Origin of the sequence: Pseudomonas parasichuanensis (genome assembly GCF_021601385.1) — a bacterium.
GTDB classification, from domain to species: domain Bacteria; phylum Pseudomonadota; class Gammaproteobacteria; order Pseudomonadales; family Pseudomonadaceae; genus Aquipseudomonas; species Aquipseudomonas parasichuanensis.
Genome location: NZ_BQHO01000021.1, coordinates 1 through 56,794 on the forward strand (window position 1 = coordinate 1; position 56,794 = coordinate 56,794).

General features: G+C 64.2%; 50 protein-coding genes and 1 pseudogene (1 of these 51 cut by a window edge). 25 read left to right on the top strand and 26 right to left on the bottom strand.

Annotation, left to right across the window (positions count from 1 at the left end; translation table 11 throughout):
* Positions 1-45 precede the first annotated feature (45 nt).
* Positions 46-141: pseudogene (locus L6D77_RS16935) on the top strand (hypothetical protein); the annotation flags it as partial.
* A 97-nt stretch (positions 142-238) separates the two neighbouring features.
* Here the strand turns inward: L6D77_RS16935 and L6D77_RS16940 are convergent.
* The 11 genes from L6D77_RS16940 to pilM all read right to left on the bottom strand — a co-directional run bounded on the left by L6D77_RS16940 (position 239) and on the right by pilM (position 15,288).
* Complete coding sequence (locus L6D77_RS16940; RefSeq protein WP_232882959.1) at positions 239-586, bottom strand: YgiW/YdeI family stress tolerance OB fold protein; 348 nt, start codon at positions 584-586, stop codon at positions 239-241.
* A gap of 113 nt (positions 587-699) precedes the next feature.
* A complete protein-coding gene (hemE, locus tag L6D77_RS16945) occupies positions 700-1,764 on the bottom strand; it encodes a uroporphyrinogen decarboxylase (RefSeq protein WP_232882960.1) in 1,065 nt (354 codons plus the stop codon).
* Positions 1,765-1,955: 191 nt separating this feature from the next.
* A complete protein-coding gene (locus tag L6D77_RS16950) occupies positions 1,956-3,374 on the bottom strand; it encodes an FAD-dependent oxidoreductase (RefSeq protein ID WP_232882961.1) in 1,419 nt (472 codons plus the stop codon).
* A 121-nt stretch (positions 3,375-3,495) separates the two neighbouring features.
* Complete coding sequence (gltB, locus tag L6D77_RS16955; protein ID WP_232882962.1) at positions 3,496-7,941, bottom strand: glutamate synthase large subunit; 4,446 nt, start codon at positions 7,939-7,941, stop codon at positions 3,496-3,498.
* Between the two features lie 376 nt (positions 7,942-8,317).
* Entirely contained in the window at positions 8,318-9,922 is a 1,605-nt protein-coding gene (locus L6D77_RS16960) for an AAA family ATPase (protein ID WP_232882963.1), read from the bottom strand.
* A 15-nt stretch (positions 9,923-9,937) separates the two neighbouring features.
* Complete coding sequence (gene aroB, locus L6D77_RS16965; protein ID WP_232882964.1) at positions 9,938-11,035, bottom strand: 3-dehydroquinate synthase; 1,098 nt, start codon at positions 11,033-11,035, stop codon at positions 9,938-9,940.
* Between the two features lie 98 nt (positions 11,036-11,133).
* On the bottom strand, positions 11,134-11,652 hold the full coding sequence (aroK, locus tag L6D77_RS16970; RefSeq protein ID WP_232882965.1) for a shikimate kinase AroK: 519 nt from the start codon (positions 11,650-11,652) through the stop codon (positions 11,134-11,136).
* A 4-nt stretch (positions 11,653-11,656) separates the two neighbouring features.
* On the bottom strand, positions 11,657-12,925 hold the full coding sequence (locus L6D77_RS16975) for a type IV pilus secretin PilQ (RefSeq protein WP_373870594.1): 1,269 nt from the start codon (positions 12,923-12,925) through the stop codon (positions 11,657-11,659).
* Positions 12,855-13,796, bottom strand: coding sequence for a pilus assembly protein PilP (locus L6D77_RS16980; protein WP_232882966.1), 942 nt, complete (start codon positions 13,794-13,796; stop codon positions 12,855-12,857). Before L6D77_RS16980 ends, L6D77_RS16975 begins: the two co-directional genes overlap by 71 nt.
* Before the next feature lie 65 nt (positions 13,797-13,861).
* Positions 13,862-14,401 carry a PilN domain-containing protein gene (locus L6D77_RS16985; RefSeq protein ID WP_232882967.1) on the bottom strand — a complete coding sequence of 180 codons (540 nt, stop codon included), beginning with the start codon at positions 14,399-14,401 and terminating at the stop codon, positions 13,862-13,864.
* Positions 14,398-15,288 (bottom strand): type IV pilus biogenesis protein PilM, encoded by an 891-nt coding sequence (pilM, locus tag L6D77_RS16990; protein WP_236170098.1) that lies wholly within the window; start codon positions 15,286-15,288, stop codon positions 14,398-14,400. Before pilM ends, L6D77_RS16985 begins: the two co-directional genes overlap by 4 nt.
* A 1,174-nt stretch (positions 15,289-16,462) precedes the next feature.
* Between pilM and ltrA the strand changes: the two genes are divergently transcribed.
* Complete coding sequence (gene ltrA / locus L6D77_RS16995; protein WP_012312325.1) at positions 16,463-18,169, top strand: group II intron reverse transcriptase/maturase; 1,707 nt, start codon at positions 16,463-16,465, stop codon at positions 18,167-18,169.
* Positions 18,170-18,300: 131 nt separating this feature from the next.
* Entirely contained in the window at positions 18,301-20,751 is a 2,451-nt protein-coding gene (locus L6D77_RS17000) for a penicillin-binding protein 1A (RefSeq protein ID WP_373870595.1), read from the top strand.
* A gap of 154 nt (positions 20,752-20,905) precedes the next feature.
* Here the strand turns inward: L6D77_RS17000 and L6D77_RS17005 are convergent, their stop codons facing one another.
* The 3 genes from L6D77_RS17005 to rpmE all read right to left on the bottom strand — a co-directional run bounded on the left by L6D77_RS17005 (position 20,906) and on the right by rpmE (position 23,392).
* The gene (locus tag L6D77_RS17005; protein WP_232882970.1) at positions 20,906-22,174 is read right to left on the bottom strand and encodes a malic enzyme-like NAD(P)-binding protein; all 1,269 of its coding nucleotides are present in this window, start codon (positions 22,172-22,174) and stop codon (positions 20,906-20,908) included.
* 179 nt (positions 22,175-22,353) lie between these two features.
* On the bottom strand, positions 22,354-23,175 hold the full coding sequence (locus tag L6D77_RS17010; protein ID WP_232882971.1) for a thermonuclease family protein: 822 nt from the start codon (positions 23,173-23,175) through the stop codon (positions 22,354-22,356).
* 1 nt (position 23,176) lies between these two features.
* Positions 23,177-23,392, bottom strand: coding sequence for a 50S ribosomal protein L31 (rpmE, locus tag L6D77_RS17015; RefSeq protein WP_125465915.1), 216 nt, complete (start codon positions 23,390-23,392; stop codon positions 23,177-23,179).
* Between the two features lie 169 nt (positions 23,393-23,561).
* Between rpmE and L6D77_RS17020 the strand changes: the two genes are divergently transcribed.
* The 3 genes from L6D77_RS17020 to L6D77_RS17030 all read left to right on the top strand — a co-directional run bounded on the left by L6D77_RS17020 (position 23,562) and on the right by L6D77_RS17030 (position 28,407).
* A complete protein-coding gene (locus L6D77_RS17020; protein WP_232882972.1) occupies positions 23,562-25,781 on the top strand; it encodes a primosomal protein N' in 2,220 nt (739 codons plus the stop codon).
* Between the two features lie 192 nt (positions 25,782-25,973).
* On the top strand, positions 25,974-27,710 hold the full coding sequence (gene argS, locus L6D77_RS17025) for an arginine--tRNA ligase (protein WP_232882973.1): 1,737 nt from the start codon (positions 25,974-25,976) through the stop codon (positions 27,708-27,710).
* Position 27,711: 1 nt separating this feature from the next.
* Positions 27,712-28,407 (top strand): SPOR domain-containing protein, encoded by a 696-nt coding sequence (locus tag L6D77_RS17030; RefSeq protein ID WP_232882974.1) that lies wholly within the window; start codon positions 27,712-27,714, stop codon positions 28,405-28,407.
* Positions 28,408-28,446: 39 nt separating this feature from the next.
* Here L6D77_RS17030 and L6D77_RS17035 read toward each other — a convergent pair whose 3' ends face one another.
* On the bottom strand, positions 28,447-28,872 hold the full coding sequence (locus tag L6D77_RS17035) for an NINE protein (RefSeq protein ID WP_232882975.1): 426 nt from the start codon (positions 28,870-28,872) through the stop codon (positions 28,447-28,449).
* 158 nt (positions 28,873-29,030) lie between these two features.
* Between L6D77_RS17035 and L6D77_RS17040 the strand changes: the two genes are divergently transcribed.
* Complete coding sequence (locus L6D77_RS17040) at positions 29,031-29,669, top strand: C40 family peptidase (RefSeq protein ID WP_232882976.1); 639 nt, start codon at positions 29,031-29,033, stop codon at positions 29,667-29,669.
* Between the two features lie 51 nt (positions 29,670-29,720).
* On the opposite strand, the gene L6D77_RS17045 is transcribed toward L6D77_RS17040, so the two are convergent.
* Positions 29,721-30,713 carry a type IV pilus twitching motility protein PilT gene (locus tag L6D77_RS17045; RefSeq protein WP_232882977.1) on the bottom strand — a complete coding sequence of 331 codons (993 nt, stop codon included), beginning with the start codon at positions 30,711-30,713 and terminating at the stop codon, positions 29,721-29,723.
* 65 nt (positions 30,714-30,778) lie between these two features.
* Here L6D77_RS17045 and L6D77_RS17050 point away from each other — a divergent pair, with 65 nt between their 5' ends.
* The 9 genes from L6D77_RS17050 (at position 30,779) to L6D77_RS17090 (ending at position 37,347) form a co-directional block, all read left to right on the top strand.
* On the top strand, positions 30,779-31,465 hold the full coding sequence (locus L6D77_RS17050; protein WP_232882978.1) for a YggS family pyridoxal phosphate-dependent enzyme: 687 nt from the start codon (positions 30,779-30,781) through the stop codon (positions 31,463-31,465).
* A 39-nt stretch (positions 31,466-31,504) separates the two neighbouring features.
* Positions 31,505-32,323, top strand: a complete 819-nt coding sequence (proC, locus tag L6D77_RS17055) for a pyrroline-5-carboxylate reductase (protein ID WP_232882979.1) — start codon at positions 31,505-31,507, stop codon at positions 32,321-32,323.
* A gap of 13 nt (positions 32,324-32,336) precedes the next feature.
* A complete protein-coding gene (locus L6D77_RS17060; RefSeq protein WP_110996007.1) occupies positions 32,337-32,927 on the top strand; it encodes a YggT family protein in 591 nt (196 codons plus the stop codon).
* Positions 32,928-33,015: 88 nt separating this feature from the next.
* On the top strand, positions 33,016-34,155 hold the full coding sequence (gene metX, locus L6D77_RS17065; RefSeq protein WP_232882980.1) for a homoserine O-succinyltransferase MetX: 1,140 nt from the start codon (positions 33,016-33,018) through the stop codon (positions 34,153-34,155).
* 7 nt (positions 34,156-34,162) lie between these two features.
* On the top strand, positions 34,163-34,783 hold the full coding sequence (gene metW / locus L6D77_RS17070; protein WP_232882981.1) for a methionine biosynthesis protein MetW: 621 nt from the start codon (positions 34,163-34,165) through the stop codon (positions 34,781-34,783).
* A gap of 25 nt (positions 34,784-34,808) precedes the next feature.
* A complete protein-coding gene (locus tag L6D77_RS17075) occupies positions 34,809-35,243 on the top strand; it encodes a DUF4426 domain-containing protein (protein WP_232882982.1) in 435 nt (144 codons plus the stop codon).
* A complete protein-coding gene (gene rdgB, locus L6D77_RS17080; protein WP_085677931.1) occupies positions 35,240-35,836 on the top strand; it encodes an RdgB/HAM1 family non-canonical purine NTP pyrophosphatase in 597 nt (198 codons plus the stop codon). Before L6D77_RS17075 ends, rdgB begins: the two co-directional genes overlap by 4 nt.
* Complete coding sequence (hemW, locus tag L6D77_RS17085; RefSeq protein ID WP_232882983.1) at positions 35,833-37,011, top strand: radical SAM family heme chaperone HemW; 1,179 nt, start codon at positions 35,833-35,835, stop codon at positions 37,009-37,011. The genes rdgB and hemW overlap by 4 nt, the downstream gene beginning before the upstream one ends.
* A gap of 9 nt (positions 37,012-37,020) precedes the next feature.
* A complete protein-coding gene (locus L6D77_RS17090; protein WP_110735365.1) occupies positions 37,021-37,347 on the top strand; it encodes a DUF3392 family protein in 327 nt (108 codons plus the stop codon).
* 619 nt (positions 37,348-37,966) lie between these two features.
* On the opposite strand, the gene trmB is transcribed toward L6D77_RS17090, so the two are convergent.
* From trmB to L6D77_RS17110, 4 genes are all read right to left on the bottom strand, one after another.
* Positions 37,967-38,689, bottom strand: coding sequence for a tRNA (guanosine(46)-N7)-methyltransferase TrmB (trmB, locus tag L6D77_RS17095; protein ID WP_232882984.1), 723 nt, complete (start codon positions 38,687-38,689; stop codon positions 37,967-37,969).
* A gap of 9 nt (positions 38,690-38,698) precedes the next feature.
* Positions 38,699-39,511: a thiazole synthase gene (locus L6D77_RS17100; protein WP_232882985.1), complete on the bottom strand. Its 813-nt coding sequence runs from the start codon at positions 39,509-39,511 to the stop codon at positions 38,699-38,701.
* A 52-nt stretch (positions 39,512-39,563) separates the two neighbouring features.
* A complete protein-coding gene (gene thiS / locus L6D77_RS17105; protein WP_153785525.1) occupies positions 39,564-39,764 on the bottom strand; it encodes a sulfur carrier protein ThiS in 201 nt (66 codons plus the stop codon).
* Positions 39,765-39,866: 102 nt separating this feature from the next.
* Entirely contained in the window at positions 39,867-40,238 is a 372-nt protein-coding gene (locus L6D77_RS17110; RefSeq protein WP_125465930.1) for a DUF423 domain-containing protein, read from the bottom strand.
* A 64-nt stretch (positions 40,239-40,302) separates the two neighbouring features.
* Between L6D77_RS17110 and mtgA the strand changes: the two genes are divergently transcribed.
* The gene (gene mtgA, locus L6D77_RS17115) at positions 40,303-41,013 is read left to right on the top strand and encodes a monofunctional biosynthetic peptidoglycan transglycosylase (protein WP_232882986.1); all 711 of its coding nucleotides are present in this window, start codon (positions 40,303-40,305) and stop codon (positions 41,011-41,013) included.
* A gap of 200 nt (positions 41,014-41,213) precedes the next feature.
* On the opposite strand, the gene rpoH is transcribed toward mtgA, so the two are convergent.
* The 4 genes from rpoH to ftsY all read right to left on the bottom strand — a co-directional run bounded on the left by rpoH (position 41,214) and on the right by ftsY (position 45,376).
* Complete coding sequence (rpoH, locus tag L6D77_RS17120; protein ID WP_110996018.1) at positions 41,214-42,068, bottom strand: RNA polymerase sigma factor RpoH; 855 nt, start codon at positions 42,066-42,068, stop codon at positions 41,214-41,216.
* 109 nt (positions 42,069-42,177) lie between these two features.
* The gene (ftsX, locus tag L6D77_RS17125) at positions 42,178-43,206 is read right to left on the bottom strand and encodes a permease-like cell division protein FtsX (protein ID WP_232882987.1); all 1,029 of its coding nucleotides are present in this window, start codon (positions 43,204-43,206) and stop codon (positions 42,178-42,180) included.
* A complete protein-coding gene (gene ftsE, locus L6D77_RS17130) occupies positions 43,203-43,874 on the bottom strand; it encodes a cell division ATP-binding protein FtsE (RefSeq protein WP_011531723.1) in 672 nt (223 codons plus the stop codon). The genes ftsX and ftsE overlap by 4 nt, the downstream gene beginning before the upstream one ends.
* A complete protein-coding gene (ftsY, locus tag L6D77_RS17135; RefSeq protein WP_232882988.1) occupies positions 43,871-45,376 on the bottom strand; it encodes a signal recognition particle-docking protein FtsY in 1,506 nt (501 codons plus the stop codon). The genes ftsE and ftsY overlap by 4 nt, the downstream gene beginning before the upstream one ends.
* A gap of 234 nt (positions 45,377-45,610) precedes the next feature.
* On the opposite strand from ftsY, the gene L6D77_RS17140 reads away from it, so the two are divergent.
* The 5 genes from L6D77_RS17140 (at position 45,611) to L6D77_RS17160 (ending at position 52,888) form a co-directional block, all read left to right on the top strand.
* A complete protein-coding gene (locus L6D77_RS17140) occupies positions 45,611-46,966 on the top strand; it encodes a M16 family metallopeptidase (protein ID WP_232882989.1) in 1,356 nt (451 codons plus the stop codon).
* Complete coding sequence (locus tag L6D77_RS17145) at positions 46,959-48,452, top strand: M16 family metallopeptidase (protein ID WP_232882990.1); 1,494 nt, start codon at positions 46,959-46,961, stop codon at positions 48,450-48,452. The genes L6D77_RS17140 and L6D77_RS17145 overlap by 8 nt, the downstream gene beginning before the upstream one ends.
* The gene (gene rsmD, locus L6D77_RS17150) at positions 48,452-49,045 is read left to right on the top strand and encodes a 16S rRNA (guanine(966)-N(2))-methyltransferase RsmD (RefSeq protein ID WP_232882991.1); all 594 of its coding nucleotides are present in this window, start codon (positions 48,452-48,454) and stop codon (positions 49,043-49,045) included. Before L6D77_RS17145 ends, rsmD begins: the two co-directional genes overlap by 1 nt.
* Positions 49,046-49,114: 69 nt before the next feature.
* Positions 49,115-51,835: a M16 family metallopeptidase gene (locus L6D77_RS17155; RefSeq protein WP_232882992.1), complete on the top strand. Its 2,721-nt coding sequence runs from the start codon at positions 49,115-49,117 to the stop codon at positions 51,833-51,835.
* Positions 51,836-51,895: 60 nt separating this feature from the next.
* On the top strand, positions 51,896-52,888 hold the full coding sequence (locus L6D77_RS17160) for a hydrolase (protein ID WP_232882993.1): 993 nt from the start codon (positions 51,896-51,898) through the stop codon (positions 52,886-52,888).
* Positions 52,889-52,981: 93 nt separating this feature from the next.
* On the opposite strand, the gene L6D77_RS17165 is transcribed toward L6D77_RS17160, so the two are convergent.
* Entirely contained in the window at positions 52,982-53,836 is an 855-nt protein-coding gene (locus L6D77_RS17165; RefSeq protein ID WP_232882994.1) for a sulfurtransferase, read from the bottom strand.
* Between the two features lie 35 nt (positions 53,837-53,871).
* Positions 53,872-54,537 (bottom strand): TetR/AcrR family transcriptional regulator, encoded by a 666-nt coding sequence (locus L6D77_RS17170; protein ID WP_232882995.1) that lies wholly within the window; start codon positions 54,535-54,537, stop codon positions 53,872-53,874.
* A gap of 170 nt (positions 54,538-54,707) precedes the next feature.
* On the opposite strand from L6D77_RS17170, the gene L6D77_RS17175 reads away from it, so the two are divergent.
* The 3 genes from L6D77_RS17175 to L6D77_RS17185 form a co-directional block, all read left to right on the top strand.
* Complete coding sequence (locus L6D77_RS17175) at positions 54,708-56,138, top strand: coniferyl aldehyde dehydrogenase (protein WP_232882996.1); 1,431 nt, start codon at positions 54,708-54,710, stop codon at positions 56,136-56,138.
* 16 nt (positions 56,139-56,154) lie between these two features.
* Positions 56,155-56,640 (top strand): twin-arginine translocation pathway signal protein, encoded by a 486-nt coding sequence (locus tag L6D77_RS17180; protein WP_232882997.1) that lies wholly within the window; start codon positions 56,155-56,157, stop codon positions 56,638-56,640.
* Positions 56,641-56,767: 127 nt separating this feature from the next.
* Positions 56,768-56,794: the 5' portion of a GMC family oxidoreductase gene (locus L6D77_RS17185; protein ID WP_232882998.1), read on the top strand. Its footprint extends 1,572 nt past the window's final position; only the first 27 of its 1,599 coding nucleotides appear in the window; the start codon lies at positions 56,768-56,770; the stop codon falls past the right edge of the window.

The following is a 56,794-nucleotide window of genomic DNA, read 5'->3' on the forward strand; positions in this document are numbered from 1 at the left end:
ACACTCGACCCGGCGTAGTAGCAGAACAGGTACAGCGACGACGCCGGGTGGGAGGGGGTGGGGTTGTTCATTGGCAGCTTGCTGGTGGTGGCGTTGCTGGTGGCGCTGCATTTGAGCAGGTTGGCGCCGAAGACGGCCTGAGTGGGGCTGCTATGCAGCCCAATCGCCGGCAAGCCGGCTCCCACAGGGTTATGCGATCCCTTGTGGGAGCCGGCTTGCCGGCGATAAGGCCCTCGGATCAGTTGATGATCTCGACGATATCCACATCCACCTCGCGGCTCATCAGGTGCTTCTCCACCTCGCCGGTCAGCTTGACCTTGGTCTTGTCGTTGAACGGCGTTGGCGGCAGGTCTTCGTTGTCGATCTCGACGGTGATGGTGCCGGTGTTGTCCTTGAACTCGTAGCGGTCGTCGTTGTTGATCTTCTTGGTCACGAACCCTTGCAGCACCACCGGAGTGTCGTCGGCGGCTTCCTTGGCGGCGGCGACGGTGGTCACGGCCTGGGCGCCGGGGCCGGTGTAGGTGGTGGCCAGGGCGGCGGTGCTGAACAGCGGGGCGAGGATCAGGGCGAGGTATTTGGCTTTCATGGTGATCGGGTCCTGTTTGCGTTTTGATGGCAGCAGATTAACGACGATCACTGAATTGAAACTTAATCCAACAAAAAGCCCGGCACTTGGCCGGGCTTTTCATTCACCACCGATTACTGGTGGTACTGCGCCGAAAGCTCGTGCACGGCGTTGATGAACACGCCAGCGTGCTCCGGGTCCACTTCCGGGGTGATGCCGTGGCCCAGGTTGAACACATGGCCGCTGCCCTTGCCGTAGCTGGCGAGGATGCGCGCCACTTCTTTGCGGATGGCCTCGGGCTTGGCGTACAGCACGGTCGGGTCCATGTTGCCCTGCAGGGCCACCTTGTCACCGACGCGGCGGCGGGCGTCGCCGATCTCGCAGGTCCAGTCCAGGCCCAGCGCGTCGGCACCGGCCTCGGCGATGCTTTCCAGCCACAGGCCGCCGTTCTTGGTGAAGAGAATGACCGGCACCTTGCGCCCTTCGTGCTCGCGGATCAGGCCGCTGACGATCTTGCGCATGTAGGCCAGGGAGAACTCCTGGTAGGCCGCCGCCGACAGGTTGCCACCCCAGGTGTCGAAGATCTGCACGGCCTGGGCACCGGCGAGGATCTGGCCGTTGAGGTAGCTGGTGACCGACTGGGCCAGCTTGTCCAGCAGCAGGTGCAGGGCTTGCGGGTTGTCATAGGCCATGGCCTTGGTCTTGCGGAAGTCTTTCGACGAGCCGCCTTCGACCATGTAGGTGGCCAGGGTCCAGGGGCTGCCGGAGAAACCGATCAGCGGCACGCGGCCGTTGAGCTCGCGGCGGATGGTGCTGACCGCGTCCATCACGTAGCCCAGGTCTTTCTGCGGGTCGGGGATCGGCAGCGCCTCGATGTCGGCAGGGGTGCTGATGACCTTCTTGAAACGCGGGCCTTCGCCGGTTTCGAAGTACAGGCCCAGGCCCATGGCATCGGGGATGGTGAGGATGTCCGAGAAGAGGATCGCCGCGTCCAGCGGGTAGCGGTCCAGCGGCTGCATTGTGACCTCGCAGGCGAACTGCGGGTTCATGCACAGGCTCATGAAGTCGCCGGCCTTGGCGCGGCTGGCGCGGTACTCCGGCAGGTAGCGGCCGGCTTGGCGCATCATCCACACCGGGGTGACGTCTACGGGTTGCTTGAGCAGTGCACGCAGGAAACGATCGTTCTTCAGGGCAGTCATGTCGGCATCCGGAAAAAAAGTGCGGGCATTTTCTCAGACGCGGGCGCAAAAGGCACGGCCATGGCCATGGGTTTTGTCTATTGGGTGCCACAGATCAAACGATTTTGTATACAAAAGCATCGCGGGCAAGCCCGCTCCCACAGGTTATGCGCATGACCTGTGGGAGCGGGCTTGCCCGCGAATAGGCCGGATCAGACTTCGAGGTAGTCCAGGATGCCTTCGGCAGCGGTGCGGCCTTCGAAGATCGCCGTCACCACCAGGTCCGAACCGCGCACCATGTCGCCACCGGCAAATACTTTCGGGTTGCTGGTCTGGTGCTTGAACTTGCCTTTCTCTGGCGCTACCACACGGCCCTGGCTGTCCATCTGGATGCCATGCTGCTCGAACCACGGCGCCGGGCTTGGGCGGAAGCCGAAAGCGATCACCACGGCATCGGCCGGGAGGATTTCTTCGGAGCCCGGGATTGGCTCGGGGCTGCGGCGGCCACGGGCGTCCGGCTCGCCGAGACGGGTCTCGACCACCTTCACGCCTTCGACCTTGTCTTCACCGACAATGGCGATGGGCTGGCGGTTGTAGAGGAACTTCACGCCTTCTTCCTTGGCGTTCTTCACCTCTTTGCGCGAGCCCGGCATGTTGGCTTCGTCACGGCGATAGGCGCAGGTCACTGCCTTGGCGCCCTGGCGGATCGAGGTGCGGTTGCAGTCCATCGCGGTGTCGCCACCGCCCAGCACCACGACCTTCTTGCCCTGCATGTCGACGAAGTCTTCCGGCGACTTTTCAAAGCCCAGGTTGCGGTTGACGTTGGCGATCAGAAAATCCAGCGCGTCGTGCACACCAGGCAGGTCTTCGCCGGGGAAGCCGCCCTTCATGTAGGTGTAGGTGCCCATGCCCATGAAGACGGCGTCGTACTCGGCGAGCAGCTGCTCCATGGTGATGTCACGGCCCACCTCGGTGTTCAGGCGGAACTCGATGCCCATGCCGGTGAAGACTTCGCGGCGATTGCTCAGCACGGTCTTTTCCAGCTTGAACTCGGGGATGCCGAAGGTCAGCAGGCCACCGATCTCGGGGTTCTTGTCGAACACCACCGGGGTCACGCCGGCGCGCACCAGCACGTCGGCACAGCCCAGGCCGGCAGGGCCGGCACCAATGATGGCGACGCGCTTGCCGGTGGGTTTGACCTTGGACATGTCCGGGCGCCAGCCCATGGCGAAAGCGGTGTCGGTGATGTACTTCTCCACCGAGCCGATGGTCACCGCGCCGAAGCCGTCGTTGAGGGTGCAGGCACCTTCGCAGAGGCGGTCCTGCGGGCACACGCGGCCGCACACTTCCGGCAGGGTGTTGGTCTGGTGCGACAGTTCGGCAGCCGCGAGGATGTTGCCTTCGGAGACCAGCTTCAACCAGTTGGGGATGAAGTTGTGGACCGGGCACTTCCACTCGCAATAGGGGTTGCCGCAGCCCAGGCAGCGGTGTGCCTGTTCCACGGATTGCGCGGGCTTGAAAGGTTCGTAGATTTCGACGAACTCCTTCTTGCGCTGGCGCAGCAATTTTTTCTTCGGATCTTTACGACCCACTTCGATGAACTGGAAGTCGTTGCTCAGACGTTCAGCCATTTTTCAAAACCTCTTAACAGCAGCTGCAAGCTACAAGCTGCAAGCCGCAAGACGATCACTTAAGCCGGGCAAACCCCGAACTGCTTCACTTGCAGCTCGAGGCTCGCCACTTGCAGCTGCTTTACTGCGGGTTGGCGCGGGTGCTGGACAGCAGTTGCTTGAGCGTGGCCGCCTTCGGCTTGACCAGCCAGAAGCGCCGCACGTAATCGTCCAGGTTCTCCGAGAGCTCACGCCCCCACTCGCTGCCGGTCTCTTCCACGTACTCGCCCAGGACACGCGCCAGGTGGCTGCGGTAGGCCTCCATCGCCTCACCACTGATGCGCTGGATTTCCACCAGCTCGTGGTTGAGTTTGTCGACGAAGCTGTTGTCCATGTCGAGCACGTAGGCGAAACCGCCGGTCATGCCAGAGCCGAAGTTGTAACCGGTCTTGCCCAGGACGCAGACAAAGCCGCCGGTCATGTATTCACAGCAGTGATCGCCGGTGCCCTCGACCACAGCGTGGGCGCCGGAGTTACGCACAGCGAAGCGCTCGCCCGCGGTGCCGGCGGCGAACAGCTTGCCGCCGGTGGCGCCGTACAGGCAGGTGTTGCCGACAATGGCGCTGTGCTGGGTTTCGAACGGGCTGCCGGCCGGTGGCACGATGGTCACCTTGCCGCCGGTCATGCCCTTGCCGACGTAGTCGTTGGCGTCGCCTTCCAGGTGCAGGTTCAGGCCACCGGCGTTCCACACGCCAAAGCTCTGGCCCGCAGTGCCCTTGAAGCGGAAGGTGATCGGCGCGGCGGCCATGCCCTGGTTGCCGTGCAGCTTGGCGATTTCGCCAGAGATGCGCGCACCGATAGAGCGGTCGCAGTTGCAGATGTCGAGGCTGAACTCGCCACCGGCCATGTCGCGGATCGCAGGCAATGCCATGGCGACCATCTTCTCGGCCAGCTCGCCCTGATCGAACGGCGGGTTCTTGTCGACTTCGCAGAACTGCGGCTTGTCGGCCGGGATGTGCGAGCTGCCCAGCAGCGGCGACAGGTCGAGGTGGCCCTGGCGCTCGGTGTCGCCCGGCAGCACGTCGAGCAGGTCGGTACGGCCGATCAGCTCGCCCAGGCTGCGCACGCCCAGCTTGGCCAGCCACTCACGGGTCTCTTCGGCGACGAAGGTGAAGAAGTTGATCACCATGTCGACGGTGCCGATGTAGTGATCCTTGCGCAGCTTGTCGTTCTGGGTGGCCACGCCGGTGGCGCAGTTGTTCAGGTGGCAGATGCGCAGGTACTTGCAGCCCAGGGCGATCATTGGCGCGGTGCCGAAGCCGAAGCTCTCGGCGCCGAGGATCGCGGCCTTGATCACGTCCAGGCCGGTTTTCAGGCCGCCGTCGGTCTGTACCCGCACCTTGCCGCGCAGGTCGTTGCCGCGCAGGGTCTGGTGGGTTTCGGCCAGACCCAGTTCCCACGGGGCGCCGGCGTACTTGATCGAGGTCAGCGGCGAAGCGCCGGTGCCGCCGTCGTAGCCGGAGATGGTGATCAGGTCGGCATAGGCCTTGGCCACGCCAGCGGCGATGGTGCCCACGCCGGCTTCGGCCACCAGCTTGACCGAGACCAGGGCCTGCGGGTTGACCTGCTTGAGGTCGTAGATCAGCTGGGCCAGGTCTTCGATCGAGTAGATGTCGTGGTGCGGTGGTGGCGAGATCAGGGTCACGCCGGGTACCGCATAGCGCAGCTTGGCGATCAGGCCGTTGACCTTGCCGCCGGGCAGCTGGCCGCCCTCGCCGGGCTTGGCGCCCTGGGCCACCTTGATCTGCAGCACTTCGGCATTGACCAGGTATTCCGGGGTCACGCCAAAGCGGCCGGTGGCCACCTGCTTGATTTTCGAGCTCTTGATGGTGCCGTAGCGAGCCGGGTCTTCGCCGCCCTCGCCGGAGTTGGAGCGCGCGCCCAGGCGGTTCATGGCCTCGGCCAGGGCTTCGTGAGCCTCTGGCGACAGCGCGCCCAGGGAGATGCCGGCGGAGTCGAAGCGCTTGAGGATGGCCTCCAGCGGCTCGACTTCATCCAGTGCCAGGGCCTGGTCGGCCACTTTCACTTTCAACAAGTCGCGGATCATCGACACCGGGCGCTGGTCGACCAGCGTGGTGTATTCCTTGAACTTGGCGTAGTCGCCCTGCTGCACGGCGGCCTGCAGGGTGTTGACCACGTCCGGGTTGTAGGCGTGGTACTCGCCACCGTGGACGAACTTGAGCAGGCCACCTTGCTGGATCGGCCTGCGCGCGCTCCAGGCTTCGGCGGCGAGCAGCTTCTGGTCGCTCTCCAGGTCTTCGAAACGCGCACCCTTGATGCGGCTCGACACACCCTTGAAGCTCAGGCCGACCACTTCCTCGGACAGGCCGATGGCTTCGAACAACTGCGCGCCACGGTACGAGGTGATGGTGGAGATGCCCATCTTCGACAGGATCTTCAGCAGGCCCTTGGAGATGCCTTTACGGTAGTACTTGAACACTTCGTCCAGATCGCCCAGCACTTCGCCGGTGCGGATCAGGTCGGCCAGCACTTCATAGGCCAGGTACGGGTAGACGGCCGAGGCACCGAAGCCCAGCAGCACGGCGAAGTGGTGCGGGTCACGGGCGGTGGCGGTCTCGACCAGGATGTTGCTGTCGCAACGCAGGCCCTGTTCGGTCAGGCGGTGGTGCACCGCACCGACGGCCAGCGAAGCGTGCACCGGCAGCTTGCCCGGGGCGATGTAGCGGTCGCTGAGCACCAGCTGGGTCTTGCCGCTGCGCACCGCTTCTTCGGCCTGGTCGGCGATGTTGCGGATGGCCGCTTCCAGGCCGAGGCTTTGCTCATAGTTGAGGTCGATCAGCTGGCGGTCGAAACCTTCGCGCTCCAGGTTCATCAACGAACGCCACTTGGCGGGCGAGATGACCGGCGAGCTGAGGATCACCCGCGAGGCGTGCTCGGGGGACTCCTGGAAGATGTTGCGCTCGGCGCCCAGGCAGATTTCCAGGGACATGACGATCGCTTCGCGCAGCGGGTCGATCGGCGGGTTGGTCACCTGGGCGAACTGCTGGCGGAAGAAGTCGTACGGCGAACGCACGCGCTGGGACAGCACGGCCATCGGCGTGTCGTCGCCCATCGAGCCGACCGCTTCCTGGCCCTGCTCGCCGAGTGGGCGCAGCACCTGGTCACGCTCCTCGAAGGTGACCTGGAACATCTTCATGTATTGCTTGAGCTGGTCGGCGTCGTAGCTGGCCGCGCCCTGGTCGTCGGTCAGCGTCGCCTGGATACGGGTGGCGTGCTGACGCAGCCAGCGCTTGTACGGGTGGCGCGACTTCAGGCGGTTGTCGATGGCGTCGGTGTCGAGGATCTGGCCGGTCTCGGTGTCCACGGCCAGGATCTGGCCCGGGCCGACACGGCCCTTGGCCAGGACTTCCTCGGGCTGGTAGCCCCATACGCCGATTTCCGAGGCGATGGTGATATAGCCGTTGGTGGTGGTGACCCAGCGCGCCGGGCGCAGGCCGTTGCGGTCGAGCAGGCACACCGCGTGGCGGCCTTCGGTCATGACGATACCGGCCGGGCCATCCCACGGCTCCATGTGCATGGAGTTGTATTCGTAGAAGGCGCGCAGGTCGGCGTCCATGGTCTCGACGTTCTGCCAGGCTGGCGGTACCAGCATGCGCACGCCACGGAACAGGTCGATGCCGCCGGTGACCATCAGCTCGAGCATGTTGTCCATGCTCGAGGAGTCGGAACCGACACGGTTGACCAGCGGGCCGAGCTCTTCGAGGTCGGGGATCAGGTCGTTGGCGAACTTGGTGCGACGGGCCATGGCCCAGTTGCGGTTGCCGGTGATGGTGTTGATCTCGCCGTTGTGGGCGAGGAAGCGGAAGGGCTGGGCCAGCGGCCACTTCGGCAGGGTGTTGGTGGAGAAGCGCTGGTGGAACACGCAGATCGCGGTTTGCAGGCGCTCGTCACCCAGGTCTGGATAGAAGGCCGCGAGATCGCGCGGCATCATCAGGCCTTTGTAGATGATGGTCTTGTGCGAAAAGCTGCAGATGTAGTGGTCGGCGTCGTGGGCGTTGGCCACGGACGAGCGGCGACGGGCACTGAACAGCTTGATGGCGAATTCCTGATCGCTCAGGCCTTCACCGCCGATGAACACCTGTTCGATCTGCGGCAGGCGCTCCAGGGCCAGGCGGCCCAGGACGCTGGTGTCGATCGGCACTTTGCGCCAGCCGACCAGCTTCAGGCCGGCATTGACGATCTCGCGGTCCATGTTGGCGCGAGCGGCCTGGGCTTTGACCGGGTCCTGGTTGAAGAACACCATGCCGACGGCGTACTGCTTGGGCAGCTCGGCGGCGAAGTGCTCCTGGGCCACGGCGCGCAGGAATTGATCGGGCTTCTGCATGAGCAGACCGCAACCGTCACCGGTCTTGCCGTCGGCATTGATGCCACCGCGGTGGGTCATGCAGGTCAATGCCTGCATGGCAGTTTGCAGAAGGTGGTGGCTGGGTTCGCCCGTCATATGGGCGATCAGGCCAAAACCACAGTTGTCCTTGAATTCTTCGGGATGGTACAGACCTGTTTTCATAGACACTTTCTCACCAGGTTCACCTCTCAACCGGAGGCAAATCTCTTTTTTAACAACCACTTACCATCCACGCCGATCAAACGCCAGCTTTTTTGCGGTGGTCATGGAAAACCATTGTTGCACAGCGACAGCGATGCTCACAAATTTTCATGTCTCACCATTGAAAATTTATGTCGCAATTTTGAATGTTTTTGCGCCATGCGCCGTGATAGCGACTTGGCTCGAGTCTGAAGCGTTTCAGCCATGACTGCAACACGGGGCTTGTGGCCGGCAGTCTGGGACAGAAAAGCCTGCCGCACTTGATGTGCAGCAGGCTAGTCGAAAGCTAGAAGTCGCTCAGCAACTGGGCGGCGGGGGTGATGCCGCCCGGAAGGTGTCAGCGGGCCGTGGCCAGCTCTTGTTGGACGCTGCCGACGGTACGTGGCCAAGGTTTACCAGCCTGGACCTTGGCTGGCAAGTTCTTGATTGCCGCAGCGGCGGCGTCACGGCTGGCGAAGTTGCCGTAGGTGACCACATACAGGGGTTTGCCCTGCAGGTTTTTCTTGAAGTAGCGATAGTCGCCACCCTGCTCTTTGACGAACGCCTGGGCCGACGCCTCGGAGCTGGTGCCGAAGATCTGCACCACATAGTTCCCGGCCTTTTGGCCGGCATACCAGCTGCTGCCGCCGGCGCCACCGGCTGCCGGTTTCTCGGCGGGCTTGGCTGCAGGCTTGGCGCTGGCAACCTGGGTTGGGGCCGGCGCTGGCTTGGCGGGTGCAACCGGCTTTGGCGCCTGGGTTGCTACTGGTTTTTGCGCAGGCGCAACCGGCTGGATCGGTTGCGCAGGTGCCGGTGCCGGACCTGCGGTGGCGCCTTGTGGCGGGGCGATGGTGGTGAAAGTCGGCGGCACCGCTGCGGAAGGCGCGGCAGGCTGCAGCGCGGTGTTGCCGGCAGGCCCGGCTTCTTCGCCGTCACCCATGCCAGCGGCCTGGGCCAGCGGCTCGCGCATGACCGGCTGCGACTGGCCGACCAGCGGCAGCGGCATCGGCTGCGAGGAACCGGCGAACTCGATGGCCGGCGCGCCATTGCCACCCTGGCCCAGCGGCAACTGGGCCTGGGCGCTCGGCGCCTCGGTCGGCGCCTTGTCGCTCTTCTTCGGCATCAGGACCGCCGCACCAACGGCGACCACGACCACAGCGGACAGCGCAAGCACGTGTTTCTTAGGCATTTTGAACCCCATGGTTGGTCGCTTAACCGTGGTACGGCTGGCGATCATGGCTTCGATCAAGGTATCGCGGGCGACCTGGTTGATGGTCCCAGGCCACCCATCGGCATTTTCGTGGATGTCGGCGATCTGCTCGCGGGTGAACACGTCGATACCCCGGCCAGCACCGTCCAGGCGCTGCTCCAGATACTCGCGGGTTTCTTCCTCGCTGTAGGGTGCCAGCTCGATGATGTGGAAACGTTCCTCATCGATATTGAGCTCATCCAGCCCGGCGATCAGTGACGGCTCGCCGAACAGGAACACATGCGGGCGCCCTTCGGCAACGCCAGCCGCCAACTCCAGCAAGGCTTGGAGTGCCGACTCGTCGAGTTGTTCCGCATCGTCCACCAGCAGGTAGACTTCCTGGCCGGTCAGCGCCAGTTGCACCACCTGCGACAAGATCGCCTGCACTTCAGGCTGCGCCACGTTGAGCGACTGGGCCACCTGGCCGAGCACGCTGGCTGCGTCACAGGCACCGCGGGCGGAGACCACCACGCTTTGCACCGACTGTTTGTTGGTGCTGGCCACCAGCGCCTGGCGCAGCAGGGTCTTGCCGCTGCCCACGGGGCCCGTGACCACCAGCATCAGCTGGCTGTATCGCGCCAGGTGGTGCAGTTGGCCCAGCACCGGTTTGCGCTGGGCGGGGAAGAACTTGAAACCGGGCACACGAGGTGCGAACGGATCGTGGCTCAACTGGTAATGATCGAGGAACGCCTCATCGGCATGCAGACTGGTCATTGCGTTGTCACAACCTCAAAGCTGGGCCACGATCGCGCGGTAATCCGCCGCCAGCGTGGCCTGAAGAATCTCTGTCGGATAGTCGTCGGTGACGACGGCTTCGCCCATCTGGCGCAGCAGCACCAGGCGCAGACGCCCGTCGAGCACTTTCTTGTCGACCGCCATGTGCTCCATGAAATGCGCCGGGGTCATTTCCTGTGGTGGCACCACCGGCAATCCTGCGTCCTGCAACAAGCGAATACCGCGATCACGCGCTGACTGATCGATCCAACCCAGGCGCATGGACATCTCCAGCGCCATCACCGTACCCGCCGACACGGCTTCGCCATGCAACCAGACGCCATAACCCATGTGGGTTTCGATGGCATGGCCAAAGGTGTGGCCCAGGTTGAGCGTGGCGCGCACACCCGATTCGCGCTCGTCGGCGCCGACCACGGCGGCCTTGGCGGCGCAGGACCGGGCGATGGCTTCGGTCAGGGCCTTGGCGTCCAGCGCGCGCAGGGCCTTGATGTTGTTTTCGAGCCAACCAAGAAAAGGTTCATCGCAGATCAGGCCATACTTGATGACTTCGGCGAGCCCGGCGGACAGTTCGCGCGCTGGCAGGGTCTTGAGGCTGGTGGTGTCGATCAGTACCGCGTTGGGCTGATAGAACGCGCCCACCATGTTCTTGCCCAGCGGGTGGTTGATACCGGTCTTGCCACCCACCGACGAGTCCACCTGCGACAACAGCGTGGTAGGCACCTGGATGAAGTCGACCCCGCGTTGGTAACAGGCCGCAGCGAAACCGGCCATGTCGCCGATCACACCGCCACCGAGGGCGACCACGGTGGTGCGGCGGTCATGACGGGCGGTCAGCAACGCATCGAAGATCAGTTGCAGGGTTTCCCAGTTCTTGTGGGCCTCGCCATCGGGCAACACCACTGGCAGCACCTTGTAGGCACCCAGGGTCTTGCTCAGGCGTTCGAGGTACAGGGGCGCGACGGTCTCGTTGGAAACGATGGCCACCTGGCGCCCGGCAATGTGCGGCGCCAGCAGTTCGGGCTGGTCCAACAGGCCCTCGCCAATGTAGATCGGGTAGCTACGTTCGCCCAGGTCGACCTTAAGTGTCTGCATGTATCCCCACAATGTGCTTGGGCGCGGTGACGGCTGTGCGGCTCCGCGCGATGACGTTCAACCCCGCCTCGGCGTTGGTGGCCGAGGATAGTCCTGACTTATCGGGGCGGCAACTGATGCAAACGCTCGAGAATATCGAGCACCACCATGCGCGGTGGCCGTTCGTCGGTTTCCACCACGATGTCGGCAATCTCGCGATAGAGCGGGTCGCGCAGCTCCAGCAGGGCGCGCAATGTGGCTTCCGGGTTGGCGGTGCGCAAAAGCGGCCGGTTGCGATCACGGGCAGTACGCCCGACCTGCTGCTCCACCGAGGCATGCAGGTAGATCACCCGGCCTCCGGCGTGCAGTGCGGCGCGGTTGGCATCGCGCATCACCGCGCCGCCACCGGTGGCCAGGACCACGCCATCGAGCTCGCAGAGCTCGGCGATCATCGCCTGCTCACGGTCACGAAAGCCCGGCTCGCCTTCTTTGTCGAAGATCCACGGGATGTTGGCGCCAGTTCGCAGTTCGATTTCCTTGTCGGAATCCTTGAACAGCAGGCGCAGCTCTTTGGCCAACAGGCGCCCGATGGTGCTCTTTCCAGCGCCCATGGGCCCTACAAGTATCAAATTTCGCACAGAATCAACGACTCACAGCAATCGCCTGGTCACTCATGATACGCGGAGTCAGGAAGACCAGCAGCTCGGATTTTTTCTCTTGTAATGCATCGCGTCGAAACAGCCGCCCAACATACGGCAGATCGCCGAAAAATGGCACCTTGTCGACCACATTGTTCTGCGACGTCGAGTAGACGCCACCGATCACAATGGTCTGGCCATCGGCAACCCGCACCTTGGCATTGACCTCGTTCTTGCGGATCGGCGGGACATTGTTCAGGGCATTGACGTAATCCGGCTCGTCCTTGGTCACCCGGACCTCCATCACCACCTGGCCATCCGGCGTGATCTGCGGCGTCACTTCCAGTGACAGCGAGGCCTCACGGAACGAGATGGAGGTGGCACCACTCTTGGTGGTCTCCTGGTACGGCACTTCGGTGCCCTTGATGATGCGCGCGGTCTCCTTGTCGGCGGTGACCACCTTGGGCTGCGAGATGATCTCGCCGTTGCCGCTCTTTTCCATGGCGCTGAGTTCCAGGTCCAGCAGAATGTCACTGCGCAGCAGGCCCACGCCCAGCCCCGACGTACCCCGCTCCACACCCAGGTCGACGAACAACTCGCTGCCCAGCCGGCTGCTCTGCCCGTACAGAGGACCACCCCAGCGAACTCCCAGCGCCTTTTCGTAATCGACGCCGGCCTCGACGATGCGCGCCTCGATCATCACCTGGCGTACGGGCACATCAAGCTGCACCACCAGCTTGCGCAATTCGGCGAGCCGTTCTGGCGGCTGCGCCACTACCAGGGTGTTGGTACGTGCATCCACGCTGAGGCTACCGCGCCCAGCCAGGACACCGTCATCGGCGAGGCTGGCCAGCAGCAGCTCGGCCAGCTCCGCAGCCCGGGCGTGGTAGACCGGAATCAGCTCACGCTGCAACGGTTCCAACTGCGCCTCCAGCGCCTGTTCCAGGTGGGCGCCGCGCGACTGCTCGGCAAGCTCGGCAACCGGCGCGATCAGCAGCACCTTACCCTCCTGGCGCCGCCCCAGCCCTTTGCTGCGCAGCACCAGATCCAGCGCCTGGTGCCAAGGTACGTCATCAAGGCGCAGGCTGATGCGGCCCTGAACCGTATCGCTGGCCACCAGGTTGATCCCCACGTAATCAGCCATGACCTGAAGCACTGCACGCACCTCCACGTCCTGGAAGTTCAGCGATATGGGCTCTTGCTCAAACGCCGGGGCCAGTGTCGGCTTCAAGCCCAGCAGGACCATCAGTAACCCGCTCGACCACCCTTTCATCTTCATCCCTGACTTCTCCATGGGCACCCTTCCCGAGCACCAGATACCGGGAGCGCTCCTGCCAGCCACCGGCGATATATAGCCGCTCGTGCACCTCGACCTGATGAGCATCGATCCGCACCACGACCCCTTCATCACGCCCCAGCCGATCGCCCACCCCGACCCGATACAGATGGCCGGCCGAACGCAACAGCGCGTGGCGCTGCCCCGCCCGCGAAAGGCTGCCGACCATTTCCAGCTGCTCCAGCGGGGCGCGGCCAATCCCTCGGATTGCACCTTGGGGTGGCCACGCCAGGAACGGATCGAAATGACGGGGGGTTACCGCCCGCCGGGCAGGCTCATCCGCCAACGACACCGGTGCCGCCAGCTTCTGCCCAGCATCGTACGCATGCACTTGCAGCTTCGCCCTGACCAACCCGGAGCGCTGGTCCACCGCCAACAGCTCGAGCCGGGCTACATTCAGCAAGCGCACCTGTTGCAACCATTGCTCCAGCCATGCCCGCAGCGCCGGGTAACGCCCCACCACACTGATATCCAGGGGCATCACGCGATACCCGCCTGACTGGCGAGCGTCCAGCACATCGAGGCGTTCGACCTGCAAGCCGTGCTCATGCCCCGACACTGCCAGTTGGTCGAGCAGCTCACTCACCCCCTCTCCTGCCGCCAGCCGCCAGCGTTCCCGCTGCAAGCGCTGCTCGTCTTCGTTGTGGGCCAGACGTTCCGCGCCCAGCTCAACGGCCTGGGCACCCTTGGCCACAAGCGCCATCTGCATCTGCTGCTCAAGCTTGGCGTTCGCTTGATGGTGTTCATACAGCTCGCGCAGACGCGCCTGATAGCCCCCCGCCATTACCGCCATTACCAGTACAAACACGAGCGCAGCCCTGAGCACAGGCGAACGCTGCAACAGCACCTGCCACTCGGCAAGGGGGACGCCCCTCACGAGCCGTGCACCGCCAGGCGCGCCGTCAGAACAAACTCGTCGCCCGTTTCCAGATTGCGCAGATGAACCAGTTGCAGGTCCTGTAGCCCCTGCGCTGCTTGCAGATCCCGCATCAATCGAGCGACGACTGCAGGCGAGGCCGCCTGCCCGGTCAGGCGCAACTGCCCATCGACCGCCCTGAGCTCGGTGAGCCTGGCGCCCTCTGGCAGCGCGTGCTCCAAGCTCAGAAAAAGGTCGGGCAGCAACGCCTGGCGCACGCGCAACCCAAGCAACTCTTTCTGCTCTACCAGCAGGGTCGCGCGCGCAGCGCGTATCTGCTCGACCTGCGCCACGATGGCATCCATACGCTGCCCTTCGGCCTGCTGCGCTGCGAGAACGCCGGCCTGCCGGGCCAGGCGCGCCCGTGCCAGGTGATCGAGCAGCATCACACCCAGCAACGCCAGTAGCAGGCTGGCGATCACCAGCACCCGAAAGCGATGGACATCCCGCGCCCTGCGCCGCTCGCGCCACGGCATCAGATTCAAGCGCAACATCATTGCAACCCACCGAGCGCCAGCCCGCACGCCAGGGCCATCGAAGCATCGAGCGCATTGGCCTCGCGCCCCTTGGCCAGGCCCGAAAAATCCGAGCCGGCGGCCATTCTGCATGTCACGCCCAGGCGCTCAGCCAGTGCTGACGCCCGCACGTCATTGGCCGCTCCACCCACCAACACCACCTCACCGACAGCGGCTTGCGTGCAAAGGCGCTCGACAGGCTCGAGCCACCCTTCTGGCGATGCCAGCGCGACCTGCTGGCGGTGAGGGAGCACGGGGGCCTGCAACCGATGCAGTACCGCCTCGGCCCTCTCCAGTTGCAACAGAGCGGTCGTGCGTGCCGACATCGATGGCATGGCCCGGCACAGGGCGATGCTGTCGACTTCCATGGCCAGGACCTGCAGCCCGGCTCGCGCGAACAGCTGCTCAAGTGGATCGATCTGGCTTTGCCCGCACGCGGCGACCAGCACATCGGCCTGCCCTGGGTGCTCGGCGGACAGCCCCAGCACCTGAAAGTCCAGGGCCAGGTCATCTAGCGGGAAGGGGAAGAGCTGGTCGGCCTGCTCAAGCAACTGCGCCTCGGCGTCGAAGTCGCACACGCCAACCGGCAAACGCAGGACCTTGCAGATCACCTGCGAGGCCGGTAACGCCAGGGCAACCCGGCGTTGACGTGATGCGCAGCGCCCGTGGGCATGGCGCAAAGCGTCCACCAGGCGGACATCATCATCGAGCAGGTGAGGGCCACGTAACGGAGGGTCGATGGGCTCCCGAACCCAGCCCACGACCCGGCAACGGCCCCGTTGACGGCGTACTTGCAGCATTCGTATGGAATCGGAGGCAATTTCCACCCCCAGCAGTGAACCTGCGTCCTTGCCAAAGCGTCCAAGCATGGCTGTTCCTTCCCTGTCATCAAAGCCCACGCACTTGCCGCGCGGGCGGTCATCGCAGTACCCCGGCCGGTCACCCGTAGGGGCGAAAAATGCTTATAATGCCCAGCGTTGTGCGACACGTTTTGCGTGTCTCCTCCCACCAAGCTGTATGGTCAGCTTGATGTGGTTTTCCAAAGGAAACCGAAAACTTGGGTACCCATCCCCAAGAAACAAAACCAACCCAGAAGTCCACTGCCTTCAAGGACTTAACGCTGCGGCGGATGGCAAAACCCAAGGTCGTTCAGCTCTCGGTAGCACGACCGCAGGACCGGCAATCCCGGTTTTGGAGAGCCCTCTACACACCAACCCAAGCGGGGGAGAAGACCCCCGCAGGGGTCCCCTCCTGCTTATTTTGAAACAGGAGGTAACAACTTCCCGACCAACGGTCATTTCACCGTCTTGGTTCGGTCCTTCCTCTGGAGACATGAGCGGAAGCTCTGTCTGTCATTGTCCAACTGCCGCCTACATGGAGCAGTAGCGGACTCGTTGTGCGACCAACGGTAGCCTACGACGGCATGCATCACTGGCAACGGTGGTGTGTGAAGCCCGTCTGACAATGTAGCCCCCACCTCGGGTGCATTCTCTCCGCGAGGAGAGGTGCGGAGACTCGGAGCAGTGCCGGGTTGAGGCGCTAGGCTGACTGGTATGGGTAACGTATGTGAACCACTGATAAACACCGTAAGCATTGCCAAGCCAAAGCTGCTGACAGGCTTGAACCAAAAGGTACGTGATCGGATATCTCCGTAGCGCTTGGGGATACGTCGCCTTCAAGATCACCGGTGAAAAGGTGGGCCCTAACCCAGTCGTGTGACAGACAGGGAACGTGGTAAGCCCGTATCGCTGCCCTGTGGGCAGGTGAACCGTAAGGAACACTGTTGGCGGTGCGGGTATGGGATCGCAGAGAAAGCGAACGCCAGGCTGTAATGGCTTGGATAGGGGTTGGAACATCACCCCACGGGAAACCGGGCAGACTTCTGCGTGGTCTTCTGCCGCAATGACTCTGACTGAGACCGTCTCATCAACTTCAGGGCTGGCTTCATTGGCCCTTGATCATCCAACCCTGACGGGGTGCACGCGCCCCTCAGGGGTACGTGCGCCTTCCGCTCGGGTGGTATCACTTTGAGAGGAAAGCAGCATGAAAGAGCTCAGCCAGCAAGGTGAGCCTGCGCTTTCCGGCACTCCGCAGCAGTGGCATGACGTCGATTGGCGTCGGGTTCAGCGGAATGTCCGGGGAATGCAGGTGCGAATTGCGAAGGCTTGTCGGGAAGGCAAATGGCGCAAGGTTAAATCCCTGCAACGGATGCTTACCCACTCGAAGTCGGCCAGATACTTGGCCGTACGGAGAGTCACGGAAAATCAGGGAAGCCGCACGGCGGGAGTCGATAGGCAACTCTGGGACACACCCAACGCTAAATGGAATGCGGTTGGTCAGTTGAAGACGCGGGGTTACCGGGCTCGGCCACTACGGCGAGTCTACATCCCGAAGTCGGATGGACGGGAACGCCCTCTGGGCATACCGACCATGACGGATAGGGCCATGCAAGCACTGTACATGCTGGCCCTGTCTCCCATCGCAGAAACCCAGGGCGATCCGAATAGCTACGGCTTTAGGATCGAACGTTGTACGGCGGATGCGATGGCGCAGCTCTTCCTGTGTCTTTCCAAACAGGCTTCCGCCTGTTGGGTTTTGGACGCAGACATCGAAGGGTTCTTCGACAACATCAACCATGAATGGCTGTTAGGAAACGCCCCTACGGATAACCGGATGCTTCGGCAGTGGTTGAAGGCTGGAGTCATCCACAAGGGGCAGTTGCACGCAACGGATGCAGGCACGCCACAAGGGGGAATTATCTCCCCGGTGTTGGCGAATCTGGCACTGGATGGTCTGGAAACACTCCTCAAGCAACACCTAGGAGTGACAAGGGCGAAGAAGCTGAAGGTGAATGTGGTGCGATACGCGGATGATTTCGTGATTACTGGCACTTCCTCGGAAGTGCTGGAGAACGAAGTAAAACCTTGGGTAGAACAGTTCCTCGCGAAGCGTGGACTGCGGTTGTCACTCAAGAAAACGCGTATTGCTCACATCGACGAAGGCTTCGACTTCCTTGGATGGAATTTCCGGAAATACGAAGGAAAGCTGCTGATCAAACCGAGCAAAAAGAACGTTAAAGCGTTCTACGGCAAGATCAGGGAGGCAATCAACACCCACAAGACGAGTAAGCAAGAGGATCTAATCCAACTGCTAAATCCGATGCTGAGGGGTTGGGCGCTATACCATCAGCCAGTGGTAGCCAAGCAAACGTACAGCCGGATGGACCACCGAGTGTTTGTAAAACTGTGGCGTTGGGCGAAACGGCGACATCCAAACAAGTCCCTCGACTGGGTTAGGAAGAAGTACTTCCGAGCCTCCGGAGAACGGAACTGGGTTTTCGCCACCACGACAGTGGACGATGCTGGGAGGAGACGGGAGATCGAGCTTTGCTCGCTCGCGAGCACGCCGATCGAGCGACACAAAAAGGTGAGTGGGGATTACAACCCTTATGACCCTGCCATGGAGGCCCAAAGCGAAAAACTGCGGATGGACCGGATGCTGAAAAAGCTGCAGTACCGGAAACAAATCGGCAGCCTATACGCCAGCCAAAACGGCCTGTGTTTGCTTTGCAAGCAACCGATCACCAAGGAAACGGGGTGGCACGACCACCACATCATCCACCGGGCCGTTGACGGTGGTGACGCCTTGGCCAATCGGGTACTCTTGCACCCCAACTGTCATAACCAGCTCCACACGCGTGGTCTGTACGTGACCAAGCCGGCTCCCCTTGGGGGCTTAAAGAAGGCTTGAGCCGTATGCGCTGAAAGGCGCACGTACGGTTCTTAGGGGGGAGTCAGCCAGCAATGGCTGGCTCCCACCCGACTTTCCTGTCCGCCGGCCCCGCGCCCTCCACTCCTCAACCTGGACACCCAAAAGCCTTGATACGCCTGCTGAAGTTCTTCTGGTGGTCTTTCGTCGCAGTCATCTGCGCGCTCGTTCTCGGTGTGAGCGGTGCGTTTCTGTATCTTAGCCCCAGCCTGCCGTCGGTCGATTCGCTGCGAAGCGTCCAGTTGCAAATCCCCCTGAGGGTGTACAGCAGCGATGACAAGCTGATTGCCGAATTCGGCGAGATGCGCCGCTCGCCAATCAAGTTCCAGGAAATTCCCCCACAGTTCATTCAGGCGTTGCTGTCGGCCGAGGACGATAATTTCCTCAACCACTACGGCGTCGACCCCAGCAGCCTGATGCGCGCGGCCACGCAGCTGGTCAAGTCCGGGCACATCCAGAGCGGTGGCAGCACCATCACCATGCAGGTGGCGAAGAACTTCTTCCTCAGCAGCGAACGCAGCTTCTCGCGCAAGACCAATGAAATCCTGCTGGCCCTGCAGATCGAACGCGAGCTGACCAAGGACGAAATCCTCGAGCTGTACGTCAACAAGATCTACCTGGGCAACCGCGCCTACGGCATCGATGCCGCCGCGCAGGTGTACTACGGCAAGTCGATCCGCGACGTCAGCCTGGCGCAGATGGCCATGATCGCCGGCCTGCCCAAGGCGCCGTCACGCTTCAACCCGCTGGCCAACCCGGTGCGCGCCAAGGAACGCCGCGACTGGATCCTCGGGCGCATGTACAAGCTTGGCAAGATCGACGAGGCCAGCTACCAGGCCGCCCTGGCCGAGCCCCTCAACGCCAGCTACCACGTGCCTACGCCTGAGGTGAATGCCCCGTACGTCGCCGAAATGGCCCGCGCCGAAATGGTTGGCCGCTACGGCAGCGATGCCTATACCGAAGGCTTCCGCGTCACCACCACGGTGCCGAGCGACATGCAGCAGATGGCCAACAGCGCGGTGCTCAACGGCCTCTCCGAGTACGATGAACGCCACGGCTACCGCGGCCCCGAGGCACGCTTCCCGGGCAAGACCCGCACCGCCTGGCTGCAGGAGCTTGGCAAACAGCGCACGCTGGGTGGGCTTGAGCCGGCCATCGTTACCCAGGTCGAGAAGAACGGCCTGAAGGTGATGACCCGTAGCGGCCTGGAGGAAGATGTGGCCTGGGACACCATGAAGTGGGCCCGCCCGTACCTCAACAGCAACGCCCAGGGCCGCTCGCCGCAATCGCCGGCGGATGTCGCGCAGGTGGGCGACCTGGTGCGCCTGCAACGCCTGGAACACGGCAAGCTCAAGTTCAGCCAGGTACCAGGCGCCCAGAGCGCATTGGTGACCCTCGACCCTTATAACGGCGCAATCCGCGCCCTGGTAGGCGGTTTCTCGTTCGAGCAGAGCAACTACAACCGCGCCATGCAGGCCAAGCGCCAGCCGGGCTCGAGCTTCAAGCCGTTCGTCTACAGCGCCGCGCTGGACAGCGGCTACACCGCCGCCAGCCTGGTCAACGACGCGCCGATCGTGTTCGTCGACGAATACCTGGACAAGGTCTGGCGACCCAAGAACGACACCAACACCTTCCTCGGCCCGATCCGCATGCGCGAGGCGCTGTACAAGTCGCGCAACCTGGTGTCGATCCGCCTGCTGCAGGCCATGGGCGTGGACCGCACCATCGACTACATCGCCAAGTTCGGCTTCAACAAGCAGGACCTGCCGCGCAACCTGTCGCTGGCACTGGGCACCGCCACCCTGACCCCGATGGAAATCGCCACCGGTTGGAGTACCTTCGCCAACGGCGGCTACAAGATCAGCCCGTACCTGATCGAGCGCATCGACAGCCGCAGCGGCGAAACGCTGTTCACTGCCAACCCGCCGCGCGTGCCGCAAGGCAACGAAGACCAGGCCGGCCTTGCCGCACCCGAACAGCCGATCAGCGTGACCGCCATGCCCGGCGAGGCCCCTTCCGCCTTTGGCCAGGTAGCGGCGACACCGCAAACCCCGGCAGTTGCCGAGCGCATCATCGACGGCCGCACCACCTACATCCTCACCAGCATGCTGCAGGACGTGATCAAGCGCGGTACCGGCCGCCGCGCCCTGGCCCTGGGCCGCGGCGACCTGGCGGGCAAGACCGGCACCACCAACGAATCCAAGGACGCGTGGTTCTCGGGCTACAACGGCGACTACGTCACCACCGTGTGGGTAGGCTTCGACCAACCGGAAACCCTGGGCCGGCGCGAGTATGGCGGCACCGTGGCGCTGCCGATCTGGATGGGCTTCATGGGCCCGGCGCTCAAGGGCAAGCCCGAACACACCCCGGCCGAGCCGGAAGGCATTCTCAGCCTGCGTGTCGACCCGGTCAGCGGCCGCGCCGCCACCCCGAGCACGCCGAACGCCTATTTCGAGCTGTTCAAGGCCGAGGACTCGCCGCCGTCGGTGGATGAGCTGGGCAATGGCGCAGCGCCTGGCAGCCCGCTGCCGGCGGATGAAGCGGCGCCGATGGATCTTTTCTAAGTAGCTAGCTTCAAGCTACAAGCGGCAAGATCAAACGCGCCAGTATCTACTGGCGCAGCCCTACGACAAACATCGAACGGCTTGTCGCTTGGAGCTTGAAACTCAAAGCAAAAAAAACCGGCTCATATGAGCCGGTTCTTTTTTGCGTTCTGCTTTAACCGTTGAACACGTCATCCACGCTTTTCAGCGGGTAGTGCTTCGGATACGGCAGGGTCGCCACGCCGGACTCGATGGCGGCCTTGGCCACGGCATCGGAAACGACGGTGATCAGGCGTGCATCCAGTGGTTTCGGGATGATGTACTCACGACCGAACTCCAGTGCCTGTACGCCGTAGGCGTCGCAGACTTCCTTCGGCACCGGCAGCTTGGCCAGGTCCTTCAGGGCGACGGCGGCGGCGATCTTCATTTCTTCGTTGATGCGCTTGGCGCGAACGTCCAGGGCACCGCGGAAGATGAACGGGAAGCCCAGTACGTTGTTGACCTGGTTCGGGTAGTCGGAACGACCGGTGGCCATGATCACGTCGCTACGGGTGGCGTGCGCCAGCTCCGGGGAGATCTCAGGGTCCGGGTTCGAGCAGGCGAACACGATCGGGTTGGCAGCCATCGACTTCAGGCCTTCGGCGCTCAGCAGGTTCGGGCCGGACAGGCCAACGAACACGTCGGCACCGTTCAGGGCGTCAGCCAGGGTGCGTTTGTCGGTGGCGTGGGCGAACTGGGCCTTGTACTGGTTCAGGTCGTCGCGGCCGGCGTGGATCACGCCGCTGCGGTCGATCATGAAGATGTTCTCGACCTTGGCGCCCATGCTGACCAGCAGCTTCATGCAGGAGATGGCGGCAGCGCCAGCGCCCAGGCAGACGATCTTGGCGTCTTCGAGCTTTTTGCCGGCGATTTCCAGGGCGTTGATCATGCCGGCCGCGGTCACGATGGCGGTACCGTGCTGGTCATCGTGGAACACCGGGATGTCGCACTGCTCGATCAGGGTGCGCTCGATCTCGAAGCACTCAGGTGCCTTGATGTCTTCGAGGTTGATGCCGCCGAAGGTGATGGAAATGCGGCGTACGGTGTCGATGAAGGCCTGTGGGCTTTCCGATTCGACTTCGATGTCGAACACGTCGATACCGGCGAAACGCTTGAACAGAACACCCTTGCCTTCCATGACCGGCTTCGAGGCCAGCGGGCCCAGGTCACCCAGACCGAGGATCGCGGTACCGTCGGAAATCACCGCAACCAGGTTGCCCTTGCCGGTGTATTTGTAGGCCAGCTCTGGATCACGACCAATCTCGCGCACCGGTTCGGCGACGCCTGGGCTGTAGGCCAGGGCGAGGTCACGGGCAGTGGCGGTGGGCTTGGAGAGCTCGACGCTCAGTTTCCCCGGACGGGGCTGGGCGTGGTATTCGAGAGCGGCGGTTTTCAGGTCTGACATGATGGGCATTCCGCTATTTACTGTTCTGACGGACCGCCGAGGATACGCAAAGTGCCGGGGGGCGACAAGACTGCCCGGTCACTAGTGTCAAGGCCTTTGGCCTACGACTTTACGCTATAACCCACGGGGCTTACGAAAGCCCAGTGTGTACAATCTAATAGCAAACTGTCTACAACTATTTAGCCAGAAGCGGGCTGCAACATACTCGGATCGGTCAATGGCACCACCCAGCGTCGTTGCCCGGGCTTGAGCCCTCCCTTGCGGGAACGATCCAGCACCCAGCCACGCACTTCGACCTGGCGTCCCTTGAGGTTAGCGAAGAAGCTGGCAGGGAAGTTGCGCTGCAGACGAGCGGGAATCCGCACCACCACACTGTTGTCCAACTCCAGCCAGACACCGCCGCTATTGCGCTCGATGCCATTGATTTTGCCGGTGATCAGCGCAAAACCGGATTGCCGCACATCCCGCGCACGCAGCACCGGCGATTGCCGCCAGAGCCCGAGCCGCGCCTTGCGCGCCACCTGTTCGGCCTGCTGCTGACACCCGGCAAGCCGCACGTTCGGCGCAAAAGCGATGCGGTAGGCCAAGCCCTCGCTGAGCAGTTGTGCTTCCAGATTGTTGCCAGAACGGCTGTAGATATGCGCCAGGGTGCGCCCGTACTTGTCCTTGCTCTCAACCCCAGGCACCAACCCGACCCGGCCATCGCTGGCCTTGATCAATGCCTGCAGGCGGCGCTTGGCCGCTTCGGCATAGGGTTCGCTGGGGCGCCCTTTCCCTGCAACTTCCGGGGCATTGATACCAATCAGGCGAACACTGCGGCCATCAACCAGGCGAACGGTATCGCCATCGACCACGTAACGCACCGCCACCTGCTGCGGCCTGTCGGGCAACGGGCAGAAGGCCAGGGCCGGGAAATGCCAAATCGCGCCCACAAAAAAGGCGCCCACAAGGGACGCCTTCTTCTGCAACAGTGCGAACCCCGAAGGCTTCGCCGTGCGCATCTTACTTCTTGGCACCGAACATGCCGAAGCGATCGGCGAACTTCTGTACGCGACCACCGGTGTCCAGGACTTTCTGCTTACCGGTGTAGAACGGGTGGCACTGCGAGCACACGTCGATCGCCAGCGGCTTGGCCAGGGTCGAACGGGTCTCGAATTTGTTGCCGCAGCTGCAGGTGACTGCAACTACTTCGTAGTTCGGATGAATATCTGCTTTCATGGTCACTTCCTCGAGCTGCGTGCCGCCACCCAACACCTATTGTTGAATACCGCACGTAATTAGGCGGCGAATAATACCAGAGCGCGACGCCAGCGCAAGTTGTCGCTTGCACCGACCGTCGTCTGCTAGGCTCGCCTGATTTGTGAAACGCCCTCCAGAGACCTTCCGCGTGTCCGACGTCATCCTGCGCCTTGCCCTGCCCTCGCCCCTGCGTCGCCTGTTCGACTACCGGGCCACCGCGAGCATGGCGCGCCAGACGCTGACCCCCGGCATGCGCTTTCGCGTGCCGTTCGGCCGCAGGGAAATGATCGGCGTGCTGGTGGAGGTGGCCGACAAAAGCGAAGTGCCAGCGGACAAGCTCAAACCCGCCAGCGCCCTGCTCGACCCGGTCTCGCCCCTGCCGCCAGCGCTGTTCAAGCTGTGCCTGTGGACGGCGCAGTACTACCAGCACAGCCTGGGCGACACCCTGAACTGGGCGCTGCCCACCCTGTTGCGCCAGGGCGAGCTGGCCGAAGCGCGCCAGGAGCGCTTCTGGCATGTCGCCGCCGGGGCACGCCTGGAAGACCCGCGCATTGCCCGCGCGCCGCGCCAGCGCGAGGCCCTGAAGACGCTTTCGCAGCACCCGCACGGTGTGGCCCACAGCCTGCTGAGCAAGCTCGGCCTGAACAAGGACAGCCTCGACCTGCTGCTGGCCAAGGACCTGGTCGAGGTGGAGACCCGCCGCCATCTGCCACCCGCCCGTCACGAGCACTGGCTGGCCCAGCCGGAGCTGCCGCTCAACGAAGAACAGCGCGCCGCCTTCGAGGCCGTGCGCTCAGGTTTCGGCGCCTTCCACGCCTTCCTGCTGGCGGGCGTCACCGGCAGCGGCAAGACCGAGGTGTACCTGCAGCTGATCCGCGAAACCCTGGAGGCAGGCAAACAGGCGCTGATCCTGATCCCCGAGATCAACCTCGGCCCGCAGACCTTGCAGCGCTTCGAGCAACGCTTCAACGCACGCATCGCCCTGCTGCACTCGGCAGTGGGCGACCGCGAACGCCTGGACGCCTGGCTGGCAGCCCGTGATGGCGAGGCGGACATCATCATCGGCACCCGCTCGGCACTGTTCACGCCGATGAAGAACCCGGGGTTGATCATCATCGACGAGGAGCACGACGGCTCCTATAAACAGCAGGAAGGCCTGCGCTACCACGCCCGCGACCTGGCGGTGGTGCGGGCGCACCAGGAGAACATCCCGATCCTGCTGGGTTCGGCCACCCCGTCGCTGGAGAGCCTGCACAACGCCCACAGCGGTCGCTATGGCCTGCTGCGCATGAACCAGCGCGCCGGCGGCGCCCGCGCGCCACGTTTCCTGCGCCTGGACGTGCGCAGCCTGCCACTGGACAGCGGCATCAGCGGCCCGCTGCAGCAAGCCATACGCCAGACCCTGGAAGCCGGCCAACAGGTGCTGGTGTTCCTCAACCGCCGCGGCTTCGCCCCAACCCTGCTGTGCCACGACTGCGGCTGGCTTTCGGAGTGCCCGCGGTGCGACGCACGCATGACCGTGCACCAGCGCTCGGCCGTGCTGCGCTGCCACCACTGCGGTTACGACGAACGCCTGCCGTTGCAGTGCCCGCAATGCGCCCACGTCGACCTGCGCCCGGTCGGCGCCGGCACCGAACGCGCCGAAGAACGCCTGAAAGTGCTGTTCCCCGATTACCCGATCCTGCGCGTGGACCGCGACAGCACCTCGCGCAAGGACGCCATGCACAACCTGTTCACCACCATCCAGCGCGGCCAGCCGAGCATCCTGGTCGGCACCCAGATGCTGGCCAAGGGGCACCACTTCCCGCGGGTGACCCTGGTGGCGATCCTCGATGCTGACGGCGGGCTGTTCTCCGGCGACTTCCGCGCCAGCGAGCGCATGGCCCAGCTGATCGTGCAGGTGGCGGGCCGCGCCGGGCGCGCCGAAGAACCGGGCAAGGTCATCGTGCAGACCCACCTGGCCGACCACCCGCTGCTGGTGCAACTGACCGAACAGGGCTACTTCGCCTTCGCCGAGCAGGCATTGAGCGAGCGCCGCGCCGCCGGCCTGCCGCCGTTCGCCCACCTGGCCCTGCTGCGCGCCGATGCGCACAAGCCCGGCCAGGCCGAAGGTTTCCTCGATGAAGCCTGCGCCGCCGCCGAGCGCGTGCTGGCCGAACAGGGCCTGCATGGCATCGAGCTGCTGGGCCCGGTGCCCGCGCCCATGGAGCGACGGGCGGGGCGATTCCGCGCGCAACTGTTGCTCCAGGCCAATGCCCGGGCTCAGTTGCATCGACTGATCAGTGCCTGGTTGCTAGTGTTGGAGCAGATGCCGTCCGGGCGGCAGGTGCGCTGGTCGCTGGATGTCGACCCGGTCGACCTTTACTGAGCGACAAGTTGCAAGCTTCAAGCAGCAAGAAAGAGCGGTATTGCGCAGGTTTTTTTTGCTTGCTGCTTGCAGCTTGGCGCTTGCAGCTGCCGTCGAAAGGTTGGCAACCCGCCCCTGGCAACGGATAATGCCCAGTTTTTCCACCTGCGCATCGAAGCGCCCCACCGCGCTTGCGGTCGAAAAGAGATCCCCATGAAAGACACCATTCGCCAGCTGATCCAGCAAGCCCTCACCCAACTCGTCACCGACGGTGTGCTGCCTGAAGGGCTGACGCCGGCGATCCAGGTGGAAAACGCCCGGGACAAGACCCACGGCGACTTCGCCAGCAACATCGCCATGATGCTGGCCAAACCGGCCGGCATGAAGCCGCGTGACCTGGCTGAGAAAATCATTGCCGCCCTGCCGGCCAGCGCCGACATCAGCAAGGCCGAGATCGCAGGCCCCGGCTTTCTGAACTTCTTCCAGAACACCGACGCCCTGGCCAATCGCCTCGACGCCGCCCTGGCCGACGACCACCTGGGGGTGCGCAAGGCCGGCCCGCTGGAGAAAGTCGTGATCGACATGTCGGCGCCGAACCTGGCCAAGGAGATGCACGTTGGCCATCTGCGCTCGACCATCATCGGCGACAGCGTCGCCCGCGTGCTGGAGTTCCTCGGCGACAACGTCATCCGCCAGAACCACGTCGGCGACTGGGGCACCCAGTTCGGCATGCTGATGGCCTACCTGCAGGAAAACCCGATCACCAGCGACGAGCTGTCGGACCTGGAGAACTTCTACCGCGCGGCGAAGAAGCGCTTCGACGAGTCCGAAGAATTCGCCACCCGCGCCCGCGGCCTGGTGGTCAAGCTGCAGGCCGGCGACCCCGAGTGCCTGGCACTGTGGACGCGCTTCAAGGACATCTCGCTGTCCCACTGCCAGAAGACCTACGAGCTGCTCAACGTCAAACTGACCATGGCCGACGTGATGGGCGAGAGCGCCTACAACGACGACCTGGCCCAGGTGGTCGCCGATCTCAAGGCCAAGGGCCTGCTGGTGGAGAACCAGGGCGCCCAGTGCGTGTTCCTCGACGAATTCAAGAACGCCGAGGGCGACCCGCTGCCGGTGATCGTGCAGAAGGCCGACGGCGGCTACCTGTACGCCACCACCGACCTGGCCGCCGTGCGCTACCGCAGCAACAAACTTCAAGCTGACCGCGCCCTGTACTTCGTCGACCAGCGCCAGGCCCTGCACTTCAACCAGGTGTTCGAAGTGGCCCGCCGCGCAGGCTTCGTCGGCCACCCGATGCAGATGGAACACATGGGCTTCGGCACCATGAACGGCGCCGACGGCCGCCCGTTCAAGACCCGCGATGGCGGCACCGTCAAGCTGATCGACCTGCTCAACGAGGCCAAGGAGCGCGCCTATGCGCTGGTCAAGGAGAAGAACCCGAGCCTGGCCGAGGACGAGCTGCGCAAGATCGGTGAAGTGGTAGGCATCGGCGCGGTCAAGTACGCCGACCTGTCCAAGCACCGCACCAGCGACTACAGCTTCAACTTCGAGCTGATGCTCAACTTCGAAGGCAACACCGCGCCCTACCTGCTGTACGCCTACACCCGTGTGGCCGGCGTGTTCCGCAAGCTCGGCAAGGGCTTCGACGAGGTGGACGGCAAGATCGTGCTGCAAGCCGCCCATGAGCAGGACCTGGCCGCGCGCCTGGCGCAGTTCGGCGAAATTCTCAACAACGTCGCCGACAAAGGCACCCCGCACGTACTGTGCAGCTACCTGTACGACCTCGCCGGCCTGTTCTCCAGCTTCTACGAGAACTGCCCGATCCTCACCGCCGAGACCCCGGAGCAGCAACAGAGCCGCCTGCGCCTGGCAGCCCTGACCGGCCGCACCCTCAAGCAGGGCCTGGAGCTGCTCGGCCTGGAAACCCTGGAGCGTATGTAACTTGGCTGCTGCAAAGAAAAAGCCCGCGCCCAAGCGCGGCGCCAGCCGCCACCAGCCCGCCGCCAAACAGCCGATCCCAGGCTGGGTATGGCTGGCGGTCGGCCTGACTGTCGGCGCGTTCATCGTCTTCCTGATGAAGCTGGAGCCGGGGGGCGGTGACATCAAGCGCACCAAGCCCGAACAGCAGAAGCCGGAGAAAGTCGCCGAGGCGAGCAAGACCACCACGCCTACGCCGCAGCAACCGGTGAAGCCGAAGTACGACTTCTACACCCTGCTGCCGGAATCGGAAGTGATCGTGCCGCCGGAAGCGGTGCCCGAGAAGACCCCGCCGGTGCCGGCCGTGCCCACCACCCCGGTCACCCCAGCGGAAGCGGCGAAAATCGACACCGCCCGCGCCCAGGCCGCGCTGCTGGGGCAAACGCCACCTCCGGCACCACCGGTGATCAAGCCGGCACCGACCACCCAGTTCTTCCTGCAGGCCGGCTCGTTCCGCAAGCAGGCAGATGCCGACAAGGTCCGCGCACAGATCATCCTGCTCGGCCAGGCGGTCAAGGTGGAGTCGGGGACGGTGAAAGAAGAAACCTGGTACCGCGTGATGGTCGGGCCGTTCAGCAACCGCGAGCAGCTCACCGTGGCGCAGAAGCAACTGGCCGGGGCAGGCTTCAGCAACCTGCTGTTGCAGCAACGACGCCAGTAACGAAAAAGGCCTTGCCGCTCGCCGCGACAAGGCCTTTTTTCATACCCGGCGACGCTCGGCGTTGACCTGGGAGATCTGGCTGTTCAGGGTCCAGAAATCGTACAGCACGCCCAGCAGGAACAGCCCGCCGGTGAACAGGTAGATCAGCGCACTGATCCATTTGCCCTGATACAGGCGGTGCACACCGAACACGCCCAGGAAGGTCAGGAAGATCCACGCCAGGTTGTAGTCCACACCGCCGGACTCGAAGCGCAGATCGGCCTCTCGGTCCATCGACGGGATCAGGAACAGGTCGATCAGCCAGCCAATCCCCAGCAGCCCCAGGGTGAAGAACCAGATCGTCCCGGTGATCGGCTTACCGTAGTAGAAACGGTGCGCGCCGGTGAAGCCGAAAATCCACAACAGGTAGCCGAGGACCTTGCTGTGGGTGTCGTGCGCGGGCGCACCCTGTTGATAACCATTCATTCGAAGCCCTCGTGGGTTAGCCGAAAATTTTCTAACGGAAAATGTGACTTTTCCGTGTTGACCCGACATATGGTACGTGGCCAATCGACCAACGGATCAGAATTTGATCAAAAAGCTGTTATAAAGTTGCGCGCCAACACCTTATAAGAGCATCAACTATGCCGCCTTTCATCAAGACATGGCTGACCCTCTGCCTTTTATTACCCCTGGCCGCCCACGCCACCAATCGTGAGCAACGTCTTCCAAGCGGTTTCACCGGCTACACGAGCAATGCCGACAGCTCGGTGAAACGCGCGCCTGTGCAGTACCGCAAGGCCACCCTCAGCGCCCGCCCGAACAATGCCAACCAGCGCCAGGCGCTGCAGGCCGTGGCCATGTCGCCCAAGCAGAGCAGCGAAGTGCTCAGCCGCGCCGTGAACGTGCTCGGCACGCCGTACCGCTGGGGCGGCAGCAGCCCGAAGAAGGGCTTCGACTGCAGCGGCCTGGTCAAGTACGCCTTCAACGACGTGGCTGACGTCGACCTGCCGCGCACCTCCAACGCCATGGCCCAGGGCCAGGGCGTGAAGGTGGCCAAGAGCGACCTCAAGCCGGGCGACCTGATTTTCTTCAACATCAAGAGCCGCCGGGTCAACCATGTGGCCATCTACCTGGGTAACGACCGCTTCATCCACGCGCCGCGCACCGGCAAGCGGGTGAGCATCGACAGCCTGGAGAAGCCTTACTGGCAGAAGCACTACGTCGTGGCCAAGCGCGTCCTGCCCAAGGACCAGCAGGCGTTGGCCCTGGCCAAGCGCTAAACCGTCAATCGCGGGGCTTGCCCCGCGATTTCGCTCGAACAGGCAACAACGCTAGTCAACCAGCCCCATCTGCTTGAGCGCCTGCATCGCCCCCTCCATCGTTCGCATCCCCTGCGCCGCCCCCGCCTGCATCACCGACTGCAGCTGCGCCATGCGCCCCTCGCGAATCAAGTTGCGCACCGCTGGCGTCGCCACCAGCACCTCCCTTGCCGCCACCCTGCCACCGCCTACCCGCCTGACCAGCACCTGAGCCACCACCAGGCGCAGCGACTCGGCCAGCATCATCCGCACCAGCGGCTTCTCCTCGGCCGCGAACACCTCCACCAGCCGGTCGATACTGTTCAGCGCCGAACGGGTGTGCACCGTCGCCAGCACCAGATGCCCGGTTTCAGCTGCGCGCAACGCCAGGCGGATACTCTCCAGATCGCGTAATTCGCCAACCATGATCACATCCGGGTCCTGGCGCAAGGCGCTGCGCAACCCTTGGGCGAAGTCACGGCTGTGCACGCCGATCTCCCGCTGATTGACCAGGCAGCCCTGGCCGCTGTGGATAAATTCGATGGGGTCTTCAAGGGTGATGACCTGCAGCGCGCGTTCGCGATTGAGCTGATCGAGCAGCGCCGCCAAGGTGCTGGACTTGCCGCTGCCCGTCGGCCCACCCACCAGCACCAGGCCATCCTGGCATTGCGCAACGGCTTGATACACATCGTTCAGGTCAAGTTCGTCGAGGCTTGGGGCCCGCGCCGGGATCAGCCGCACGCTTGCGCCCAGCCCATTGCGCTGGCGAAACAGGTTCAAGCGCAGGCGCCCCACGCCGGGCACGCTCAGCGCCAGGTCCAGTTCATCACCGCTCACCCATTGCCGCCGCTGCCCGTCATCGAGCAGGCCGGCCATTCCCTGTTCCAGCGCCGCGCAGCTCAACACCGGCAGCGCCATGCGCTGCAACTCGCCATCCAGGCGCAACAACGGTGGCTCGCCCGTGGCCAGGTGCAGGTCACTGGCGCCCGCAGCCACAGCCCGGTCCAGCAGGTCGGTCACATCCATGAGACTCCCCAATGGCCATCAAGCAGGTAGAATGCCGCAGACCTCACAACCGCCGGCGACGATCCATGTCCACCCTAGCAGACAACATTTCCGCCATCGCCAGCCGTATCGACAGCGCGGCCAGGGCCGCCGGACGCGACCCGGCCAGCGTCCAGTTGCTCGCGGTCAGCAAGACCAAGCCCGCCAGCGCCGTTCGCGAGGCCTTTGCGGCCGGCCTGCGCGATGTGGGCGAGAACTACCTTCAGGAGGCCCTGACAAAACAACAGGCACTTTCCGACCTGCCCTTGATCTGGCACTTCATCGGCCCCATTCAGTCGAACAAGACCAAAGCCATCGCCGAGCACTTCGACTGGGTACATTCCGTGGACCGCCTGAAGATCGCCCAACGCCTGTCCGAGCAACGCCCGGGCAACCTGCCGCCGCTGAACATCTGCCTGCAGGTGAACGTCAGCGGTGAAGACAGCAAGTCCGGCTGCGCGCCCGCCGACCTGCCGGCGTTGGCCCAGGCCGTCAGCACCCTCCCCGGCCTGCGCCTGCGCGGGCTGATGGCGATCCCGGAACCGACCGAAGACCGTGCAGAACAAGAGGCCGCCTTCGCCACCCTGCGCGAGCTGCAAGCGCAACTCGGCCTGGGCCTGGACACGCTTTCGATGGGCATGAGCCACGACCTGGAAGCCGCCATTGCCCAAGGTGCGACCTGGGTCCGTATCGGCACCGCCCTGTTCGGTGCCCGCGACTACGGCCAGCCCTGAATCCATGCTTAAACTCACTCTTTCCCTCAAGGACCTGACATGAGCAAGACTCGTATTGCCTTTATCGGCGCCGGCAACATGGCCGCCAGCCTGATCGGCGGCCTGCGCGCCCAGGGCCTGGACGCCTCGCAGATCCGCGCCAGCGACCCGGGTGCCGACACCCGCGCGCGCATCCAGGCCGAGCATGGCATCGAAGCGTTCGCCGACAACGCCCAGGCCATCGACGGCGTCGACGTGATCGTCCTGGCGGTCAAGCCGCAGGTGATGAAAGCCGTCTGCGAAACCCTGAAGCCGAACCTCAAGCCCGGCCAGTTGGTCGTGTCCATCGCCGCCGGCATCACCTGCGCCAGCCTGCAAGCCTGGCTGGGCGCGATCCCGGTGGTGCGCTGCATGCCCAACACCCCGGCACTGCTGCGCCAGGGCGTCAGCGGCCTGTACGCCACCCAGCAGGTGTCAGCCGAACAGCGCGCGCAGGCCGAACAGTTGCTGTCCGCTGTCGGTACCGCCCTGTGGCTGGACCAGGAGCAGCAACTGGATGCCGTCACCGCTGTTTCCGGCAGCGGCCCGGCGTACTTCTTCCTGCTGATCGAAGCCATGACCGCCGCGGGCGAGAAGCTCGGGCTGCCGCGTGAAACCGCCTCGCAACTGACCCTGCAAACGGCCCTGGGCGCCGCACGCATGGCCGTGGCCAGCGACGTCGATGCCGCCGAACTGCGCCGCCGGGTCACCTCGCCTGCCGGCACCACCGAAGCGGCGATCAAGTCGTTCCAGGCCAATGGCTTCGAGGCCATCGTCGAGCAGGCACTGGAAGCCGCGGCCAAGCGTTCCGCGGAACTGGCCGAACAACTGGGCAAATAAGGAGCCTTTCTCAATGAATGCACTGTCCGGCGCCGCGATTTTCGTGGTGCAAACCCTGGTCAGCCTGTACCTGGCGATCGTCCTGCTGCGCTTCGTGCTGCAACTGGTCAAGGCCGACTTCTACAACCCGCTCAGCCAGTTCGCCGTGCGCGCCACCCAGCCACTGCTCAAGCCGCTGCGCCGGGTGATCCCCAGTATCGCCGGCCTGGATACCTCGTCGCTGCTGCTGTCGGTTTTGATCCAGGCGCTGCTGATGGCCTTCGTGCTGATGGTTACCTACGGCACCTTCGGCGACGTCCTGCACCTGCTGATGTGGGCGATCATCGGCATCACCTCGCTGTTCCTGAAGATTTTCTGGGTGGCGATGATCGTCATGGTGATCGTCTCGTGGGTTGCGCCCAACAGCCACAACCCTGCTGCGGAGCTGGCCTACCAGATCAGCGAGCCGGTGCTGGCACCGTTCCGTCGCCTGGTGCCGAACCTGGGCGGCATGGACATCTCGCCGATCTTCGCCTTCATCGCCATCCAGGTGATCCAGTCGTTCCTCATGCCCCAGCTGGCAGCCTACGCCGGCATGCCACAAGAGCTGTGGCGGATGATCTGACCCGCGATATCTCCTGCGGCAAGCCATTGCTTGCCGCTGGGGGTAGCGCTCTTTAGACTTACGCCTCCGTCAAGCGTGAGCAGGGTCGATGTCCACTGTCTTTCCCGAAGATTCCGTCGGTCTGGTAACACCGCAGATCGCCCGGTTCGATGAACCCTTGGCCCTGGCCTGTGGCCGCGCCCTGGCCTCGTACGAACTCATCTACGAAACCTATGGCGAGCTCAACAGCAGCGCCAGCAACGCCGTGCTCATTTGCCACGCGCTGTCCGGCCACCACCATGCCGCCGGCTACCACGCCGCCACCGACCGCAAGCCGGGCTGGTGGGACAGCTGCATCGGCCCCGGCAAGCCGATCGACACCAACCGCTTCTTCGTGGTCAGCCTGAACAACCTCGGCGGCTGCAATGGCAGCACCGGCCCCAGCAGCATCAACCCGGCCACCGGCAAGCCCTATGGCGCCGACTTCCCGGTGCTGACCGTGGAAGACTGGGTGCACAGCCAGGCGCGCCTGGCCGATCGCCTCGGCATCCACACCTGGGCGGCCATCGTCGGCGGCAGCCTGGGCGGCATGCAGGCGTTGCAGTGGACCATCACCTACCCGGACCGCGTGCGTCACTGCGTCGACATCGCCTCGGCCCCCAAGCTGTCGGCGCAGAACATCGCCTTCAACGAAGTGGCGCGCCAGGCCATCCTCACCGACCCCGAATTCCACGGCGGTTCGTTCCAGGACCAGGGCGTGATCCCCAAGCGCGGCCTCATGCTGGCGCGGATGGTCGGCCATATCACCTACCTGTCCGATGACTCGATGGGCGAGAAATTCGGCCGCGAGCTCAAGAGCGACAAGCTCAACTACGACTTCCACAGCGTCGAGTTCCAGGTCGAAAGCTACCTGCGCTACCAAGGCGAGGAGTTCTCCGGGCGTTTCGACGCCAACACCTACCTGCTGATGACCAAGGCGCTGGACTACTACGACCCGGCGGCAGCCCACGACGGCGACCTGGCGGCGACCCTGGCCCATGTCACGGCAGACTTCTGCATCATGTCGTTCACCACTGACTGGCGCTTCTCGCCGGCCCGCTCGCGGGAGATCGTCGATGCCCTGATGGCCGCACGCAAGAACGTCTGCTACCTGGACATCGACTCGCCCTACGGCCACGACGCCTTCCTGATCCCCACGCCTCGCTACATGCAGGGTTTCGCCAACTACATGAACCGCATCACCCTGTGAGGACCCCATGAGAGCCGACCTGGAAATCATCCAAGACTGGATCCCCGCCGGCAGCCGGGTGCTCGACCTGGGCTGCGGCAACGGCGAACTGCTGGCCTCGCTGCGCGAGCGCAAGAACGTCACCGGCTACGGCCTGGAGATCGACGCCGACAACATCGCCGCGTGCGTGGCCAAGGGCGTCAACGTGATCGAGCAGGACCTGGACAAGGGCCTGGGCAACTTCGCCAGCAACAGCTTCGACGTGGTGGTCATGACCCAGGCCCTGCAGGCTGTGGAGTACCCCGACCGGATTCTCGACGAAATGCTGCGGGTGGGCCGTCAGTGCATCATCACCTTCCCCAACTTCGGCCACTGGCGCTGCCGCTGGTACCTGGCGACCAAAGGCCGCATGCCGGTGTCGGACTTCATGCCCTACACCTGGTACAACACGCCTAACATTCACTTCTGCACCTTCGAAGACTTCGAGAACCTGTGCCACGAGCGCCACGCCAAGGTGCTCGACCGCCTGGCCGTCGACCACCTGCACCGTAATGGGTTGGGCGGCCGGCTTTGGCCTAATCTTCTAGGTGAAATCGGTATTTATCGCGTCAGCAGCCCGGGCTTGCAGGAGCACCAGCTCGCAGTCTGACGCTCGCGAACGGAGGAATGGGATCATGCGTCGACTAGCACTGTTTCTGATCAGCCTGTGCCTGGCCTTGCCGGTGCTGGCTGCCGATGCCGCCAAACCTGAGCGCAAGGAAGTGTTTGGCGACGTGACGGTCCACTACAGCGCCTTCACTTCGAGCATGCTGCAGCCGGACATCGCCGCCGCCACCGGCCTTACCCGCAGCAAAAACCAGGGCGTGCTCAATATCGCCGTGCTCAAGGGTGGCAAACCGGCCACTTCGGTGGTCAGCGGCACGGTCAAGGACCTGACCGGGCGCAGCAGCCCGCTGTCATTCAAGCAGATCACCGACCAGGGTGCGGTGTACTACATCGCCCAGTTCAAGATCGACCAGGCTGAGACCCTGACCTTCGACCTGAATGTCGAAACCGGCGGCATCAGCAATCAACTCAGCTTCAACCAGGAAGTGTTCCCAGGCGAATGATGAATTTCCAGCAACTCGTATTGGCCAGCCATAACGCCGGCAAGCTCAAGGAACTGCAGGCCATGCTCGGCCAGTCCGTGCAACTGCGTTCGATCGGTGAATTCAGCCAGGTGGAGCCGGAAGAAACCGGCCTGTCGTTCGTCGAGAACGCCATCCTCAAGGCGCGCAACGCCGCACGCATTTCCGGCCTGCCGGCCCTGGCCGACGACTCGGGCCTGGCGGTGGACTTCCTCGGTGGCGCGCCGGGCATCTATTCGGCGCGCTACGCCGACGGCAAGGGCGATGCGGCGAACAACGCCAAGCTGCTCGAAGCGCTGAAGGATGTACCGCAGGAGCAGCGTGGTGCGCAGTTCGTCTGTGTGCTGGCGCTGGTGCGCCATGCCGATGACCCGCTGCCGATCCTCTGCGAAGGCCTGTGGCACGGCAGCATCCTGTTCGAAGCCAGCGGTGAGCACGGTTTCGGCTACGACCCGCTGTTCTGGGTGCCCGAGCGCAAATGCTCCAGCGCCGACCTGGCCCCCGTCGACAAGAACCAGCTCAGCCACCGTGCCCGCGCCATGGCCCTGCTGCGTCAGCGTCTGGGCCTGGCATGAGCGAAAAGCTGTTGGTACAACCGGCGGGCCTGATCCTTCCCGAACTCCCGCCGCTGTCGCTGTACATCCATATCCCCTGGTGCGTGCGCAAATGCCCTTATTGCGACTTCAACTCGCATCAGGCCGGGCCCACGCTGCCCGAAGACGACTACATCGACGCCCTGCTGGCCGACCTAGACCAGGACATGCATGCCGTGCAGGGCCGGCCGATCAGTACCATCTTCTTCGGTGGCGGCACCCCCAGCCTGTTCAGCGCGGCTGCGCTTGGCCGCCTGCTGCGTGGCGTCGAGCAGCGCATCCCGTTTGCCGCGGACATCGAGATCACCCTCGAAGCCAACCCGGGCACGTTCGAGCAGGAAAAGTTCAAGGCCTACCGGCAGACCGGCATCAACCGGCTGTCCATCGGCGTGCAGAGCTTCCAGCCGGCCAAGCTTGAGAAACTCGGGCGCATCCACAACGGCGCCGAAGCGGTGCGTGCCGCCGACATGGCCCGCGCGGCGGGCTTCGACAATTTCAACATGGACCTGATGCACGGCCTGCCGGACCAGTCGCTCGACGACGCCCTGGGCGACTTGCGCCAGGCCATCGAACTGGCGCCGACGCACCTGTCCTGGTACCAGCTGACGGTCGAGCCCAACACGGTGTTCTGGAACCAGCCGCCCGAGCTGCCCGAGGACGACATCCTCTGGGATATCCAGGAAGCCGGCCAGGCGCTGATGGCCGAACATGGCTACCAGCAATACGAAGTGTCGGCCTACGCCCAGGCGGGGCGCGCCGCACGGCACAACCTCAATTACTGGCGCTTTGGCGACTTCATCGGTATCGGTGCCGGTGCCCACGGCAAGCTGTCGTTCCCCGACGGGCGCATCCTGCGCACCTGGAAGACCCGCCTGCCCAAGGACTACCTGAACCCGGCCAAGCCGTTCAAGGCTGGCGAGAAATTGCTGCCGGCCGATGAGTTGCCTTTCGAGTTCCTGATGAACGCACTGCGCCTGACCCAGGGCGTGGAAGCCGAGCTATTCACACAGCGCACAGGGTTGCCCCTGGAGCAGCTCACCGAAGCCCGCCGCAGCGCCGAACAAAAGGGCCTTCTGCAGGTCGAACCGGATCGACTGGCGGCTACGCCGCGCGGCCAGCTGTTCCTCAATGACCTGCTGCAGTACTTCTTGAATTAAGGATGACCCATGGACCTGGTACTTGACCTGCTCTCGACCGTCTCCCGCTGGAGCCGCAGCAACCTGTCGGAGATCTCGCTGGCCCTGGTGGGCTGCCTGCTGGTGCTGTTCGGCACCGATATCAAGGGCTGGGTCGAAGGGCGCCTGGGCGGCCTGGCCGGCGCCCTGCGCGTGCCGTTCATGGCGCTGCTGGTGATGATCGGCAGTGGCGCGGCATTGATCTATGCCACGCCGTGGGTCGTGAAGGGGTTGGGGCAGTTCAACAACTATGCGCTGGCACCGGTGTTGCTGGTGGTGCTGGTGTTGATCGGGGTGGTGGCTGATCGGCGTGGTTGAGCGGCAGCTAAAAGCCACCCTGGCGAACCAGGGCGGCTCCTCACCCAACTAGCCCTTAGCGGACATCATCAAAGTGATCGCGCAGCAAGTCCCTTGCAGTCTTGAACAGGATCAAGACCCGGACGAGCTTCCAGGTGCGGCTCAGCATTTTCAGCAGATGTTTCATATGCCTTGGCCTCCGTACTGGCTGAGCCAATCTTCCAGTATCTAACCGGTACTTCGACACCTTCAGAGACCCTGTGGTTGTCTCCAGTGAAGTGGCCAGGTTGATGGCCCTTCGATGAACATCACCGGCACGGGTCGTAGGCCGCGTCGAAGGGGCCGAGAAACCGTTGCAGTTCCCGGCCCGTCACTGGATAGATCACAAGGGAGCCCAGCGAGCTTACGTGAGCCAATCACCCATGGCTGTTTCCAGCGTTGTCACACGTAATGCCGGATATTTCCTCGATTGACGCGTTTTGCGGGCCGCCCTAAGATCCAGCTGTGGTTGTCTCCAGTGAAGTACGCAGGCTCAGGATTCGTAACCCGAAGCCCGCATAAAAAAACCGCCCTTCGCAAGGCGGTTTTTTTGCGCCTGCAGTTACGCAGGCTTCGAAGCATGACCCTGAACGAATGCCGCTCAGTCCACCTTCTCGAACTTCAAGTCCCACACCCCATGGCCGAGGCGCTCACCGCGACGCTCGAACTTGGTGATCGGGCGCTCTTCGGGGCGTGGCACATAGGCGCCGTCAGCCGCCTGGTTGCGATAGCCGGGTGCTGCGCTCATCACTTCCAGCATGTATTCGGCATAGGGCTCCCAGTCGGTTGCCATATGGAACACGCCACCAGCCTTGAGCTTGCGGCGCACCAGCTCGGCGAACTCCAGCTGGACGATGCGGCGCTTGTGGTGACGCGCCTTGTGCCAAGGGTCGGGGAAGAACAGCATCAGGCGGTCGAGGCTGTTGTCGGCCACGCAGCGGTTGAGCACTTCGATGGCATCGCAGTCGTAGACCCGCAGGTTCTTCAGGCCTTGGGTGAGCACACCGTTGAGCAGCGCACCAACGCCTGGACGGTGCACTTCGACACCGATGAAGTCCAGCTCGGGCGAGGCGGCGGCCATTTCCAGCAGCGAGTGGCCCATGCCGAAGCCGATCTCCAGGGTACGCGGCGCCGAACGGCCGAACACCTGGTCGTAGTCCACCGGGCTGTCGGCCAGCGGCAGGACGAACAGCGGGCCGCCCTGCTCCAGGCCGCGCTGCTGGCCTTCGGTCATGCGCCCGGCGCGCATCACGAAACTCTTGATGCGGCGGTGTGGGCGCTCTTCGCCGTCGGCGGGGATCGGCGTTTCTTGCGATTCAGTCATCTGGGGCTCTTACTTGATCAGACCATCCAGCGGCGAAGAGGCGCTGGCATAGAGTTTCTTGGGCATGCGGCCGGCCAGGTAGGCCATGCGGCCGGCGAGGATGGCGTGCTTCATCGCTTCGGCCATCAGCACCGGCTGCTGGGCGTGGGCGATCGCCGAGTTCATCAGCACCGCCTCGCAGCCCATCTCCATGGCGATAGTGGCGTCGGAGGCTGTGCCTACGCCGGCATCGACCAGCACTGGCACCTTGGATTCTTCCAGGATGATCTGCAGGTTGTAGGGGTTGCAGATCCCCAGGCCGGTGCCGATCAGACCCGCCAGGGGCATCACGGCGATGCAGCCGGCTTCGGCCAGCTGACGGGCAATGATCGGGTCATCGCTGGTGTACACCATCACGTCGAAACCTTCCTTGACCAGCACTTCGGCGGCCTTGAGGGTTTCGATGACGTTGGGGAACAGGGTCTTCTGGTCAGCCAGCACTTCCAGCTTGACCAGCGTGCGGGACTCGTGGGACTTGCGGCCATCGAGCAGTTCACGGGCCAGGCGGCAGGTGCGCACGGCTTCCACCGCATCGAAGCAGCCTGCGGTGTTCGGCAGGATGGTGTACTTGTCTGGCGACAGCACGTCGAGCAGGTTCGGCTCGCCCGCATTCTGGCCCAGGTTGGTGCGGCGCACGGCGACGGTGACGATCTCGGCACCCGAGGCCTCGGTGGCCAGGCGGGTTTCTTCCATGTCACGGTACTTGCCGGTGCCGACCAGCAGGCGCGACTGGAAAGTGCGCCCGGCCAGGATGAAGGGCTTGTCGCTGCGAACGTTGCTCATCGATGTTCCTCAGGAAAGGTTACGGGGCTTACGGGTGAATCGCCGGGCTTGCTCAACCGCCGCCGATGGCGTGGACCACTTCGACCTGGTCGCCTTCGCTCAGCATCGTGCTCTCGTGCTGGCTGCGCGGCACGATGTCCAGGTTCAGTTCCACCGCCACCCGGCGGCCGGCCAGCTCGAGCCGGCCGAGCAGGGCCGCGACGCTCTCGCTCGCGGGCAGTTCGTAAGGTTCACCGTTCAGTTGAATGCGCATGCGCACGGCCACCATTGTTCGTTGGGGCAGGCATTCTAGCCCCGATCAGCCTTGCAACCCAAGGGTGGCACGCGCCATTAGTCGCGATTGTGGACCACTCGGTCAGCCCAGGCGCCAGGCGGCCAGGCCCAGGCACAACCAGCCGGCGAGGAAGCACAGTCCACCCAGGGGGGTGATCATGCCGAGCTTGCCCAGCCCCGTCAGCGTGAGCACGTAGAGGCTGCCGGAAAACAGCACGATGCCCAGCGCGAACAAACCGCCGGCCCAGCCCACCAAGCGCCCAGGCAGGTGCACCGAGAGCACGGCCACGGCGAGGATCGCCAGGGCATGCACCAGTTGGTAGGTGACACCGGTGTGGAAGACCGCCAGGTAATCGGCACTGAGGCGGCTCTTCAGGCCATGGGCGGCGAAGGCGCCGAGCGCGACGCCGGTGAAACCGAAGAAGGCAGCGAGCATCAGGAAGCTGCGAAGCATGGGAGGACTCCTCGAAAGGGGTCTGTATAATGGCCCGTTCCAACGGTCCGGCCAAGCCATCACCATGCTGTCATCCTTCCTGCGCCACTTCACCCGCGGCCTGCTCTGGTTCGCTGCCGCAAGCATTGCCGTGGTGCTGGTACTGCGCTGGGTACCGCCGCCTGGCACGGCGCTGATGGTCGAGCGTAAGGTGGAGTCATGGTTCAGTGGCGAGCCGATCGACCTGCAGCGCGACTGGACGCCCTGGGAAGAGATCTCAGACGAGCTCAAGGTGGCGGTCATCGCCGGTGAGGACCAGAAGTTCGCCAGCCACTGGGGGTTCGACATCCCGGCCATCCAGGCGGCGCTGGCCTACAACGAACGGGGCGGCAAGGTTCGTGGTGCCAGCACCCTGACTCAGCAGGTGGCCAAGAACATGTTCCTGTGGTCTGGCCGCAGCTGGCTGCGCAAGGGCCTGGAGGCCTGGTTCACCGCGCTGATCGAGTTGTTCTGGTCGAAGGAACGGATCCTCGAGGTGTATCTGAACAGCGCTGAATGGGGCAAGGGCGTGTTCGGTGCCCAGGCGGCGGCGCGCTATCACTTTGGTGTGGACGCCAGCCGCCTCACGCGACAACAGGCCGCACTGCTCGCCGCAGTGCTGCCGAGCCCGATCAAATGGAGTGCCAGCCGCCCAAGCACCTATGTCGCCAGCCGCGCGGGGTGGATTCGCCGGCAGATGAGCCAGTTGGGTGGGCCAAGCTACCTGATGCAGCTGGATGCGTCGCGCAGGCTCTAAGCTGCGCCCACAAGGCCATCACGTAACCTGTGGGAGTGGCTTTAGCCACGAAAAAGGCAACGCGTTCGCTGGTGTTCGCGGCTAAAGCCGCTCCCACAGGGGCCTGCGATCCGTCAGGATGCGCGCAGCCACATGCCCAATGAAAAAGCCGCTGCCTCTTGCGAGAACAGCGGCTTTTTTCAATCCAGCCAGGGCGCCGATCAGATCGCGATCAATGCCTTGACCTTGTTCATTGCGTTCTTCTCCAGCTGGCGAATACGCTCGGCCGAAACGCTGTACTTGTCCGCCAGTTCATGCAGCGTGGCCTTCTCTTCAGCCAGCCAGCGCTGGTAGAGAATGTCACGGCTGCGGTCGTCCAGGCCTTGCAGGGCTTCATGCAGGTTGCTGGTGGAGTTGTCGCTCCAGTCAGCGTCTTCCAGCTGCACGGCCGGGTCGTAGCGGTGGTCTTCCAGGTAATGCGCGGGCGACTGGAAGGCACTGTCGTCATCGGCTTCGGCTGCCGGGTCGAAGGCCATGTCCTGGCCGCTCAGGCGGCTTTCCATCTCGCGCACTTCGCGGGGCTCCACGCCCAGGCTCTCTGCCACGCGATGCACTTCGTCATTGTTCAGCCAGGCCAGACGCTTCTTCTGGCTGCGCAGGTTGAAGAACAGCTTGCGCTGGGCCTTGGTGGTAGCCACCTTGACGATGCGCCAGTTACGCAGGATGAACTCGTGGATCTCGGCCTTGATCCAGTGCACCGCGAAGGACACCAGACGTACGCCCATTTCCGGGTTGAAACGCTTTACCGCCTTCATAAGGCCAACGTTGCCTTCCTGGATCAGGTCGGCCTGGGCCAGACCATAGCCAGCATAGCTACGGGCGATATGAACAACGAAACGCAGGTGGGCCATCACCATTTGCCGGGCGGCCTCGACATCCTGTTCGTAATAGAGACGCTCGCCCAGATCACGCTCCTGCTCGACCGTCAGCAGCGGGATGCTGTTGACCGTGTGCACGTAGGCTTCCAGGTTTGCACCAGGTACCAGGGCATAGGCAGGTTGCAACGATGTGGTCATTCAAGTACCTCCGACTTACAGACTCGTGCCTTGTGGGCACTGCCAGCATAGACCCGGAACCGCGAGACAAGTTCCTGGATGAAAAAAAGTCAATGCTGGCGATGAAACATTATCGTGGTGCCAGCTCGTTCAGATGCCGGGCCACCGCGATCCATGCACCGATATACCCCAACAGCACCGCGCCGATCAAGAGGGAAAGACCATCGGCAGCCGGTACCCCGCCCAGGGCGAAATCGCTGCCATACAGGCCGGAAAGCCCGACGACCGCGTCGTTGAGCCAGTTCAGGCCGAACGCCAGGATCCCCCAGGCCAGCACCCCGGCACCCAGGCCATACAGCGCCCCCATATAGAGGAATGGCCGGCGCACGTAGCTGTCGGTACCGCCCACCAGCTTGATCACTTCGATCTCGACGCGGCGGTTCTCGATATGTAGACGAATTGTGTTACCGATTACTAACAGCAAGGCAGAAATAAGCATCACCGCCAGGCCGAAGACAAAACGGTCACCCAGCTTGAGAATCGCCGCCAGGCGCTCGACCCAGACCAGGTCCAGCTGCGCCGCTTCTACCCGCGGCAGCTCTGCCAGGCGCTGGCGCAGCGCTTCCAGGGCCGGCTTGTCGACTTCGCTCGGGGTCACCACCACCACGCCGGGCAGCGGGTTGTCCGGCAGCTCGCGCAGGGCTTCGCCCAGGCCAGACTGCTGCTGGAACTCTTCCAGCGCCTGCTCACGGCTGACGTACTGGGCCTCGGCAACGCCCGGCATGCCCTTGATCTCGTCACGCAAGGCTTCACCGTCACGGCTGCTGGCGTCGAGCTTGAGATACAGCGAAATCTGCGCCGCGCGCTGCCACGAACCGCCCAGCTTCTCGACGTTCTTGAGCAGCAGCGACAGGCCCATGGGCATGCTCAGCGCCACGGCCATCACCAGGCAGGTGAAAAAGCTGCCGATCGGCTGCTTGGCCAGGCGGCGCAGGCTGTCGGCCAGGCTGGCGCGGTGGCTTTCCAGCCAGGCGTGCAGCAAGGTGCTGAAGTCCGGGCCATCATCGTCGTGGTCACCGCGCTTTTTCTTCGCGGGTTTTGGGTCGGCAGGCTTGGGCGCGACCCGCTCGGAAACCTTTGGTGTACGTGTGGTGCTCATTGCCCGGCCTCCCCATCGCCGATCAAGCGGCCGCGTTGCAGCGTCAACATGCGGTGGCGCATGCGCGCGATCAGCGCCAGGTCGTGGCTGGCGATCAAGACGGTGGTGCCCAGGCGGTTGATGTCTTCGAACACGCCCATGATCTCGGCGGCCAGGCGCGGGTCGAGGTTACCGGTGGGCTCGTCCGCCAGCAGCAATGCCGGCTGGTGGACGATCGCCCGGGCGATACCCACGCGCTGTTGCTGGCCGGTGGACAGGTCGGCCGGGAACAGCTCGCCCTTGTCACTCAACGACACGCGCTCCAGCGCCGAGTCGACGCGCTTGGCGATCTCGGCCTTGGACAGCCCGAGAATCTGCAGCGGCAGGGCGATGTTGTTGAAGACGGTACGGTCGAACAGCAACTGGTGGTTCTGGAACACCACGCCGATCTGCCGGCGCAGGAACGGGATCTGCGCATTGCTGATCTGCCCCAGGTCCTGCCCCGCCAGCAGCAGCTTGCCGCTGGTCGGGCGTTCCATGGCCAACAACAGGCGCAGCAAGGTGCTCTTGCCGGCGCCGGAGTGGCCGGTGACGAACAGGAACTCGCCACGCCGCGCCCGGAAGCTCAGCTCGTGCAGGCCGACATGGCCGTTGGGGTAGCGTTTGGCGACCTGTTCGAATCGGATCATGCAGGTTCCCGCTCGGCAAACAGCGCCTTGACGAAAGGTTCAGCTTCGAAAGTGCGCAGGTCGTCGATACCCTCGCCCACACCAATGAAGCGGATCGGAATGTTGAACTGCTTGGCCAGGGCGAAGATCACCCCACCCTTGGCGGTGCCGTCGAGCTTGGTCAGGGCCAGGCCGGTCAGCTCCACGCTCTGGTTGAAGTACTTGGCCTGGCTGATGGCGTTCTGCCCGGTACCGGCGTCGAGCACCAGCAGCACCTCGTGGGGCGCCTCGGCGTCGAGCTTGCCGATCACCCGACGGACCTTCTTCAGCTCTTCCATCAGGTTGTCCTTGGTGTGCAGGCGCCCGGCGGTGTCGGCGATCAGCACATCGACGTTGCGCGCCTTGGCGGCCTGCACGGCGTCGAAGATCACCGAGGCCGAGTCGGCGCCGGTGTGCTGGGCGATCACCGGGATCTGGTTGCGCTCGCCCCACACCTGCAACTGCTCCACGGCGGCGGCACGGAAGGTGTCACCGGCGGCGAGCATGACCTTCTTGCCTTCAAGCTGCAGTTTTTTCGCCAGCTTGCCGATGGTGGTGGTCTTGCCGGCGCCGTTCACGCCGACCACCAGGATTACGTAGGGCTTGTTCTTCGCCTCGATCTTCAATGGCTGCTCGACCGGGCGCAGCAGCGCGGCCAGCTCTTCCTGCAGCGACTTGTACAGCGCGTCGGCGTCGGCCAACTGCTTGCGGGCGACTTTCTGGGTGAGGTTCTGGACGATGGCCGAGGTGGCCTCGACGCCGACGTCGGCGGTCAGCAGGCGGGTCTCGATTTCGTCGAGCAGGTCGTCATCGATGACCTTCTTGCCCATGAACAGGCTGGCCATGCCCTCGCCGATGCTGGCGCTGGTCTTCGACAGGCCCTGCTTGAGGCGGGCGAAGAAACCGGGCTTGGACGGTTCGGCGGCGGCCACGACAACGGGTTCAGGTTCGACCGGAGTCGGCACGATGACCGGTTGGGCTTCGACAACCGGCGCAGGGGCCGGGGCGACAACGGCAGCCGGCTCGGCGAACGGGCGGGCAGGAATGGCAGGCGGCGCCTTGGGTTCCAGGTTCTCGACCAGGGCCACCGGCTCTTCGGCGACAGGCAGTACCAGGTTACTGACCGGGGCCGCAGGCACTTCTACCGCTGGTTGCACAGCAGGGGCCGCAACCACTGGCTGAGCAACTACAGCGGCGACAGGAGCAGGTTGCGGCGTGACCACCACCGGCTCTGGCACAGGCTCTGGCTGCGGCGCAACAACTACCGGCTCAGGCAAAGGCGCGACGACTACGGGCTCGGGCACTGCCGCCGGCAGCGGCTCGGCAGCAGGCGCCTGCAGTGCGGCCGGCTCTGTGGCCTGCGGTTCTGGGGTTTGCGGCTGTTCGGCGACAGGTTGTTCCGGCTTCTTGCGGAACCAGCTGAACAGGCCTTTCTTCTCGCCAGCCGCAGCCGGCGCTTTTTTGTCGTCGTTGGAACCAAACATGGAAGACGGCTATCTCAGGGTAGCGATGCGCCAGCAGTGGCGCATCGGGAATTCTTGAGTCACGCAGAACAGACTATTTTGTAACCGACTGGTTCATGCGCAACGTTTTGTCTTTAGGGCCTGCGGGCCAGAACGGCGACAGGCATGGTCGCCAGGCAACCGGATCAGTATCCTAGCACCTCCTGGCCCGCCGACGCTAAACCCAAGCGGGCCGCAGAACAGGTTAAACACCGTATGAATGCTCTAGCCCGCCGCGCCGCTGGCCTGTTGCTCGGCACGCTGTGCCTGCCGCTTGCGGCCTTCGCCGCCGATGTGCAACCCACCCACGAATTCATCCTCGACAACGGCCTTAAAGTGGTCGTGCGCGAGGACCACCGCGCCCCGGTGGTGGTTTCGCAGATCTGGTACAAGGTCGGTTCCAGCTACGAAACCCCGGGCCAGACAGGCCTGTCCCACGCCCTGGAGCACATGATGTTCAAGGGCAGCGCCAAGCTCGGCCCTGGCGAAGCCTCGCGCATCCTGCGTGACCTGGGCGCCGAAGAAAACGCCTTTACCAGCGACGACTACACCGCCTATTACCAGGTGCTGGCCCGCGACCGCCTGCCGGTGGCCCTGGAACTTGAAGCCGACCGCCTGGCCAGCCTGCGCCTGCCGGCCGACGAGTTCAGCCGCGAGATCGAGGTGATCAAGGAAGAGCGCCGCCTGCGCACCGACGACCAGCCCACCTCCAAGGCCTTCGAGCTGTTCCGTGCCATGGCCTACCCGGCCAGCGGCTACCACACCCCGACCATCGGCTGGATGGCCGACCTCGAACGCATGAAGGTCGAGGAACTGCGCCACTGGTACGAGTCCTGGTACGCGCCGAACAACGCCACCCTGGTGGTGGTCGGCGACGTCACCCCCGACGAAGTCAAAACCCTCGCCCAGAAATACTTCGGCCCCATCCCCAAGCGCGCCGTGCCCCCCAGCAAGCTGCCGCTGGAGCTGGCCGAGCCGGGCCTGCGCAAGCTGACCCTGCATGTGCAGACGCAGTTGCCGAGCCTGATCTACGGCTTCAATGTGCCGGCGCTGGCCACCGCCAAGGACCCGCGCACGGTCAACGCGCTGCGGCTGATCTCCGCTCTGCTCGACGGCGGCTACAGCGCCCGCATGCCGGCGCGCCTGGAGCGCGGCCAGGAGCTGGTGGCCGGGGCTTCGTCCAGCTATAACGCCTTCACCCGGGGCGACAGCCTGTTCCTGATCTCGGCCACCCCCAACGTGCAGAAGAAAAAGACCCTGGCCGAGGTCGAGAAAGGCGTCTGGCAACTGCTTGACGAGCTCAAAACCACGCCGCCGACCGCCGAAGAACTGGAACGCGTGCGTGCCCAGGTGATCGCCGGCCTGGTCTACGACCGCGACTCCATCAGCAGCCAGGCCACCACCATCGGCCAGTTGGAAACCGTCGGCCTGTCCTGGAAACTGATCGACAGCGAACTCGACGACCTCAAGCGTGTGACCCCGCAAGACATCCAGGCCGCTGCCCGCACCTATTTCACCCGCGAACGCCTGAGCGTTGCCCATGTACTGCCCGAGGAGTCCGCTCATGAGTGACCGCAGCGCACCCCGCTACACCCTGCTGGGCCTAGGCATCATCGTGCTGGTGGTGGCCATCGCCCTGCTGCTGGCCCGTCCGGCCCAATCCGACAGCGCCAGCCAGCCGGCTACCGCGGCCCGCCCGGCCAACTCACTGCAATCGCTGGCCGAACTGGACGGCAAGGCCCCCAGCCGCCGCCAGCTGAACATCCAGCACTGGACCACCGCCGAAGGCACCCGCGTGTTGTTCGTCGAAGCCCGCGAGCTGCCGATGTTCGACCTGCGCCTGACCTTCGCCGCCGGCAGCAGCCAGGACGGCGCGACGCCGGGCGTGGCCACGCTGACCAACGCCATGCTCAACGAGGGCGTGGCCGGCAAGGACGTCACCGCCATCGCCGAAGGCTTCGAGGGCCTGGGCGCCGACTTCGGCAACGGCTCCTACCGCGACATGGCCGTGGCTTCGCTGCGCAGCCTCAGCGCCGCCGACAAGCGCGACCCGGCCTTGAAGCTGTTCACCGAAGTGGTGGGCAAGCCGACCTTCCCGGAGGACGCCCTCAAGCGCATCAAGAACCAGATGCTGGCCGGCTTCGAGTACGAAAAGCAGAATCCCGGCAAGATCGCTGGCAAGGCGCTGTTTGCCAACCTCTACGGCAACCACCCCTACGCCCACCCCAGCGACGGCACGGCCCAGTCGGTCACCGCCATCACCCTCGATCAGCTGCGCGCTTACCACGGCAAGGCCTATGCCGCCGGCAACGCGGTGATCGCGCTGGTCGGCGACCTCAGCCGCAGCGAAGCCGAGGCCATCGCCGCCCAGGTATCGGCCGGCCTGCCCAAGGGCCCGGCCCTGGCCAAGCCCGAGCAACCCGCCGAACCCAAGCCAGGCCTGACCCACATCGACTTCGCGTCCAAGCAGACCCACCTGATGCTGGCCGAACTTGGCATCGACCGTAACGACCCGGACTGGCCCGCGCTGTCGCTGGGCAACCAGATCCTCGGCGGCGGCGCCTTCGGTACCCGGCTGATGAGCGAAGTGCGCGAGAAGCGCGGCCTCACCTACGGCGTGTACTCGGTGTTCAGCCCGATGCAGGTGCGCGGCCCGTTCATGATCAACCTGCAAACCCGCGCCGAACTCAGCGAAGGCACGCTCAAGCTGGTTCAGGACCTGTTGGCCGACTACCTCAAGAACGGCCCGACGCAACAGGAACTGGACGACGCCAAGCGCGAACTGGCCGGCAGCTTCCCGCTGTCCAATGCCAGCAACGCCAGCATCGTCGGCCAGCTGGGCGCGATCGGCTTCTACAACCTGCCGCTGAGCTGGCTGGAAGACTTCATGCAGCAGTCCCAGGCGCTGACCGTTGAGCAGGTCAAGGCCGCCATGAACAAGCACCTGGCGGCAGACAAGCTGGTGATCGTCACCGTCGGCCCGAGCGTGCCGCAACAGCCGCTGCCGGCCCCCACTGACAAACCCGCCGAGCAACCGCTCGGCGTACCGGAGCACTAATGGCAAGACCCAACACACCAGGCGCCAGCAAAGGCCCGGGCCAACTGCGCATCATTGCCGGCGAGTGGCGCAGCCGCCGCCTGGCGGTGCCGGAAGGCGACGGCCTGCGCCCCACCCCCGACCGCGTGCGCGAAACCCTGTTCAACTGGCTGGCGCCGTACATCGAGGGCGCCCGCGTGCTGGATGCCTTCACCGGCAGCGGTGCGCTGGTGCTCGAAGCCCTTTCGCGCGGTGCGCAAGACGCCGTGGCGCTGGACAGCAACCCGGCCGCCATTGCCAACCTCAAGCACAACCTCGAACTGCTGCGCTGCCCACGCGGGCAGATCCTGCAAACCGACGCCCTGCGCTACCTGCAAGGCCCGGCCAAGCAGCAGTTCGACCTGGTGTTCCTCGACCCGCCGTTCCACCAGGACCTGCTGGCCAACACCTGCAACCTGCTGGAACAGGGCCAGTGGCTGCGCGAGCAGGCGTGGGTCTACACCGAAAGCGAGGCCGCGCCGTCGAGCCTGCCGATGCCCGGCAACTGGCGCCTGCACCGGGAAAAGAAAACCGGGCAGGTGCATTACGCGCTCTGGCAGCGCATCAAGATTTAAGTAGCACCGCCCACCAGCTGAAGTGCCCGAAGCTGCTCCGATCATCACTTGCGACGGAGCACTTCGAGCATGGCCCTCCCCCCGACAGTCAACCTTTCTTCACTGATCCCTGTGGCAGAACCGCCGCTGCAACATTTCGTTCTCGACAATGGCTTGAACGTTTATCTGCAAGAAGACCTGCGCAGCCCCCTGGCCTGTGTCCAACTCTGTTATCACGTTGGCGCCAGCCACGATCCCTTGGGGCATACCAATCTGACCCACCTGCTCGAACATATGGTGTTCGAGGGTAGCGCCAAGCTCGCACCCGGACAGTTTTCCAGAGTCATCAGCCGACTGGGTGGCGAGACCAATGCCTCGACCCTGGAAGATGGCACCGTCTACGAAGTGACACTTCCAGCTGCGCGCCTGGAAGTCGCACTGGAGATCCTGGGTGACACCATGGCCAACGCCAACCTCACATCAGACGGTTTCGAGCGCGCCGTCAAGGCAGTCAACGACGAGCGCCGGCTGAAACTCGACAACAACCCTGAACAACAGGCGTTCGAACACCATAAACGCCTGGCCCACGGCAGCAGCCCCTACGCCGCCCGCAGTTTCGGTGACGCCGTGGACCTTCAATACATGAAGCCCGACACCGTACGCACCTGGTACCGCACGTGGTACCACCCCAACAACGCGTCACTGGTGGTGGTTGGCAACGTCGATCGGTTGCGTTTGCAGGGCTGGGTCGAGCGCTACTTCGGTCCTTGGGGTGCAGCAGTGCTGCCTCAACAGCCCGTTCCGGAGCAGACGGTAGAGCATCAGCCACGTCAGCAAGCCATCACGCTGCCTGGGCTGCGCGATGGCCTTTACCTGTCCTTCAATGTACCGAGCCTGGCGACTGCCGACTCAACCGCCACAGCAGCGGCCTTGATGCTGCTACCGGAACTGCTGGCCAATGGTGCCGCTTCGATGCTGTACGCCAGCCTGGTCCGTGATCGGCAAGTGCTCACAAGAATCGAAGCCTTCTATGACCACCTGACCCGCGGCGACACGTTGCTGACGCTGCATGCCTACAGCAATCCCGACAAGAGCACGCCACAACAGGCCATCGAGCAGATACGACACATCATCGATGCAGTCCGACAGGCTCCCCCCAGGGCTCAGACACTCGACGCCCTCAAGTTCCGGCTGCTTACCGCGCGGCTCATCACCAGGGGTACAGCGCAAAGACAGGCCGAATCCATCGCCTCGCATGCCCTCAGCGGGTTGCAGCCCGAGGTGCATGATCAGGTCCTGCAGGCACTGATTGCACTCACGCCTGAAGATATCCAGTTGGCCGCACAGCGGTTCCTCGCCGACGACCGCATGGCGGTTACCCACATGCTCGCAGCGCATGACCCAAATCCGGAAGAAAGCGAACACCTGCCAATGACCTGCGCGGATCTTGCCGGCAGCCTTGCAGCGGCCGATTTCTCCAAACTGCAGTCAGCTGCCAGCATCGACACCCATCAGCTGCTTCCTCCGGCCCAGTCAGTCCAGACCTGGGACACCGCCAATGGCAGCCGCGTCGTCTTCGTCGCCACACAGGGTTCACCATTGTTCGAACTGAGCCTGCGCTTCAATGCTGGCGCCTGCCAGGACGGCGACACCCCGGGCCTTGCGGCGCTTACGCTGTATTCGCTTGATCAAGGTATCGAAACCCTGGACGCCCAAGGCTTCGCGGCTGGGCTCAGCGGCCTCGGGGCAAGCGTGCAAAGAGACATCAGCCACGACCATGCGCGAATCGATCTGAGCGCACACTGCTCGGCGCCGCTACGCGAAGCGGCGCTCGAACTGTTCACCGCGATGGTTGCCCGGCCAGCCCTGAGAGCAGACGCATATTCCGGCATCAAGACGCGAATGCTCCGGTACCTGCAGCGGCGCGAAAGCAGCCCAGCACAACGCATCGACGTGGAAGTGCTCAGCCGCCTGTTCCCGCAGCATGCCTATGGCAGCGACTATGCAGGCACCAGCGTCAGCGTCGCCGATATCGACGTGGACAACGTCAAGGCATTCCATCAACGCGCCTATACCGCCGCAAACCTGGAGATCACATTGGTGGGTAACCTGAGCCAGACAGAGGCCAGGCAAATGCTTGACACGCTGACCCTGGCGCTGCCAGGCAACCGCCCCGCGCTCCCGTCACCACAACCCGTGACCCCACTAGACAGGGCCATCGCCGTCCACCTGGAGCAAACAGGCAGCAATTGCGAGGTGACCCTGGCCCTGCCCCTGGACGTGGCGCGCTCTGACGCCGAGTACACGGCCATGGTCGTAACCCACGAGCTACTCGGCGCCGGCTTCGAGTCGCGCCTGGTTACCGAGCTCCGTGAGCGCCGCAACCTGACCTACAGTATCAGCAGCCATTTGCGCACCTACCGGGCAGCCACCTTCCTGTACATCAGTTGGGACATCGACCCCGCCTACCTTGATGCCTCTGTGGATCTGGTGAAGCAGGTCATCCAGTGCTTCATCGAACACGGGCCAAGCCAGGATGAACTGGAACTTGCCGTCAACCAACGGGGGGGCGGTTTGCTGCGCTCATTTGCCGACAACAAAACGCTGGCAAAAGAGCTGGCCGACCTCGGGCCCGAAGCAGTTGCCACGGACCATCCCGCGGCCTGCCTGCAACAGTTGGCGCAACTGTCCCCAGCCGACGTACAAGCCGCGGCCAGGGGCTTGCTCGCCATTGAGCGCTGCGTATCCATCAGCGTCGGCCCGCGCATCGAACAGAAAGCCCTGCCTCTGTTGCCCACAGCCGACCAATAGCGCAAATACAGTGGCGGTGTTTCATGGCACTCTAGTCGGGCACATCATGAGTCGCCCAGCATGCCCGACCTCACCGCCACGTTCCGCCCGGCTACCGGCCTGGCCAATCCGCACCTGCAGACGCTCTGGGGCCCGCTGTGGCGCAAGCTCCCCGAGCTGCCCCGCGAACGCGAGCGCCTGTGGCTGGCCGACGGCGACTTCCTGGACCTCGACTGGTATGGCCCGCACCAGGCCGATGCGCCGCTGGTGCTGGTGCTGCACGGGCTGACCGGCTCGTCCAGCTCGCCTTACGTCAAAGGCCTGCAGCAGGCGCTGCAAGCACGCGGCTGGGCCAGCGTGGCGCTCAACTGGCGCGGCTGTTCGGGGGAACCCAACCTGCTGGCGCGCAGCTACCATTCCGGCGCCAGCGAAGACCTCGCCGAAACCTTGCGTCACCTGCGTGCCCGGCGGCCACTGGCGCCGCTGTATGCGGTCGGTTACTCGCTGGGGGGTAATGTGCTGCTCAAGTACCTGGGCGAGCACGGCGCAGACAGCCTGCTGGAAGCGGCGGTAGCGGTGTCGGTGCCGTTTCGCCTGGACCAGTGCGCCGACCGCATCGGCCTGGGGTTCTCCAAGGTCTACCAGGCGCACTTCATGCGCGAGATGCTGGCTTATGTGCAGAGCAAGCAGCAGCACTTTCGCGACAAGGGCCACCATGACCGGCTGGCCGAAATCGAACGCCTGGGCTCATTGCGCAACCTGCGCACCTTCTGGGATTTCGACGGCAAGGTGACTGCGCCGCTCAACGGTTTTCGCGATGTGCACGACTACTACCGGCGCGCTTCCAGCGGCTACTACCTGCGGGAGAACTGCACGCCGACGCTGATCATCCAGTCCAGCGACGACCCGTTCGTGTTCGGCCACAGCTTGCCGAGCGCCGAGCAGTTGGCGCCGCAGACACAGTTCGAGCTGCACAGCCGGGGTGGCCATGTGGGGTTTGTCGACGGCAGCCTGCGCAATCCGGGGTACTACCTGGAGCGGCGGATTCCGCAGTGGTTGGTGGACGGGCGGTAAACCTGGTCGGCTTGCTCCTACAAAGACAGTTGCTCCCCATCGATCGCGCCACCCTCAAGGCCAGAACCGCGGCTCCCACAGGTACAGGGCAGCTCAATCGCCAGTCGCCACCCCACGCTGCGGATCGTTGATCCACTCACTCCAAGACCCCGCATACAAGCGCCCCAACGGATATCCCGCCAGCGCCAACGCGAACAGGTTGTGGCACGCCGTCACCCCAGAACCACAATACGCCACCAGCTGTTCCGGGGAGCGCCCACCGAGCTTCTCGGCAAACCGCTGCTTGAGCTGCTCGGCCGGCAAGAAACGCCCATCCGCCCCGAGGTTGTCGGTGAACGCCGCGCACTGGGCGCCCGGGATATGCCCGGCCACCGGGTCGATCGGCTCCACTTCACCGCGAAACCGCGGCAAACCCCGGGCATCGATCAGGGTCAGTTCAGGATCACCCAGGCGCTTGAGCAGGTGCCCGGCATCGATCAGCAACTTCATGTCCGGCTCACCGCTGAAGTTACCCTCGCGCTTGACCGGCGGATCCAGGCTCAATGGCAGGCCCGCCGCATGCCAGGCCTTGAGGCCGCCATCCAGGATGGACACCGCGTCGCGCTTGCCCAACCAGGCCAGCAACCACCAGGCCCGCGCGGCAAACATGCCCGGGCCGTCGTCGTACAGCACCACGCGGCTGTCATCGTCCACACCCCACTCGCGCAGGCGCTCGACCAGCTGCTGTGGCTCCGGCAGTGGATGGCGACCGGTGCGGCCCTTGACCACCGGCCCACTCAGGTGATGCTCAAGATCAGCGAAATGCGCCCCGGCGATATGCCCCTGGGCGTAGCTGCGTTGGCCGTAATCGACATCTTCAAGGGCAAAGCGGCAGTCGAGGATCACCAGGCCGGGCGCGTCCAGTTGCTCGGCCAGCTGCTGCGGGGTGATCAGTTGCGCAAGGGGCATGACAGTCTCCTGATGAAGGGCTCGAAGGCGCTGGTTCAGTGCTCCAGGGCCTGGTTGAACGGTACATGGAATTCGTTGCACAAGGTGTCGACAACGGCGCGCGAGCCGGGCGTGACGAAGCCCAGTTCCAGCACCAGCACCTGATAGACGCCGCGCTTGAAGGCTTCTTCACCCAAATGCGCGGAATGTTCGCGGGTGGTGCTGAGAAAACGCACCCACGAGGTCAGCACGATCCAGGCATTGATGGTCAGTGATTCGATCTGCGCGGCATCCATGGCCAGGATGCCGGCCTCGACGAAACCGCGGTAGATCGCCTGGCCCTGCTGCAGGCAGCGCTGGGAAAAGCGCCGGTAGCGGGCGGCCAGCTCCGGGTCGCTTTCGAGCAGGTGCTCGAGGTCGCGGTGCAGGAAGCGGTAGTTCCACATCGCCGCCAGCAGCGCCTTGAGGTAGAAGCGTTTGTCCTCAACCGTGGCGACGCGGCCCTGGGGCGGGCGCAGGAAGCTGTCGACCAGTTCTTCGTACTGGCTGAACAGCACGGCGATGATCGCCTGCTTGTTGGGGAAGTGGTAGTACAGGTTGCCGGGCGAGATTTCCATGTGCGCGGCAATGTGGTTGGTGCTGACGCTGCGCTCGCCCTGCTGGTTGAACAGCTCCAGGCTGTTCTGCACGATGCGTTCTCGGGTGTTCATGCGCGGGGCCATGCTCAGCTCCAGTCTCCGTGCGTTCAAGTGATGGGGCATCTTACGGGCTATCGCCCCGCGACGTCAGGGCAGAGCAGCGCAAATGTCCGCTGATCTGGCAGATAAATCACTCACCCCGGCAGGAATTAGAGTATAGGCTCTACTCACTCTTTCCCACGGGTGCCCGCGCCATGACGTCGATCATCACCTCACCCCCCGTTACTTGCAACAGCACGCTGGAGGCGATGTTCGCCGCCCAGCGCCAGGCATTTTCCGGCAACCCCATGCCACCGGCAGCACAGCGCCGGCAGTGGCTGAAAAGCCTGCGCGAAGCACTGCTTGACGAGCAGGAGGCCTTGATCGCGGCCATCGACAGCGACTTTGCCGGGCGTAGCCGTGACGAAACCCTGCTCGCCGAACTGCTGCCCTCGGTGCAGGGCCTGCGCCATGCCGAACGCCACCTGCAACGCTGGATGCGGCCGTCGCGCCGGCGCGTCGGCCTGGCCTTCCAGCCCGCCAGCGCCAAGGTGCACTACCAGCCGCTGGGCGTGGTGGGGATCATCGTGCCGTGGAACTACCCGCTGTTCCTTGCCATCGGGCCGCTGACCTGCGCCCTGGCGGCCGGTAACCGGGTGATGCTCAAGCTCAGCGAAGCCACGCCGGCCACGGGGCAGGTGCTCAAGGCGCTGCTGGAACGGGTGTTCCCCGACGACCTGGTCAGCGTGGTGCTGGGCGAGGTGGAAGTCGGCCAGGCCTTCGCCCGCCTGCCCTTCGACCACCTGTTGTTCACCGGCGCCACCAGCATCGGCCGCCAGGTGATGCTGGCGGCGGCGCACAACCTCACCCCGGTCACGCTGGAGTTGGGCGGCAAATCGCCCGCCATCGTCTCGGCAGATGTACCGCTGGACACTGCCGCCGAGCGCATCGCCTTTGGCAAGACCCTCAACGCCGGGCAAACCTGCGTCGCGCCCGACTACGTGCTGGTGCCGCGCGAACGCCTGGATGCCTTTGCCGACGCCTACCAGCGCGCGGTGCGCAGGCTCTACCCGCGCATCGCCGACAACCCCGACTACAGCGCGATCATCAACCCGCGCCAGCTCGACCGCCTGGAGCGCCTGCTGGCCGATGCCCGGGCACAGGGCGCTCAGGTGCGCGACCTCTACCCCGACGAGCCGCGCCAGGGCCGCCGCCTGCCGCCGCACCTGCTGCTGGAGGTGAACGACAGCATGCAAGTGATGCAGGACGAGATCTTCGGCCCCTTGCTCCCGCTGGTGCCCTACGACCACCTGGACCAGGCCCTGGCCTATATCAACCAGCGCCCGCGCCCGTTGGCGCTGTACTACTTCGGTTATGACCGTGGCCAGCAAGCCCGGGTGCTGCGCGACACCCACTCCGGCGGCGTGTGCCTCAACGACACCCTGCTGCACGTGGCCCAGGACGACCTGCCATTCGGCGGCGTCGGCCCGTCCGGCATGGGCCACTACCATGGCCATGAAGGGTTCCAGACCTTCAGCAAGGCCAAAGGGGTACTGGCCAAGCAACGCCTGAACGCTGCCCGGCTGATCTACCCGCCCTATGGCAAAGCCTTGCAGCGCCTGGTCTACAAACTGTTCATCCGCTAAGCGAGGAAGGCTGCGCATGCACCGTCGCGACCTGCTCAGGTTCAGCCTGGGCGCCAGCGTGTTCCTCGGCACCGCCAGCCTGATTGGCTGCTCGAAACAGGCGCCCTCAGCGGGTTACCAGGTGCTGCGCGATGACGATCTGCCGCTGTTGCGGGCCCTGATCCCCGTCGTGCTGGCCGGCACCCAGGCCACTGAAGCGCTGGTGCTGCACAGCCTCGACGGCAAGCTGGCGGCACTGTCGCCGGCCATGCTCAAGCTCACCCGGCAGTTGTTCGACGTGCTCACCCTGCCGTTGACCCGGGGGCCGCTGACGGGCGTCTGGGGCAGCTGGAATGAGGCCGGCAGTGCCAAGGTGGAGGCCTTTCTCGCCCGCTGGGGTGGCAGTTCGCTGAACCTGCTGCGCCAGGGGCATGCGTCATTGCTGCAACTGTTGTCGATGGCCTGGTATGAGCGGCCGGAAGCCTGGGCTGCGTGTGGTTACCCGGGGCCACCGAAGATTTGAGCTTTAGGGATACGTTCGAGCTTGTCGGGGCTGCTTTGCAGCCCTTTCCGGCCGGAGCGCCGGACCGGCCGGAAAGGGCCGCAAAGCGGCCCCAGCAGCACCAAACCCAACAACAAAGGCCGCGCCCATGCCCGCCCCCGACCCGTTTCGCCAA

What these genes read in the sequence shown, in the direction of transcription:
- pilM (WP_236170098.1), bottom strand. Translation starts at nt 15,288, where the DNA reads ATGCTTGGACGCTTTGGCAAGGACGCAGGTTCACTGCTGGGGGTGGAA.
- metW (WP_232882981.1), top strand. Translation starts at nt 34,163, where the DNA reads ATGAGAGCCGACCTGGAAATCATCCAAGACTGGATCCCCGCCGGCAGC.
- ftsE (WP_011531723.1), bottom strand. Translation starts at nt 43,874, where the DNA reads ATGATCCGATTCGAACAGGTCGCCAAACGCTACCCCAACGGCCATGTC.
- gltB (WP_232882962.1), bottom strand. Translation starts at nt 7,941, where the DNA reads ATGAAAACAGGTCTGTACCATCCCGAAGAATTCAAGGACAACTGTGGT.
- L6D77_RS16975 (WP_373870594.1), bottom strand. Translation starts at nt 12,925, where the DNA reads ATGAAAGGGTGGTCGAGCGGGTTACTGATGGTCCTGCTGGGCTTGAAG.
- hemW (WP_232882983.1), top strand. Translation starts at nt 35,833, where the DNA reads ATGAGCGAAAAGCTGTTGGTACAACCGGCGGGCCTGATCCTTCCCGAA.
- thiS (WP_153785525.1), bottom strand. Translation starts at nt 39,764, where the DNA reads ATGCGCATTCAACTGAACGGTGAACCTTACGAACTGCCCGCGAGCGAG.
- L6D77_RS16940 (WP_232882959.1), bottom strand. Translation starts at nt 586, where the DNA reads ATGAAAGCCAAATACCTCGCCCTGATCCTCGCCCCGCTGTTCAGCACC.
- L6D77_RS17075 (WP_232882982.1), top strand. Translation starts at nt 34,809, where the DNA reads ATGCGTCGACTAGCACTGTTTCTGATCAGCCTGTGCCTGGCCTTGCCG.
- rsmD (WP_232882991.1), top strand. Translation starts at nt 48,452, where the DNA reads ATGGCAAGACCCAACACACCAGGCGCCAGCAAAGGCCCGGGCCAACTG.
- L6D77_RS17145 (WP_232882990.1), top strand. Translation starts at nt 46,959, where the DNA reads ATGAGTGACCGCAGCGCACCCCGCTACACCCTGCTGGGCCTAGGCATC.
- rdgB (WP_085677931.1), top strand. Translation starts at nt 35,240, where the DNA reads ATGATGAATTTCCAGCAACTCGTATTGGCCAGCCATAACGCCGGCAAG.
- hemE (WP_232882960.1), bottom strand. Translation starts at nt 1,764, where the DNA reads ATGACTGCCCTGAAGAACGATCGTTTCCTGCGTGCACTGCTCAAGCAA.
- trmB (WP_232882984.1), bottom strand. Translation starts at nt 38,689, where the DNA reads ATGACTGAATCGCAAGAAACGCCGATCCCCGCCGACGGCGAAGAGCGC.
- ftsX (WP_232882987.1), bottom strand. Translation starts at nt 43,206, where the DNA reads ATGAGCACCACACGTACACCAAAGGTTTCCGAGCGGGTCGCGCCCAAG.
- L6D77_RS17060 (WP_110996007.1), top strand. Translation starts at nt 32,337, where the DNA reads ATGAATGCACTGTCCGGCGCCGCGATTTTCGTGGTGCAAACCCTGGTC.
- L6D77_RS16960 (WP_232882963.1), bottom strand. Translation starts at nt 9,922, where the DNA reads ATGACCAGTCTGCATGCCGATGAGGCGTTCCTCGATCATTACCAGTTG.
- mtgA (WP_232882986.1), top strand. Translation starts at nt 40,303, where the DNA reads ATGCTGTCATCCTTCCTGCGCCACTTCACCCGCGGCCTGCTCTGGTTC.
- proC (WP_232882979.1), top strand. Translation starts at nt 31,505, where the DNA reads ATGAGCAAGACTCGTATTGCCTTTATCGGCGCCGGCAACATGGCCGCC.
- L6D77_RS17045 (WP_232882977.1), bottom strand. Translation starts at nt 30,713, where the DNA reads ATGGATGTGACCGACCTGCTGGACCGGGCTGTGGCTGCGGGCGCCAGT.
- L6D77_RS17140 (WP_232882989.1), top strand. Translation starts at nt 45,611, where the DNA reads ATGAATGCTCTAGCCCGCCGCGCCGCTGGCCTGTTGCTCGGCACGCTG.
- L6D77_RS17180 (WP_232882997.1), top strand. Translation starts at nt 56,155, where the DNA reads ATGCACCGTCGCGACCTGCTCAGGTTCAGCCTGGGCGCCAGCGTGTTC.
- L6D77_RS17175 (WP_232882996.1), top strand. Translation starts at nt 54,708, where the DNA reads ATGACGTCGATCATCACCTCACCCCCCGTTACTTGCAACAGCACGCTG.
- L6D77_RS17035 (WP_232882975.1), bottom strand. Translation starts at nt 28,872, where the DNA reads ATGAATGGTTATCAACAGGGTGCGCCCGCGCACGACACCCACAGCAAG.
- aroB (WP_232882964.1), bottom strand. Translation starts at nt 11,035, where the DNA reads ATGCAGACACTTAAGGTCGACCTGGGCGAACGTAGCTACCCGATCTAC.
- argS (WP_232882973.1), top strand. Translation starts at nt 25,974, where the DNA reads ATGAAAGACACCATTCGCCAGCTGATCCAGCAAGCCCTCACCCAACTC.
- L6D77_RS17155 (WP_232882992.1), top strand. Translation starts at nt 49,115, where the DNA reads ATGGCCCTCCCCCCGACAGTCAACCTTTCTTCACTGATCCCTGTGGCA.
- L6D77_RS17170 (WP_232882995.1), bottom strand. Translation starts at nt 54,537, where the DNA reads ATGGCCCCGCGCATGAACACCCGAGAACGCATCGTGCAGAACAGCCTG.
- L6D77_RS17165 (WP_232882994.1), bottom strand. Translation starts at nt 53,836, where the DNA reads ATGCCCCTTGCGCAACTGATCACCCCGCAGCAGCTGGCCGAGCAACTG.
- L6D77_RS16985 (WP_232882967.1), bottom strand. Translation starts at nt 14,401, where the DNA reads ATGATGTTGCGCTTGAATCTGATGCCGTGGCGCGAGCGGCGCAGGGCG.
- rpmE (WP_125465915.1), bottom strand. Translation starts at nt 23,392, where the DNA reads ATGAAAGCAGATATTCATCCGAACTACGAAGTAGTTGCAGTCACCTGC.
- ftsY (WP_232882988.1), bottom strand. Translation starts at nt 45,376, where the DNA reads ATGTTTGGTTCCAACGACGACAAAAAAGCGCCGGCTGCGGCTGGCGAG.
- L6D77_RS17010 (WP_232882971.1), bottom strand. Translation starts at nt 23,175, where the DNA reads ATGCGCACGGCGAAGCCTTCGGGGTTCGCACTGTTGCAGAAGAAGGCG.
- L6D77_RS17160 (WP_232882993.1), top strand. Translation starts at nt 51,896, where the DNA reads ATGCCCGACCTCACCGCCACGTTCCGCCCGGCTACCGGCCTGGCCAAT.
- L6D77_RS17005 (WP_232882970.1), bottom strand. Translation starts at nt 22,174, where the DNA reads ATGTCAGACCTGAAAACCGCCGCTCTCGAATACCACGCCCAGCCCCGT.
- ltrA (WP_012312325.1), top strand. Translation starts at nt 16,463, where the DNA reads ATGAAAGAGCTCAGCCAGCAAGGTGAGCCTGCGCTTTCCGGCACTCCG.
- rpoH (WP_110996018.1), bottom strand. Translation starts at nt 42,068, where the DNA reads ATGACCACATCGTTGCAACCTGCCTATGCCCTGGTACCTGGTGCAAAC.
- L6D77_RS16950 (WP_232882961.1), bottom strand. Translation starts at nt 3,374, where the DNA reads ATGGCTGAACGTCTGAGCAACGACTTCCAGTTCATCGAAGTGGGTCGT.
- L6D77_RS17100 (WP_232882985.1), bottom strand. Translation starts at nt 39,511, where the DNA reads ATGAGCAACGTTCGCAGCGACAAGCCCTTCATCCTGGCCGGGCGCACT.
- metX (WP_232882980.1), top strand. Translation starts at nt 33,016, where the DNA reads ATGTCCACTGTCTTTCCCGAAGATTCCGTCGGTCTGGTAACACCGCAG.
- L6D77_RS17110 (WP_125465930.1), bottom strand. Translation starts at nt 40,238, where the DNA reads ATGCTTCGCAGCTTCCTGATGCTCGCTGCCTTCTTCGGTTTCACCGGC.
- L6D77_RS17050 (WP_232882978.1), top strand. Translation starts at nt 30,779, where the DNA reads ATGTCCACCCTAGCAGACAACATTTCCGCCATCGCCAGCCGTATCGAC.
- L6D77_RS17090 (WP_110735365.1), top strand. Translation starts at nt 37,021, where the DNA reads ATGGACCTGGTACTTGACCTGCTCTCGACCGTCTCCCGCTGGAGCCGC.
- L6D77_RS17040 (WP_232882976.1), top strand. Translation starts at nt 29,031, where the DNA reads ATGCCGCCTTTCATCAAGACATGGCTGACCCTCTGCCTTTTATTACCC.